49 protein-coding genes (1 of these 49 cut by a window edge) are annotated in these 50791 nt (G+C 69.7%); 19 read left to right on the top strand and 30 right to left on the bottom strand.

Annotated features, from left to right (window positions below):
* From tal to pgl, 5 genes are all read left to right on the top strand, one after another.
* The coding region (tal, locus tag Q9S36_RS28750; protein ID WP_311288243.1) for a transaldolase at positions 1-1101 on the top strand (1101 nt) is incomplete at its 5' end.
* Complete coding sequence (locus Q9S36_RS28745) at positions 1098-2720, top strand: glucose-6-phosphate isomerase (protein ID WP_311288242.1); 1623 nt, start codon at positions 1098-1100, stop codon at positions 2718-2720. The genes tal and Q9S36_RS28745, both read left to right, overlap by 4 nt.
* Before the next feature lie 13 nt (positions 2721-2733).
* Positions 2734-4326 (top strand): glucose-6-phosphate dehydrogenase, encoded by a 1593-nt coding sequence (zwf, locus tag Q9S36_RS28740; protein WP_311288241.1) that lies wholly within the window; start codon positions 2734-2736, stop codon positions 4324-4326.
* Complete coding sequence (locus tag Q9S36_RS28735; protein WP_251449543.1) at positions 4323-5279, top strand: glucose-6-phosphate dehydrogenase assembly protein OpcA; 957 nt, start codon at positions 4323-4325, stop codon at positions 5277-5279. The genes zwf and Q9S36_RS28735 overlap by 4 nt, the downstream gene beginning before the upstream one ends.
* A gap of 4 nt (positions 5280-5283) precedes the next feature.
* Positions 5284-6063 carry a 6-phosphogluconolactonase gene (gene pgl / locus Q9S36_RS28730; protein ID WP_311288240.1) on the top strand — a complete coding sequence of 260 codons (780 nt, stop codon included), beginning with the start codon at positions 5284-5286 and terminating at the stop codon, positions 6061-6063.
* Between the two features lie 86 nt (positions 6064-6149).
* On the opposite strand, the gene Q9S36_RS28725 is transcribed toward pgl, so the two are convergent.
* The 13 genes from Q9S36_RS28725 to coaE all read right to left on the bottom strand — a co-directional run bounded on the left by Q9S36_RS28725 (position 6150) and on the right by coaE (position 21004).
* On the bottom strand, positions 6150-6506 hold the full coding sequence (locus tag Q9S36_RS28725) for an RNA polymerase-binding protein RbpA (RefSeq protein WP_251449541.1): 357 nt from the start codon (positions 6504-6506) through the stop codon (positions 6150-6152).
* Positions 6506-6754 (bottom strand): preprotein translocase subunit SecG, encoded by a 249-nt coding sequence (gene secG, locus Q9S36_RS28720; RefSeq protein WP_251449540.1) that lies wholly within the window; start codon positions 6752-6754, stop codon positions 6506-6508. Before secG ends, Q9S36_RS28725 begins: the two co-directional genes overlap by 1 nt.
* Before the next feature lie 64 nt (positions 6755-6818).
* On the bottom strand, positions 6819-7610 hold the full coding sequence (gene tpiA / locus Q9S36_RS28715) for a triose-phosphate isomerase (protein WP_311288239.1): 792 nt from the start codon (positions 7608-7610) through the stop codon (positions 6819-6821).
* A complete protein-coding gene (locus Q9S36_RS28710) occupies positions 7601-8815 on the bottom strand; it encodes a phosphoglycerate kinase (RefSeq protein WP_311288238.1) in 1215 nt (404 codons plus the stop codon). Before Q9S36_RS28710 ends, tpiA begins: the two co-directional genes overlap by 10 nt.
* 8 nt (positions 8816-8823) lie before the next feature.
* On the bottom strand, positions 8824-9834 hold the full coding sequence (gene gap / locus Q9S36_RS28705) for a type I glyceraldehyde-3-phosphate dehydrogenase (RefSeq protein ID WP_251449537.1): 1011 nt from the start codon (positions 9832-9834) through the stop codon (positions 8824-8826).
* Between the two features lie 103 nt (positions 9835-9937).
* Entirely contained in the window at positions 9938-10564 is a 627-nt protein-coding gene (locus tag Q9S36_RS28700) for a superoxide dismutase (RefSeq protein WP_251449536.1), read from the bottom strand.
* Positions 10565-10707: 143 nt separating this feature from the next.
* On the bottom strand, positions 10708-11685 hold the full coding sequence (gene whiA, locus Q9S36_RS28695; protein WP_311288237.1) for a DNA-binding protein WhiA: 978 nt from the start codon (positions 11683-11685) through the stop codon (positions 10708-10710).
* A gap of 65 nt (positions 11686-11750) precedes the next feature.
* Positions 11751-12632 (bottom strand): RNase adapter RapZ, encoded by an 882-nt coding sequence (gene rapZ / locus Q9S36_RS28690; RefSeq protein WP_251449534.1) that lies wholly within the window; start codon positions 12630-12632, stop codon positions 11751-11753.
* Positions 12633-12657: 25 nt separating this feature from the next.
* Positions 12658-14565, bottom strand: coding sequence for an excinuclease ABC subunit UvrC (gene uvrC / locus Q9S36_RS28685; RefSeq protein WP_311288236.1), 1908 nt, complete (start codon positions 14563-14565; stop codon positions 12658-12660).
* A gap of 13 nt (positions 14566-14578) precedes the next feature.
* A complete protein-coding gene (gene uvrA, locus Q9S36_RS28680) occupies positions 14579-17479 on the bottom strand; it encodes an excinuclease ABC subunit UvrA (RefSeq protein WP_251449532.1) in 2901 nt (966 codons plus the stop codon).
* 66 nt (positions 17480-17545) lie between these two features.
* Entirely contained in the window at positions 17546-19627 is a 2082-nt protein-coding gene (gene uvrB / locus Q9S36_RS28675) for an excinuclease ABC subunit UvrB (protein WP_251449531.1), read from the bottom strand.
* Positions 19628-19695: 68 nt separating this feature from the next.
* Positions 19696-20319: a hypothetical protein gene (locus Q9S36_RS28670; RefSeq protein ID WP_311288235.1), complete on the bottom strand. Its 624-nt coding sequence runs from the start codon at positions 20317-20319 to the stop codon at positions 19696-19698.
* Between the two features lie 61 nt (positions 20320-20380).
* On the bottom strand, positions 20381-21004 hold the full coding sequence (gene coaE, locus Q9S36_RS28665; RefSeq protein ID WP_311288234.1) for a dephospho-CoA kinase: 624 nt from the start codon (positions 21002-21004) through the stop codon (positions 20381-20383).
* A gap of 151 nt (positions 21005-21155) precedes the next feature.
* Between coaE and Q9S36_RS28660 the strand changes: the two genes are divergently transcribed.
* Both Q9S36_RS28660 and Q9S36_RS28655 read left to right on the top strand, forming a co-directional pair.
* Entirely contained in the window at positions 21156-21302 is a 147-nt protein-coding gene (locus tag Q9S36_RS28660) for a hypothetical protein (RefSeq protein ID WP_311288233.1), read from the top strand.
* Positions 21299-22153 (top strand): response regulator transcription factor, encoded by an 855-nt coding sequence (locus tag Q9S36_RS28655; RefSeq protein ID WP_251449527.1) that lies wholly within the window; start codon positions 21299-21301, stop codon positions 22151-22153. The genes Q9S36_RS28660 and Q9S36_RS28655 overlap by 4 nt, the downstream gene beginning before the upstream one ends.
* On the opposite strand, the gene Q9S36_RS28650 is transcribed toward Q9S36_RS28655, so the two are convergent.
* Positions 22132-23328, bottom strand: a complete 1197-nt coding sequence (locus Q9S36_RS28650) for a hypothetical protein (RefSeq protein ID WP_311288232.1) — start codon at positions 23326-23328, stop codon at positions 22132-22134. The genes Q9S36_RS28655 and Q9S36_RS28650 overlap by 22 nt on opposite strands.
* The gene (locus Q9S36_RS28645; RefSeq protein ID WP_311288231.1) at positions 23328-25013 is read right to left on the bottom strand and encodes a HAMP domain-containing sensor histidine kinase; all 1686 of its coding nucleotides are present in this window, start codon (positions 25011-25013) and stop codon (positions 23328-23330) included. Before Q9S36_RS28645 ends, Q9S36_RS28650 begins: the two co-directional genes overlap by 1 nt.
* Positions 25014-25062: 49 nt before the next feature.
* Here Q9S36_RS28645 and Q9S36_RS28640 point away from each other — a divergent pair, with 49 nt between their 5' ends.
* A complete protein-coding gene (locus tag Q9S36_RS28640; protein WP_311288230.1) occupies positions 25063-25665 on the top strand; it encodes a DUF4126 domain-containing protein in 603 nt (200 codons plus the stop codon).
* A gap of 1 nt (position 25666) precedes the next feature.
* Here the strand turns inward: Q9S36_RS28640 and Q9S36_RS28635 are convergent, their stop codons facing one another.
* The 5 genes from Q9S36_RS28635 to Q9S36_RS28615 form a co-directional block, all read right to left on the bottom strand.
* Positions 25667-26338: a hypothetical protein gene (locus Q9S36_RS28635; protein ID WP_311288229.1), complete on the bottom strand. Its 672-nt coding sequence runs from the start codon at positions 26336-26338 to the stop codon at positions 25667-25669.
* Positions 26339-26447: 109 nt separating this feature from the next.
* Complete coding sequence (locus tag Q9S36_RS28630; protein WP_311288228.1) at positions 26448-27008, bottom strand: GIY-YIG nuclease family protein; 561 nt, start codon at positions 27006-27008, stop codon at positions 26448-26450.
* An 86-nt stretch (positions 27009-27094) separates the two neighbouring features.
* Positions 27095-28540, bottom strand: a complete 1446-nt coding sequence (rpsA, locus tag Q9S36_RS28625; protein ID WP_251449521.1) for a 30S ribosomal protein S1 — start codon at positions 28538-28540, stop codon at positions 27095-27097.
* 216 nt (positions 28541-28756) lie between these two features.
* On the bottom strand, positions 28757-29407 hold the full coding sequence (locus Q9S36_RS28620) for an SDR family oxidoreductase (RefSeq protein WP_311288227.1): 651 nt from the start codon (positions 29405-29407) through the stop codon (positions 28757-28759).
* A 40-nt stretch (positions 29408-29447) separates the two neighbouring features.
* Entirely contained in the window at positions 29448-29945 is a 498-nt protein-coding gene (locus Q9S36_RS28615; protein WP_311288226.1) for a DUF427 domain-containing protein, read from the bottom strand.
* Positions 29946-30042: 97 nt separating this feature from the next.
* Between Q9S36_RS28615 and Q9S36_RS28610 the strand changes: the two genes are divergently transcribed.
* The 3 genes from Q9S36_RS28610 (at position 30043) to Q9S36_RS28600 (ending at position 32648) form a co-directional block, all read left to right on the top strand.
* Positions 30043-30822: an LON peptidase substrate-binding domain-containing protein gene (locus Q9S36_RS28610; RefSeq protein ID WP_311288225.1), complete on the top strand. Its 780-nt coding sequence runs from the start codon at positions 30043-30045 to the stop codon at positions 30820-30822.
* 63 nt (positions 30823-30885) lie between these two features.
* Entirely contained in the window at positions 30886-32484 is a 1599-nt protein-coding gene (locus Q9S36_RS28605; RefSeq protein WP_311288223.1) for a sodium-dependent transporter, read from the top strand.
* The gene (locus Q9S36_RS28600) at positions 32481-32648 is read left to right on the top strand and encodes a methionine/alanine import family NSS transporter small subunit (protein WP_311288222.1); all 168 of its coding nucleotides are present in this window, start codon (positions 32481-32483) and stop codon (positions 32646-32648) included. The genes Q9S36_RS28605 and Q9S36_RS28600 overlap by 4 nt, the downstream gene beginning before the upstream one ends.
* 18 nt (positions 32649-32666) lie before the next feature.
* On the opposite strand, the gene Q9S36_RS28595 is transcribed toward Q9S36_RS28600, so the two are convergent.
* Positions 32667-33071 (bottom strand): YchJ family metal-binding protein, encoded by a 405-nt coding sequence (locus tag Q9S36_RS28595; protein ID WP_311288221.1) that lies wholly within the window; start codon positions 33069-33071, stop codon positions 32667-32669.
* A gap of 640 nt (positions 33072-33711) precedes the next feature.
* On the opposite strand from Q9S36_RS28595, the gene Q9S36_RS28590 reads away from it, so the two are divergent.
* Together Q9S36_RS28590 and Q9S36_RS28585 are read left to right on the top strand one after the other, a co-directional pair.
* Positions 33712-34251: a hypothetical protein gene (locus tag Q9S36_RS28590; RefSeq protein ID WP_311288220.1), complete on the top strand. Its 540-nt coding sequence runs from the start codon at positions 33712-33714 to the stop codon at positions 34249-34251.
* Between the two features lie 318 nt (positions 34252-34569).
* Positions 34570-35061 carry a hypothetical protein gene (locus Q9S36_RS28585; RefSeq protein WP_311288219.1) on the top strand — a complete coding sequence of 164 codons (492 nt, stop codon included), beginning with the start codon at positions 34570-34572 and terminating at the stop codon, positions 35059-35061.
* Here Q9S36_RS28585 and Q9S36_RS28580 read toward each other — a convergent pair.
* Genes Q9S36_RS28580 through Q9S36_RS28565 form a run of 4 tightly spaced genes read right to left on the bottom strand, consistent with a single transcriptional unit; the run spans position 34980 to position 39293 of the window.
* Entirely contained in the window at positions 34980-36317 is a 1338-nt protein-coding gene (locus Q9S36_RS28580; RefSeq protein ID WP_311288218.1) for a DUF6716 putative glycosyltransferase, read from the bottom strand. The genes Q9S36_RS28585 and Q9S36_RS28580 overlap by 82 nt on opposite strands.
* Positions 36314-37186, bottom strand: coding sequence for an N-acetylneuraminate synthase family protein (locus tag Q9S36_RS28575; protein ID WP_311288217.1), 873 nt, complete (start codon positions 37184-37186; stop codon positions 36314-36316). Before Q9S36_RS28575 ends, Q9S36_RS28580 begins: the two co-directional genes overlap by 4 nt.
* Positions 37183-38379, bottom strand: coding sequence for an acylneuraminate cytidylyltransferase (locus Q9S36_RS28570; RefSeq protein WP_311288216.1), 1197 nt, complete (start codon positions 38377-38379; stop codon positions 37183-37185). Before Q9S36_RS28570 ends, Q9S36_RS28575 begins: the two co-directional genes overlap by 4 nt.
* On the bottom strand, positions 38376-39293 hold the full coding sequence (locus Q9S36_RS28565; RefSeq protein WP_311288215.1) for a hypothetical protein: 918 nt from the start codon (positions 39291-39293) through the stop codon (positions 38376-38378). The genes Q9S36_RS28570 and Q9S36_RS28565 overlap by 4 nt, the downstream gene beginning before the upstream one ends.
* A gap of 177 nt (positions 39294-39470) precedes the next feature.
* On the opposite strand from Q9S36_RS28565, the gene Q9S36_RS28560 reads away from it, so the two are divergent.
* Positions 39471-40394: a 5'-3' exonuclease gene (locus Q9S36_RS28560; protein ID WP_311288214.1), complete on the top strand. Its 924-nt coding sequence runs from the start codon at positions 39471-39473 to the stop codon at positions 40392-40394.
* Between the two features lie 30 nt (positions 40395-40424).
* Here the strand turns inward: Q9S36_RS28560 and Q9S36_RS28555 are convergent, their stop codons facing one another.
* From Q9S36_RS28555 to trpD, 3 genes are read right to left on the bottom strand one after another with little or no spacing between them, the layout of a single operon-like run.
* Entirely contained in the window at positions 40425-41687 is a 1263-nt protein-coding gene (locus Q9S36_RS28555; RefSeq protein WP_311288248.1) for an MFS transporter, read from the bottom strand.
* 20 nt (positions 41688-41707) lie between these two features.
* Positions 41708-42703, bottom strand: a complete 996-nt coding sequence (locus tag Q9S36_RS28550) for a PHP domain-containing protein (RefSeq protein WP_311288213.1) — start codon at positions 42701-42703, stop codon at positions 41708-41710.
* Between the two features lie 18 nt (positions 42704-42721).
* The gene (trpD, locus tag Q9S36_RS28545) at positions 42722-43780 is read right to left on the bottom strand and encodes an anthranilate phosphoribosyltransferase (RefSeq protein ID WP_311288211.1); all 1059 of its coding nucleotides are present in this window, start codon (positions 43778-43780) and stop codon (positions 42722-42724) included.
* A 123-nt stretch (positions 43781-43903) separates the two neighbouring features.
* Here trpD and Q9S36_RS28540 point away from each other — a divergent pair, with 123 nt between their 5' ends.
* The 5 genes from Q9S36_RS28540 (at position 43904) to Q9S36_RS28520 (ending at position 48822) form a co-directional block, all read left to right on the top strand.
* Positions 43904-44548, top strand: a complete 645-nt coding sequence (locus Q9S36_RS28540; protein WP_311288210.1) for a heme-copper oxidase subunit III — start codon at positions 43904-43906, stop codon at positions 44546-44548.
* Positions 44549-44568: 20 nt separating this feature from the next.
* On the top strand, positions 44569-45372 hold the full coding sequence (locus Q9S36_RS28535) for a cytochrome c (protein WP_311288209.1): 804 nt from the start codon (positions 44569-44571) through the stop codon (positions 45370-45372).
* Positions 45373-45408: 36 nt separating this feature from the next.
* Positions 45409-46488: a Rieske 2Fe-2S domain-containing protein gene (locus tag Q9S36_RS28530; RefSeq protein ID WP_311288208.1), complete on the top strand. Its 1080-nt coding sequence runs from the start codon at positions 45409-45411 to the stop codon at positions 46486-46488.
* Complete coding sequence (locus tag Q9S36_RS28525; RefSeq protein ID WP_251449503.1) at positions 46485-48329, top strand: cytochrome bc complex cytochrome b subunit; 1845 nt, start codon at positions 46485-46487, stop codon at positions 48327-48329. The genes Q9S36_RS28530 and Q9S36_RS28525 overlap by 4 nt, the downstream gene beginning before the upstream one ends.
* Before the next feature lie 73 nt (positions 48330-48402).
* Positions 48403-48822, top strand: coding sequence for a rhodanese-like domain-containing protein (locus Q9S36_RS28520; RefSeq protein WP_311288207.1), 420 nt, complete (start codon positions 48403-48405; stop codon positions 48820-48822).
* 94 nt (positions 48823-48916) lie between these two features.
* Here Q9S36_RS28520 and Q9S36_RS28515 read toward each other — a convergent pair whose 3' ends face one another.
* Both Q9S36_RS28515 and ctaD read right to left on the bottom strand, forming a co-directional pair.
* On the bottom strand, positions 48917-49381 hold the full coding sequence (locus Q9S36_RS28515; RefSeq protein ID WP_251449501.1) for a cytochrome c oxidase subunit 4: 465 nt from the start codon (positions 49379-49381) through the stop codon (positions 48917-48919).
* Positions 49382-50791 carry the 3' portion of a cytochrome c oxidase subunit I gene (gene ctaD / locus Q9S36_RS28510; RefSeq protein WP_311288205.1) on the bottom strand. Its footprint extends 354 nt past the window's final position, so 1410 of the gene's 1764 nt are visible here — the last part of the coding sequence; its start codon lies off the right edge, out of view — the gene reads right to left on this strand; it ends in the stop codon at positions 49382-49384.

The raw sequence follows: 50791 nt of genomic DNA, 5'->3' as shown, positions 1-50791 counted from the left end.
CTGGCCGCCGAGGGCGTCAGCATCTGGCTGGACGACCTCTCCCGCGACCGCATCACCACGGGCAACCTCGCGACCCTGATCGCCGAGCGCAACGTCACCGGAGTGACCACGAACCCGACGATCTTCCAGGGTGCGATCAGCAGCGGCGCCGACTCGTACGCCGCGCAGATCACCGAGCTGGCCGGCCGGGGCGCCTCGGTCGACGACGCGATCTTCGCCGCGACGACCGACGACGTCCGTGACGCCGCCGACGTCTTCCGGCCGGTCTTCGACCGCACCGGCGGCGTCGACGGGCGCGTGTCGATCGAGGTCTCCCCCGACCTCGCGCACGACACCGCCGCAACTGTCGCCTCGGCGAAAGAGCTGTGGGCGAAGGTCGACCGGCCCAACGTGCTGATCAAGATCCCCGCGACGAAGGCGGGCCTGCCCGCCATCACCGAGGTGATCGGGGCCGGCATCAGCGTCAACGTCACGCTGATCTTCAGCCTGGAGCGCTACGCAGACGTCATCGAGGCCTACCTCGCCGGCGTCGAGAAGGCTCAGGCGGCCGGTCACGACATCTCGACCCTCCACTCCGTGGCGTCGTTCTTCGTCTCCCGCGTGGACACCGAGGTCGACAAGCGCCTCACCGCCATCGGCACCGACGAGGCGACCGCACTCAAGAGCAAGGCCGGCGTCGCCAACGCCCGCCTCGCGTACGAGCTGTTCGAGCGCGAGTTCGCGACCGATCGCGCGAAGGCGCTCCTTGCCGACGGCGCGAACGTGCAGCGCCCGCTATGGGCCTCGACCGGCGTCAAGGACCCGTCCCTTCCCGACACCCTGTACGTCACCGAGCTCGTCGCCCCCGGCACCGTCAACACCATGCCCGAGAAGACGCTCGAGGCGACCTTCGACCACGGCCGCATCACGGGCGACACCGTCACCGGCAACTACGCGGACGCGCACGACGTGTTCGACCGCCTGGCCGCCGTCGGCGTCGACCTCACCGACGTCACGCAGGTGCTCGAGGACGAGGGCGTCGAGAAGTTCATCGCCTCGTGGCACGATCTCCAGGCGACCGTCGCCACGGCGCTCGGCGCGGGTTCCGAGACGGCTCGATGAGCTTCCGCATCCACCTGACCGGCCACGTGAAGTCGGTCGTCGACGAGACCCTCCCGGGACTCGTGGCCGACCTCGTGGCCTCGGGCGTCACGGCGGCGGACCCCACGCTGTGGGGTCCCGCCGCCGAAGACGAGGCCTCTCGGCGTCTGGGCTGGGTCCAGGCGGTGAGCGTCTCGCGCCCACTGGTGGATGAGATCCGGCGCCTGCGCGCCGACCTGGCCGCTCGCGGCGTGACGCGAGTCGTGCTGGCGGGAATGGGCGGGTCGTCTCTGGCGCCCGAGGTGATCGCGCAGACGTCCGGCGCGCCCCTCGTGATCCTGGACTCCACGTCGCCCGCCCAGGTGCTCGCCGCGATCGACGGCGACACCTCGTCGGGCGGCCTGGACCGCACCGTCCTGGTGGTCGCCTCCAAATCGGGTTCCACGGTCGAGACCGACTCGGCCCGTCGCGCCTTCGAGGCCGCCTTCCGCGACCTGGGCATCGACCCGCGCGAGCGGATCGTGGTTGTCACCGACCCCGGATCGCCCCTGGACTCCTCCGCTCGCGAAGCGGGCTACCGCGTCTTCAACGCGGACCCCCACGTAGGAGGGCGCTATTCGGCGCTCACCGCGTTCGGACTCGTGCCGGCAGGGCTCGCCGGGGTCGACATCGACGAGCTCCTCGACGAAGCGGAGGCCACGCTTCTCGAGGTCGCCATCGACAGCCCCGACAATCCCTCGCTCGTGCTCGCGGCCGCCATCGCCGGGGGCAGCCTGCGCCGAGACAAGCTGGGTCTCGTCACCGACGGCACGCACATCGTGGGCCTTCCCGACTGGATCGAGCAGCTGGTGGCCGAGTCCACGGGCAAGGAGGGAACCGGCATCCTTCCCGTCGTGCTCCTTCCCGTCTCACCCGAGCTGGACGCGCGCCCCGACGACCTGCAGATCCTCCGCCTGGTCGATGATGCCGGGGCGTTCCACCTCTTCGAGCACCACGAGGACGAGATCCTCGTCAGCGGGTCGCTCGGGGCGCAGTTCATCGTGTGGGAGTACGCCACCGCCATCGCCGGGCGGATCCTGGGCATCAACCCGTTCGATCAGCCCGACGTCGAGTCCGCGAAGGATGCCGCGCGAGGACTGCTCGAGGCCACGCCCGAGCCGACCGCACCGGTCTTCGTCGAGAACGGTGTCGAGGTGCGCGTCTCGGACCCCGCGCTCGCCGAATCCGGCACCATCGCCGGTGTGCTCGACACCCTGTGGTCCCGGCTCGGCCCGACCGGCTACGTCGCCGTGCAGGCCTATGTCAACCGCCTCGAGCTGCCTCAGCTGCAGGGTCTGCGCGAGATGGTCGCCGCCGACTCCGGCCGCCCCACCACGTTCGGCTGGGGACCGCGGTTCCTGCATTCGACGGGCCAGTACCACAAGGGCGGTCCCGCCGAGGGCGTCTTCCTGCAGATCCTCGAACGCACCGACGTCGACCTCGAGATCCCCGGACGGCCCTTCACGTTCGGGCAGCTCATCGAGGCGCAGGCGGCTGGCGACGCCGTCGTCCTCGCCGAAGGACACGGCCGCCCCGTCGTCTCACTCACGCTGACAGATCCCCAGATCGAAGTGCTCTCGCTCTTCGAAGCAGCCCAGTAGGAGCCTCTCCCCCATGACCGTCGAGATCCCCGGATCGAGCGCGGCCGCGCAGCGGCCGCCCGTAGAGATTTCCCGCGGGAGCAACCCGCTTCGCGACCCCGAAGACCGCCGCCTCAACCGCATCGCCGGCCCGAGCGCGCTCGTCATCTTCGGTGTCACCGGCGACCTGTCCCGCAAGAAGCTGATGCCCGCGGTGTACGACCTCGCGAACCGCGGGCTGCTGCCGCCCGGCTTCGCCCTGGTGGGCTTCGCTCGCCGCGACTGGGAGGACCAGGACTTCGCGCAGGTCGTGCACGACGCCGTGCGGCAGCACGCCCGCACGGAGTTCCGCGACGAGACCTGGCAGCAGCTGCTGCAGGGGATCCGGTTCGTCTCGGGCGAATTCGGCGACCCCGAGGCGTTCGCACGTCTGCGCGAAACCGTCGAGAAGCTCGACGCGGAGCGCGGCACCATGGGCAACCACGCCTTCTATCTCTCGATCCCGCCGAAGGACTTCCCCCAGGTGGCCGAGCAGCTGAAGGCATCCGGCCTGGTCGACGACACCGCCGATCGCCCCGAGCGCTGGCGCCGCGTGGTGATCGAGAAGCCGTTCGGGCACGATCTCGACTCGGCGCGCTCGCTCAACGACGCCCTGCGCTCGGCGTTCCCCACCGATTCGATCTTCCGCATCGACCACTACCTCGGCAAGGAGACGGTGCAGAACATCCTCGCCCTCCGTTTCGCCAACGAGCTGTACGAGCCGATCTGGAACCGCAACTACGTCGACCATGTGCAGATCACCATGGCCGAGGACATCGGCGTGGGCGGTCGCGCCGGTTACTACGACGGCATCGGCGCCGCGCGCGATGTCATCCAGAACCACCTGCTCCAGCTGATGGCGCTCACCGCCATGGAAGAGCCCATCAGCTTCGACGCGAAGGACCTGCGGGCCGAGAAGGAAAAGGTGCTGGCGGCGGTCACGCTTCCCGAGGACCTCGGCCGCTCCACGGCCCGCGGGCAGTACGACGGCGGCTGGCAGGGCGGTGAGAAGGTGCTCGGCTTCCTCGAGGAGGACGGGATGAACCCCGAGTCCACCACCGAGACGTATGCCGCGATCACCCTCGAGGTCAACACCCGCCGCTGGGCGGGAGTGCCCTTCTATCTGCGCACGGGCAAGCGGCTGGGCCGCCGCGTCACCGAGATCGCGGTCGTGTTCAAGTCGGCGCCCGAGATGCTGTTCTCGCGCAGCCAGACGCTGGGTCAGGGGCAGAACGCCCTGGTCATCCGCGTCCAGCCCGACGAGGGCGTCACCATCCGCTTCGGATCCAAGGTGCCCGGTGCCGGCGCGCAGGTGCGCGACGTCACGATGGACTTCGGCTACGGACACGCCTTCACCGAGGCCAGCCCCGAAGCCTATGAGCGCCTCATCCTCGACGTGCTCCTGGGCGACCCGCCGCTCTTCCCCCGCCACGAGGAGGTCGAGCTCTCGTGGAAGATCCTCGACCCCATCGAGAAGTTCTGGGCGGAGCAGGGCGGCCCCCTCGAGCAGTACGCTCCCGGATCCTGGGGGCCGGCATCCGCCCAGGAAATGCTCGCCCGCGACGGCCGAACCTGGAGGCGCCCGTGATCGTCGACCTGCCCGACACCACTGTCAGCAAGATCTCCCGCGCGCTGGTCAACGTGCGCGAAGAGGGCGGCGCCGTCGCCCTCGGACGCGTGCTGACCCTCATCATCATCACCCGCCAGGGCGAGATGGAGGAGGTCATCGAGGCCGCCAACGATGCCTCTCGCGAGCACCCGATGCGGGTGATCGTGCTCATGATCAACGGCGCGAAGGATGCCGCCTCCTGCCTGGACGCGCAGATCCGCGTGGGCGGCGACGCCGGCGCCAGCGAAGTCGTCACCCTTCACGCCAGCGGCGAGGCCGGGAGCTCCAACCTCGAGTCCCTCGTCACCGGTCTGCTGCTGCCCGACGCTCCCGTCGTGGTCTGGTGGCCGAACGAGACGCCGTCCGAGCCGGCCAACACCTCCATCGGGCGCATCGCCCAGCGACGCATCACCGACGCGGCCACCAAGGCCGACCCGTCGGCGTTCGTGGCCTCGCTGGGTGACAGCTACGCACCCGGCGACACGGACCTCGCCTGGACGCGGCTGACCCGCTGGCGCGAGCAGCTCGCGGCGATCCTCGACCAGCCTCCGTACGAGCCCGTGACGGGTGTCACCGTGCGCGGAGCCTCCGACTCCCCGTCGACCGCGCTGCTGGCGGCATGGCTGCGGCTCGCCCTGGACGTCCCTGTCGAGTGGGAGTACCTCTCGGCCGAGGAGTGGCCCCACGGCATCAAGTCGGTCTCGCTCGCGCGTGAGAGCGGCGAGGTCCTTCTCGAACGCCCGACGCCGGGCGTCGCCATCCTCACCCAGCCCGGGCAGCCCAGCCATGATCTCGCGTTCCCCCGCCGGACACTCCGCGAATGCCTGGCCGAGGAGCTGCGTCGACTGGACCCGGACCTCCTGTATGGTCGAGTGATCACAGAGGGGTGGGCGCGGTTGGACCCGCCGACGACACGGGAGGCGCGGAGCTAGCAGCATGGTCGAGGAATGGGCAGAGAAGCGGGTCGTCATCGCACCCGACCCCGCGACACTGGCCGACTCGGTCGCCGCACGGTTCCTCAGCCGCGTCGCCAAACGCGTGTCGAGCGGAAGCACGGCGCACATCTCGCTGACCGGCGGGAGTATGGGATCCGCCGTCCTGGCCGCCGCCGCCCGGCACCCGAAGACCGCCGAGATCGACTGGTCGCGCGTGCACTTCTGGTGGAGTGACGAGCGGTTCCTCCCCCGCGGCCACGCGGACCGCAACGAGACGCAGGCCCGCGCGGCGCTGCTGGACGGGCTGGACATCCCGGCGGGGAACATCCACGCCGTCGCGGCCAGCGATGAGGGGCTCGGGCTCGACCAGGCTGCAGCGGCGTACGCGGCCGAGCTGGCCGGCCACCCGTGCCGCGACCACGCGTGGCCGTCGTTCACCGTCTGCTTCCTCGGCGTCGGGCCCGACGCGCACATCGCCTCCCTCTTCCCCGACCGGCCCGAGATCCAGATCATCGATCGCGCTGTCGTGCCGGTCCGCGACTCCCCCAAGCCGCCGCCGGAGCGCGTCACGATGACGCGTCCGGTCATCAACTCCTCCAAGCGCGTGTGGATGGTGCTGTCGGGCGAGGACAAGGCGTCGGCGCTGGGGCTCGCCCTCGCCGGGGCGAGCTACGTCAATGTGCCCGCCGCCGGGGCGAAAGGACGACGCCGCACGGTGTTCTTCGTCGACGAGGCGGCCGCCTCGAAGGTGCCACCGGAGCTCATCGACCGCGAGTACTGAGTCCGGGGCACCCGAGACCGCGTCAGACGAAAAGAGAGAGCGGATGCCGCAGCATCCGCTCTCTCTTTCGTCTTGTCGCCGTGTCGTCAGGACTGGCCGCGACGCTCCCGCAGCTGCGTCAGCGCGTCCCCGAGGAGGGTTTCGGCCTCTTCATCGGTACGACGCTCCTTCACGTACGCGAGGTGCGTCTTGTACGGCTCGGTCTTGGCGACCGCCGGCGGATTCGCCTTGTCGCGCCCGGCGGGAAGGCCCGAGTGCGGCGAGTCGATCGTGTCGGGGATCTCGTCCTCGGGGATGCCCGCCGCGAAGTAGCGCACGGTCTCGTTGCCCAGTGCGTCCCAGTAGGAGATCGCGATGCGGTCCGCGTGGAATCCGTGATCCTGCTCACCCATCGGGCCGGCCCCGACGCGGGTGCCGCGGATCGCATTGCCTCCGGTTGCCATCAGAGTCCCTGGAATTTCGTGATCAGGCCGAGGGAGACGATCGCGACGAACCACACCAGTGCGAGCACGATGGTGAAACGGTTGAGGTTGCGCTCGGCGAGCCCGGACGAGCCGAGGGACGAGGTCATGCCGCCGCCGAACATGTCGGACAGGCCGCCACCGCGCCCCTTGTGGAGGAGGATGAGGAGGGTCAGCAGGAGACTCGTGATGCCCAGGAGCACCTGCAGGACGAACTCGAGGATCTGCACAGTCGTTGAAGCCTTTCGCAGCGATCCCGTCGGATCGCACAAGGGTCGAGTATACCGGGGAGCGTCAGACGCCGACGTGCTTCTGATACCGGACGATCGCGGCGAACTCGTCCACGACCAGGCTGGCTCCACCCACGAGGGCTCCGTCGACGTCGGGTTCGCGCATGAAGCTGGCGATGTTCGCCGACTTCACCGACCCGCCGTAGAGCACGCGGGTGCGCGCGGCCGCCTCGTCGCCGAGCGACGCGGCGATGACGGCGCGGAGCTTCGCGCACACCTCCTGCGCCTGATCGGGCGTCGCGGCCTGACCGGAGCCGATCGCCCAGACGGGCTCGTAGGCCACGACGATGTCGGCATCCGCCGAGAGCCCTTCCAGCGCCACCTCGAGTTGTCCGACGGGCACGGCGCTGGCCCCGTGCTTCTCGAGGTCCTCGGCGGTCTCGCCCACGCAGATCACGGGAACGAGACCGTGCTTGAGGGCGGCCTTCGTCTTCGCCGCCACGACATCGTCGGTCTCGGCGTGGTACTGACGGCGCTCCGAGTGTCCGATGATGACGTACCGGCAATCGAGCTTGGCCAGGAACGCGCCCGAGATCTCGCCCGTGAACGCCCCCGAATCCTGCGTGGACAGATCCTGGGCGCCGAGGGCGAACGGGATCTTGTCGGCATCGAGCAGCGTCTGGACGGTTCGAAGATCGGTGTACGGCGGGAAGACCGCCACCTCGACCGAGCCGTCCTCGTGCTTGGCGTCCTTCAGCGTCCAGTGCAGCTTCTGGACGAACGCGACAGCCTGCAGGTGGTCGAGGTTCATCTTCCAGTTGCCTGCGATGAGCGGGGTGCGGCTTGCTACTGCCATCCGAGGACCTCCAGTCCGGGGAGCTTCTTTCCTTCGAGGAACTCGAGGCTCGCGCCCCCACCCGTCGAGATGTGTCCGAACGCGTCGTCGGCGAAGCCGAGCTGGCGGACGGCCGCGGCCGAATCACCGCCGCCGACCACGCTGAGACCGCCCACCTCGGTGAGGGCCTTCGCGACGGCCTTGGTACCGGCGGCGAACGGCGCGAGTTCGAACACGCCCATCGGGCCGTTCCAGAACACCGTCTTGGAGTCCCGGACGAGATCGGCGAACCGGGTCGCCGTGTCGGGACCGATGTCGAGGCCGAGGCCCGACGCTCCGAACGGTGTGTCTTCGATGCGATCGGCCGGGGTCACGACGTGTTCCGCGTCCGCACCGAACTTCGACGCCACGACGATGTCGGTGGGGAGCACGAGCTCGACTCCGGACTCCTCGGCGCGGCGCATGTAGTCGCGCACGGTGTCGAGCTGATCGGCTTCGAGCAGGCTGGATCCCACCTTGTGCCCCTGGGCCGCCAGGAAGGTGAAGAGCATGCCGCCGCCGATCAGCAGGCGATCGACGCGCGGCAGCAGGTGCGAGATGACACCGAGCTTGTCGCTGACCTTCGAGCCGCCCAGCACCACCGTGTAGGGGCGCTCGGGCTTCTCGGTGAGCCGGTCCAGGACCTCCAGTTCGGCGGCGATGAGGAGCCCGGCGGACGACGGCAGAAGCTCTGCCAGCTCGAAGACCGACGCCTGCTTGCGGTGCACCACGCCGAACCCGTCGGAGACGAGAGCGTCCCCGAGTCCGGCGAGCTGCTCCGCGAACCCACGGCGCTCGTCGTCATCCTTCGAGGTCTCGCCCGGGTGGAACCGGAGGTTCTCGATCACCGCGACGTCGCCGTCCTCGAGCGCCGCAACGGCCTCGTGGGCGGATTCGCCGACCGTGTCGCGCGCGAACGCGACGGGCTTGCCCAGCAGCTCCGAGAGCCGCTGGGCCACGGGCGCGAGGCTGTACTTCGCGTCGGGAACGCCGTCGGGGCGACCGAGGTGCGAGCACACCACGAGACGGGCACCCTGGTTGATCAGGGCGTTGAGGGTGGGGAGCGACGCGCGCACGCGGCCGTCATCCGTGATGACCCCGTCCTTGAGCGGGACGTTGAGGTCACAACGGACGACGACGCGCTTGCCTGCGAGCGAACCCAGCGAGTCGAGGGTGCGCAGAGCCATCTCGGAGCTCAGAGCTTGCCGGCGACGTACTCGGTGAGGTCGACGAGGCGGTTGGAGTAGCCCCACTCGTTGTCGTACCAGGCCGAGACCTTGACGAGGTTCCCGCTCACGTTTGTGAGCTCCGCGTCGAAGATCGACGAGTGCGGGTTGCCCTGGATGTCGCTGGAGACGATCGGGTCCTCGGTGTACTGCAGGTAGCCGGCGAGGCGGCCGTCGGCGGCGGCGGCCTTGTAGGCCTCGTTCACCTGGTCGACGGTGAGTCCCTCGGTCGGCGTGATGATCGTCAGGTCGACGATGGAGCCGGTGGGCACGGGGACGCGGTAGGACGAGCCGCTCAGCTTGCCGTTGAGCTCGGGCAGGACCAGGCCGATCGCCTTGGCCGCGCCGGTCGAGGCGGGGACGATGTTGATCGCGGCACCGCGGGCGCGGCGCAGGTCGCCGTGCGGGCCGTCCTGGAGGTTCTGGTCGGCGGTGTAGGCGTGCGCGGTCATCATGAAGCCGCGCTCGATGCCGAAGGCGTCGTTGAAGACCTTGGCCAGGGGCGCCAGGCAGTTGGTGGTGCACGAGGCGTTCGAGATGATGACGTCGTTCTCGGGGTCGTAGTCGCCCTCGTTCACGCCCATCACGACGGTGACATCGTCACCGGTCGCGGGTGCGGAGATGAGGACCTTCTTGGCGCCGCCCGCGACGTGCTTCTTGGCGTCCTCGGCCTTGGTGAAGCGGCCGGTGGACTCGATGACGATGTCCACGCCCAGCTCGCCCCAGGGCAGGTTGGCGGGGTCGCGCTCTTCGAAGACCTTGATGGTCTTGTCGCCGACGGTGATCGAGTCGGCCGTGTACGAGACGTCCTCGGCGAGCACGCCGCCGACCGAGTCGTACTTGAGGAGGTGGGCGAGGGTCTTGTTGTCGGTGAGGTCGTTCACCGCCACGATGTCGAGGTCCGCACCCTGCGCGAGAGCCGCGCGAAGGTAGTTGCGTCCGATTCGGCCGAAGCCGTTGATGCCGATCTTGACAGCCACGGAGTTTCTCCTGAGTGTGTCGTGCGCGAGTGCGCGGTTTAGTGCGGTTCAGACGATGGACGACGGCGTCCCGGCGGGCGTAGCCGCCGGGACGCCGCGCCGGTTATGACAGTACCAGCAGGCCCGAGGCCTTCTCGCGGGCCACCGCGAAGCGCTGCTGGACGTTGGACCAGTCGGCGATGTTCCACACCGCCTTGACGTAGTCCGCCTTGACGTTGAGGTAGTCGAGGTAGAACGCGTGCTCCCACATGTCCAGCTGGAACACGGGGATCGTGCCCTGCGCCGTGTTGGACTGCTGGTCGAACAGCTGCTGGATGATCAGCTGCTCGCCGATCGGGTCCCAGCTGAGCACGGCCCAGCCCGAGCCCTGGATGCCGGTCGCGGCGGCGGTGAAGTGCGCCTGGAACTTGTCGAAACCGCCGAAGAACTCGTCGATGGCGGCGCGCAGCTCACCTTCGGGCTCGCCGCCGCCCTCGGGCGACAGGTTGGTCCAGAAGATGGAGTGGTTGACGTGGCCGCCGAGGTTGAAGGCCAGATCCTTCTCGAGCTTGTTGACGTTCGCGAGGTTGCCGGTCTCACGGGCCTCGGCGAGCTGCTCCAGGGCGGTGTTGGCCCCGGTCACGTACGCCTGGTGGTGCTTGGAGTGGTGGAGCTCCATGATCTTGCCGCTGATGTGCGGCTCCAGCGCGGCATAGTCGTAGGGGAGGTCGGGCAACGTGTACTTCGCCATGTTCTCTTCTTCCTGTCGGCGCTGCGCCGAAGCCTCGGCGCAGCGAGGGGACGACTGTCATCCTACTGATGGGCAACGCCGGTGAGTGGGGCTTGCTTCCCGATGTGACGACGGGGAAGAATGCCGCCGTCGCGCCCCGGGCGCTACTCCTCCATGCCCGCCGGCACGGCGGACTCGGTGCCGGGGATGCCGTCGGCTTCGGCCTTCTTGTCGGCCATGGCCAGCAGCCGCCGGATGCGGCCCGCGACGGCATCCTTGGTCAACGGCGGGTCGGCGTGGTGACCCAGTTCGTCCAGGCTCGCGTCGCGATGGGCCAGCCGCAGCGTGCCTGCTTCGCGGAGATGGTCCGGCACGTCCTCGCCCAGGATCTCGAGAGCGCGCTCCACCCGCGCGCAGGCGGCGACGGCCGCCTGCGCCGACCGGCGCAGGTTGGCGTCGTCGAAGTTGACCAGGCGATTGACGCCCGCGCGCACCTCGCGCCGCTGGCGCATCTGATCCCAGTCGGACGCCGCCCGTTCGGCCCCCATCGTCGCCAGTGCCGCCCGGATGGCCTCGCCTTCGCGGACCACGACGCGGGGGATGCCGCGGACCTCTCGCGCCTTCGCGGGGATGCCGACCCGGTGCCCCGCGCCGACGAGCGCCATGGCGGCCTCGGATGACGGGCAGGTGATCTCGAGGGCGGCTGAGCGGCCGGGCTCGCTCAGCGAACCCGCGGCCAGGAACGCTCCTCGCCACACTGCCGCCAGGTCGCCGCGGGACCCCGTCGTGAGCTTGTTCGGCAGGCCTCGAACCGGACGCCGACGCTGATCGAGGAGCCCGGTCTGGCGCGCGAGCGTCTCACCGCCCTCGATGACCCTCACGGCGTAATGACCTGCGCTTCGGCCTCCGGAGCCCTGCACGTGCACCAGTTCGGGACGCACACCGTAGATCTCCAGCAGCTCGCGTGCGACCCGGCGCGCCAGCACATCGGAGTCCAGCTCGGCCTCGACGGCGACGCGGTTGGCGATCGAGTGCAGGCCCCCCGAGAATCGCAGCAGCGCCGTGAGCTCGGCCACCCGTGCGGTGGGTCGCGGATCGCGCACGGCGATGAGCTCGGCTTTGACGTCGGCGGTCAGCGACACGGGTCTCCTCTGGGTCGGGAACGATCGTCCAGCCTACCCGCGCGGGGCGGCGGGCACCGATCCGGTCACTCGCGACCGAGGTCGCGATGCTTCACCTTGACCGCGACGCCGGGGACCGAGGACAGCCGCTCGGCGAGCTCCCGGGTCATCACCACCGAGCGATGCTTGCCCCCGGTGCATCCCACGGCGACCACGGAGTGGCGCTTGTTCTCGCGCTGGTAGCCCTCGAGCACGGGGCGCAGCGCCGCCGCGTACGCGTCGACGAACTCGGTCGCTCCGCGCTGGGCGAGCACGTAGTCCCGGACTTCGGCGTCCTCGCCGGTCTGCGCGCGAAGGGCGTCATTCCAGAACGGGTTCGGCAGGAAGCGCATGTCGGCGACCAGATCCGCGTCCGGCGGCAGTCCGTACTTGAAGCCGAAGCTGACCACCGTGAGGGTGTGCCGGGCATCGGTCTCATCGGCGAAGAGGTCCACGATGCGCGAGGCGAGCTGATGGATGTTGAACTGCGACGTGTCGATGATGACGTCGGCGTCCTCCCGGACCACCGCCAGTCGCTCGCGCTCCTGCACGATGCCGTCCAGCAGCGTCCCGTCCCCTTGCAGCGGGTGCGGCCTGCGAACCGCCTCGAACCGGCGGACCAGCACGTCGTCCGCGGCGTCGAGGAAGAGCACGCGCAGCTTCGATCGCTCACGGAGGGCCTGCACGGCCCGGGGCAGCTCCGAGAAGAGATCGCGACCCCGAACGTCCACGACCACGGCGATGCGTGGCAGCGACTCCCCCGCGAGGCCCGTGAGATCGAGGAGCGGACGCAGCATCTGCGGCGGCAGGTTGTCGACGACGTACCAGTCGAGGTCCTCGAGGGCGTTGGCCGCTGTCGAGCGGCCGGCACCGGACATCCCCGTCACGATCAGGATCTCGCCCGGTTCCCGGCGTTCTCCGTCGGTCATGACCACCCCCGTCGTCGGACCCAGCCTAGCCGCTCGCCAGATGCGCGTGCACCGCGGCGGCGAGCTTGGGCCCCACCCCGGGCAGCGCCTCGATCTCGTCCGGACTCGCGTTCTTGAGCGCGGCGACCGAACCGAAATGCCGCAGGAGCGCGCGGATGCGCGCCTCCCCCAGCCCCGGCACCTCGGCCAGCACGCTCTGGATGTCGCGCTTGCGCTTGCGGCGCTGGTGCGTGATGGCGAAGCGGTGGGCTTCGTCGCGCAGCCGCTGCAGCAGGTAGAGCGCTTCGGAGGTGCGGGGCAGGATCACCGGATAGTCCTCCCCCGGCAGCCAGACTTCTTCGAGCCGCTTCGCGATGCCGCAGAGGGCGAGCTCCTCGTGCCCGGCGTCGCGCAGCGCACGCGCCGCCGCCTCCACCTGCGGGCGCCCGCCGTCGACGACGAGCAGCTGCGGGCGGTACGCGAACCGCGGCTTGCGACGTTCGGTCACCACGGGCGCGTCCGCATCGAGCACGGCGTCCGGCTCGGGCTGGTCGTCGGCTTCGTCGGGGCGGTCGAGGTAGGCGAGGCGGCGCATCAGCACCTGGTGCAGCGAGTCCGTGTCGTCCGTCGTCTCGGCGACCGAGAACGATCGGTACTGGTCCTTGCGCGGCAGCCCGTCCTCGAAGACCACCATCGAAGCCACGACGTTGGTCCCGCCGAGGTGCGACACGTCGAAGCATTCGATGCGCAGCGGCGCCTCGTCGAGCCCGAGGGCGGACTGAAGATCGGTCAGAGCCTGGGACCGCGCGACATAGTCGCTCGTTCGCCGGGTCTTGTGCAGCATCAGCGCCTGCTGGGCGTTGAGCGTCGCCGTCTTCATGAGGTCCGCCTTGCGCCCCCGCTGAGCGACCTGGATCGTGACGTTGCGTCCGCGACGCTCGCGCAGCCACTGCTCGAGCTCTCCGGCGTCATCGGGCATCGTCGGGACGAGCACCTGCCGGGGGATGTCGGCGGGGGCCGCGTCGCCGTAGGTGCGCTGGAGGATCTGATCGACCAGATCGGCGCCCGTGATGTCGAGCTCCTTCTCGATCGTGGTCGCCCGCACACCGCGGACGCGACCACCGCGGACGACGAAGTGCTGGACCGCGGCGGCCAGCTCGTCCTCGGCGATGCCGAACAGGTCGGCGTCGGTGTCGGGGGCCAGCACCAGCGCGCTCTTGCCGAGCACGGCTTCGATGGCCTGGAGCTTGTCACGGTACGACGCGGCCGCCTCGTAGTCCATGGCCGCGGAGGCCTCGCGCATGCGCGCGGTCAGCTCGCGGGCGAACCGCTGATCGCCGCCGGACATGAAGGCGACGAAGTCGTCGACGATCGCTCGGTGCTCCTCGATCGTCACCCGCATCGAACACGGCCCACCGCAGCGGCCGATCTGACCGGGGAAGCACGGTCGACCGGTCGCCATGGCCTTCTTGTACGACGAGTCGCTGCAGGTGCGGATCGGGAAGACCTTGATCAACAGGTCGATGGTGTCGTGCACGGCCCACACCTTCGGATACGGCCCGAAGTACTTCGCACCGCGGATCCTGCCGTTGCGCGTCACGATCACGCGGGGCGCTTCGTCGCCGAGGGTCACCGCCATGAAGGGGTAGGACTTGTCGTCGCGGTAGCGGACGTTGAACGGCGGATCGAACTCCTTGATCCACTGGTACTCCAGCTGCAGCGAGTCCACGTCCGTCGCCACGACCGTCCACTCCACGGACGCGGCGGACAGCACCATGCGACGCGTCCGCTCGTGGAGCGTGCGGAGGGGCGCGAAGTAGTTGGAGAGGCGGGCGCGGAGGTTCTTCGCCTTGCCGACGTAGAGCACCCGGCCGCTCGCGTCGCGGAACCGGTACACGCCGGGGTTGGTGGGGATCTCCCCCGCCTTCGGCTTGTACGGGAGCTGGTCTGCCATCGCGGTGGGGCGCCTAGCCGGCCTTGCGACGCTGCTGCGCGGCGCCGAGGATCTCGGCGAGGAACGCACCGGTGTGGCTGCGCTCGACGCGGGCGACCTGCTCGGGGGTGCCCGTTGCGACGATCTCGCCGCCGCCGGAGCCCCCTTCGGGTCCGAGATCGATGATCCAGTCAGCCGACTTGATGACATCGAGGTTGTGCTCGATGACGATCACGGTGTTCCCCTTGTCGACCAGGCCGTTGAGCACCTCGAGCAGGCGCTGCACGTCCTCGAAGTGCAGCCCGGTCGTCGGCTCGTCGAGCACGTACACGCTGCGGCCGTTGGATCGGCGCTGCAGTTCCGTGGCGAGCTTGACCCGCTGGGCCTCGCCACCCGACAGCGTGGTCGCGGACTGGCCGAGGCGCACGTAGCCGAGGCCGACGTCCACGAGGGTCTTGAGGTACCGGTGGATCGCCTGGATCGGCTCGAAGAACTCGGCGGCCTCGGCGATCGGCATCTCGAGCACCTCGGCGATGTTCTTGCCCTTGTAGTGCACGGCGAGCGTGTCGCGGTTGTACCGCTTGCCGTGGCACACCTCGCAGTCGACGTACACGTCGGGAAGGAAGTTCATCTCGATCTTGATCGTGCCGTCTCCCGAGCACGCCTCGCAGCGCCCGCCCTTGACGTTGAAGCTGAAGCGCCCGGGCTGGTAGCCCCGCGCCTTGGCCTCGGGGGTCTCGCTGAACAGAGTGCGCACGCGATCGAACACGCCGGTGTACGTCGCCGGGTTGGAGCGAGGGGTCCGTCCGATCGGCGCCTGATCGACGTGCACGACCTTGTCGAGGTTGTCGAGCCCGGTGACGCGCGTGTGCTTGCCGGCGACCCGTCGGGCACCGTTGAGGCGAGTGGCCAGCACTTCGTAGAGGATGCCGTTGACCAGCGACGACTTACCCGAACCGCTCACGCCGGTCACCGCCGTGAGGACGCCCAGCGGGAAGTCCGCGGTGACGTTCTTCAGGTTGTTCTCGCGCGCTCCGACCACGGAGATCTGCCGCTTCTTGTCGATGCGTCGACGCTTCGCCGGGGTGGGGATCTCGCGGCGTCCCGCCAGGTAGTCGCCCGTGATCGAACCGCTGTCGGCGAGCATCTGGTCGAGGGGGCCCGAGTGAACGACGTTGCCGCCCTCGACGCCGGCCCGCGGTCCGATGTCCACGATCCAGTCGGCCGCGTGGATGGTCTCTTCGTCGTGCTCGACGACGATCAGGGTATTGCCGAGGTCGCGGAGTTTCACGAGCGTCTCGATGAGCCGGCGGTTGTCGCGCTGGTGGAGTCCGATGGACGGTTCGTCGAGGACGTAGAGGACGCCGGTCAGACCCGAGCCGATCTGCGTGGCCAGGCGGATGCGCTGCGCCTCGCCGCCCGACAGCGATCCCGCGGAGCGACTGAGGCTGAGGTAGTTGAGACCCACCTGGATGAGGAAGTCCAGACGCGCGCGGATCTCGCGGAGCACCGCGGCGGCGATCTTCGCCTCGCGGTCGGTGAGCTGCAGCTTCGCGAAGTAGTCCTGCGCTTCGGCGAGGCTCAGCCGGGAGGCGTCGGCGATCGAGTGTCCGTGGACCTGAACGGCGAGGACCTCGGGCTTCAGCCTCGCGCCGTCGCAGACCGGGCACGGCACCTCGCGGAGGTACTCCGCCCAGCGCTGTCGCTGGGTGTCGGACTCGGCCTGCAGGTACTGCCGCTCGATGTAGGGCACGACTCCCTCGAAGCCCGAGGCGTATCGCATCTCGCGCCCGTAGCGGTTGCGCCACTTGACGGTGACCTTGTAGTTCTCCCCGCGCAGCACCGCCTCGCGGACGTCGGAGTGCAGCTTCTTCCAGGGCGTGTCGAGCGAGAAGTCCAGGTCGCGTGCCAGTCCTTCGAGCAGCCGCTCGTAGTACTGGAAGAGGCCCTTGCCCTGCGTGGTCCACGGCAGCAGAACACCCTCGCGGATCGACAGCTCCTCGTCACCCAGCATGAGCTCGACGTCGACGGACATGCGGGTGCCGAGGCCGGAACAGGCGGGGCAGGCGCCGAAGGGCGCGTTGAACGAGAAGGTGCGCGGCTCGATCTCGGTCAGCTGCAGGGGGTGCCCGTTGGGGCACGCGAGCTTCTCGGAGAAGGACTGCCACGCGTCGTCGCCCTCCTCGTCGACGAAGTTCACCTGCATGACCCCGCCGGCCAGGCCCAGCGCCGTCTCGACGGAGTCGGTGATGCGGCCGAGGATGTCGGAACTGGCGACCAGGCGATCGACGACGACGGCGATGTCGTGCTTGTAGCTCTTCTTCAGTGCGGGCGGCTCGGCGAGCTGCACGAGCTCCCCGTCCACGACGGCGCGGGCATAGCCCTTGGCGGAGAGCTCCTTGAAGAGGTCGACGAACTCGCCCTTCTTCTGCGTGACCACCGGCGCGACGATCTGGTAGCGCGTGCGCTCGGGGAGCTCCATCAGCTGATCGGCGATCTGCTGCACGGTCTGGCGCTGGATCACCTCGCCGCACTCGGGGCAGTGCGGCACGCCGATGCGCGCCCACAGCAGACGCATGTAGTCGTGGATCTCGGTGATGGTGCCCACCGTCGAGCGCGGGTTGCGGTTGGTCGACTTCTGGTCGATCGACACCGCGGGGCTGAGCCCTTCGATGAAGTCGACGTCGGGGCGATCGACCTGACCCAGGAACTGGCGCGCGTAGGCGCTCAGCGACTCGACGTAGCGGCGCTGCCCCTCGGCGAAGATCGTGTCGAACGCCAGCGACGACTTGCCCGACCCGGACAGGCCCGTGAACACGACGAGGGAGTCGCGCGGGATGTCGAGATCGACGTTCTTCAGATTGTGGACGCGTGCGCCGCGGACACTGAGCTTTCCGCTCGTGTGGGCGTGCGTGGAGACGGGGACGATGGGCACCCGTCAAGTGTAGGCGGGGCCTCCGACACGGGCTCCGGGGTTCGTCCGCGGCGAAACGGCGGGCGCCTACGCGTGGCCGGCGCGCTCCATCGCTCGGAGCTCCTTCTTGAGATCCTGGACCTCGTCGCGCAGCCGTGCCGCGAGCTCGAACTTCAACTCCGCCGCGGCCGACAGCATCTGATTGCTGAGGTCGGCGATGGTGGACTCGAGCTGCTCGGCGCCCTCGGCTGCGATGCCCTCGCGGCGCAGCTGCGGGGTCGGCGACTTGCCCTTGCCCGACTTCGCACGGGCGGCATCCTTCTTCGACAGCATCGCCGCCGTGTCGGATGCCTCACGGGCGAGCACCTCGGTGATGTCGGCGATCCGCTTGCGCAGCGGCTGCGGGTCGATGCCGTTGGCGAGGTTGTAGGCGACCTGCTTCTCGCGCCGGCGATCGGTCTCGTCGATTGCATTGCGCATCGAGTCGGTCATCTTGTCGGCGTACATGTGCACCTGGCCGGACACGTTCCGCGCCGCGCGCCCGATGGTCTGGATGAGGGACGTGCCCGAACGGAGGAATCCCTCCTTGTCGGCGTCGAGGATCGACACCAGGGAGACCTCGGGCAGGTCGAGCCCCTCGCGCAGCAGGTTGATGCCCACCAGGACGTCGTAGACGCCCGCGCGCAGCTCGGTGAGCAGCTCCACGCGCCGGAGGGTGTCGACGTCGGAGTGCAGGTACCGCACCCGGACGCCGTGCTCGCCGAGGAAGTCGGTGAGCTCCTCTGCCATCTTCTTCGTCAGCGTCGTCACGAGCACGCGCTCGTCCCGATCGGCGCGGATGCGGATCTCTTCGAGCAGGTCGTCGATCTGTCCCTTGGACGGCTTGACGATGATCTCGGGGTCGACCAGCCCGGTCGGACGGATGATCTGCTCGACGACGCCGTCGGCGATGCCCATCTCGTACCGGCCGGGGGTCGCCGACAGATACACGGTCTGCCCCACGCGATTCTTGAACTCGTCCCAGCGCAGCGGTCGGTTGTCCATCGCGCTGGGCAGCCGGAAGCCGTGCTCCACCAGTGTCCGCTTGCGCGACGCGTCGCCCTCGTACATGGCGCCGATCTGCGGCACCGTGACATGGGACTCGTCGATCACCATGAGGAAGTCGTCGGGGAAGAAGTCCAGCAGGGTGTGCGGCGGCTCGCCCGGCATCCGCCCGTCGAGGTGCCGGGAGTAGTTCTCGATGCCCGAGCAGAAGCCCAGCTGCTGCAGCATCTCGAGGTCGAAGGTGGTGCGCATCCGCAGTCGCTGCGCTTCGAGCAGCTTGTTCTGCGACTCGAGCTCCTTCAATCGCTCCTCGAGCTCGTGCTCGATCGTGCCGATGGCCCGCTGCACCGTCTCGGTGCCCGCGGCGTAGTGCGTCGCGGGGAAGATCGGGACCGAATCGAGTTTCTGCACGACGTCACCGGTGAGGGGATGCAGCATGTACAGCGCCTCGATCTCGTCGCCGAACAGCTCGATGCGGATGGCGTACTCCTCGTAGACCGGGATGATCTCGATGGTGTCGCCCCGGACGCGGAAGTTGCCCCGCGAGAAGTCGACGTCGTTGCGGTTGTACTGCATCGCGATGAACTTGCGGATGAGCGCGTCGCGGTCGTACCTCTCCCCCACCTGGAGCGCAACCATGGCGCGCAGGTACTCCTCGGGGGACCCGAGACCGTAGATGCACGACACCGTGCTCACCACGATGACGTCTCGTCGTGAGAGCAGCGAGTTCGTCGTGGAGTGGCGGAGACGCTCGACCTCGGCGTTGATCGAGGAGTCCTTCTCGATGAAGGTGTCCGTCTGCGGGACATACGCCTCGGGCTGGTAGTAGTCGTAGTACGACACGAAGTACTCGACGGCGTTGTGCGGCATCAGCTCGCGGAATTCGTTGGCCAGCTGCGCGGCGAGGGTCTTGTTGTGCGCGAGCACGAGGGTGGGACGCTGGACGGCCTCGACCAGCCACGCCGTCGTCGCGGACTTTCCGGTGCCGGTCGCGCCGAGGAGGACCACGTCGGTCTCACCGGCGTTGATGCGCGCGGACAGCTCGGCGATCGCCTGTGGCTGGTCGCCGGAGGGCTGGTACTCGCTGACGACCTCGAAGGGCCGGACGGATCGGGTGGTCTGCACCCTTCAAGCGTAGGCGCGGGCGCCGACACCGGCGCCGGCGCGGGCACCGACGGGCGCCGACCTGCCGCTCAGGCGAACCCGCCGCCCCCGTCGAACCCGCCCATGCCGCCGTCGAATCCACCGCTGAAGCCGCCGTCGAATCCGCCGCCGGCGGAACCGTCGAACCCGGCCGCCCCCGCGTCGAACGTCTCGCCGACCCAGCCGGGCTCGTCCGACAGATGCAGCGAGCCGGCTCCGGCCGTGAAGTACAGCGCCACCGCGCTGGTCATGACGAACTGGTGGGCGATCAGGGCCATCGCCCCCGTGGTCAGGAGGATCGCGCGGGAGTCGACAGCGTCCCTCGGGTCGGCGGACAGCGCGGTCAGCACTCCGTTGCCCTGATCGGCGCCGTCCCGATCGGTCCCCTGGGCGCGGCGCGCCCGATGCTCTTCGGCCCGCCTCATCAGCCGCGCCAGCACGATCGGATCGTCGGATGCGGCATCCCGCTCGGATTCGGCCATGAACGGCCGCAGCTGCTCGAACAGCTCGCGGCGGCGCTCCGGCGGGAGATCCTTGAACGCCGACGCGTGAGCGCTCTCGATGACCGACGCGGGAAGAGTGTTGAGCAGATAGACGTAGCGGGCCATCCGCTCCTCATCGGTGAGCGCGGCGTACGGACGCCGCCGCCGGCGGAACCTGTCCAGCATCCCCATGCGGCACCTCCTCGTGGCACCTCCAGGGTACGCCCGGCGTGCGGGCGCGGGGCCGGCGCCGTCAGTCTGCCGCGCGCCGACGCGCGATGTGCTCAGGCAGCGCATCCCACATCCGGTCCACCTGGCGTTCGGTGTCGGCGAGCGACCCGGTCGTGTCGATGACGACGTCCGCCACCTGCAACCGGGCTTCGTCCGACACCTGCGCGTCGATCCGCGCCGCCGCCTCCCGCTCGCTCATGCCCCGCAGCGACACCAGGCGCTCGCGGCGCACGTCGGCCGGGGCGTGGGCGACCACCACCAGGTCCCACGGATCGTCCACCCGCGCCTCGACGAGGAGGGGCACGTCGTAGACGACGACCGCATCGGGGGCCGACGCGAGCGTCTCGGCGAAGCGCCGACCCGACTCGGCGCGCACCGCCGGATGCACGATCGCGTTGAGACGCTCCACTGCCGCGTCGTCGCCGAAAACGCGCGCACCCAGCGCGGCGCGGTCGAGCGACCCGTCGGAACGGATGACGTCCCCGCCGAACGCGGTCGCGATCTCATCGAGCACGGGCGATCCCGGATGCTGCACCTCGCGGACGATCTGGTCGGCATCGACCACCACGGCACCGAGGTGGGCGAGACGGCGGGCGATGGTCGATTTGCCCGAGGCGATTCCCCCGGTGAGTGCGACGAGCGGCATCCGTCGATGATGGCACGGGCCCACCGCGGAGCGCGCCGAAGCTTTGGGAGGTGCTGAGGTGGGCTTGAGCCGACGCTGAGCAAGCGGCTGTAGCGTCGGCACACGCCGAGAGAACCGGACCCGTTGAGACGGCGTTCCTGGGGAGGACGAAGTGATCGACCACCACGACACCGTGTCGTCGGTCGATGACGGCATCCGTGGTGGACGACCCGAACGTCCACGACAGGTCCTTTTCTCGCGCTGCGGTGCGGTGGCGATCGTGGGGGCGATCGCCACCGGCACACGCATCTTCCGATGAGCCACCGAGCTCGTCCCTTCGAAGCGGCGTTCTGGGATATCCTGACCGACGTCCACTCGCCGGCCGAAGAAGCGCCGGCATCGGGGGGTGCATCGGTGGAGGAGTCCCGCGTCGCGGTCGTCATCGAGGACGAGGCCGACATCCGAGGCCTGCTGTCCACCGTGCTCTCGCAGGCAGGTTTCACCGTCCACGGTGCCGCCAACGGCGCGGACGGCATCGACCTCGTGCGCACCCACCAGCCGCTCGTGACCACGCTCGACGTGAACATGCCGGGGATGGACGGGTTCGAGACCGCAAAGCGCATCCGCCTCATCAGCGGAACGTACATCGTCATGCTCAGCGCCCGCACCGAAGAGATCGACGCCCTGCAGGGGCTCGAGGCGGGAGCCGACGACTACGTCGCCAAGCCCTTCCGGCCGCGGGAGCTGCGGGCTCGCATCGACGCGATGCTCCGGCGCCCCCGGCACCACGTCCTCGCGGCGACCGACGCCGACGCCGACGCCGGACGCGTCGTGCCCGAGGAGAACGGGTGGGTCGAGCATCGCGGGCTGCGGGTCAACCCGCAGATGCGCATCGCGACGGTCGAGGGCCGCGATCTGGATCTGACGCGCAGCGAGTTCGACATCCTGGCCGACCTGCTCGGCTCGGGCCGGCGGGTGCGCGCCAAGTCCGAACTGGCGCTCATGCTGCGGGGCGAGGCGTTCACCGGCACCGAGTTCGTCAGCGACAGCGACGCACGCGCGATCGAGGTGCACATGGCGAACCTGCGCCGCAAGCTCGGCGAGTCGCCTGCCACGCCACGGTGGATCGAGACGGTCCGCGGGGTCGGCTACCGACTCACCGCCGCCTGAGCATCCTCTTCGCCGTCGGGCTCGCCGAGCAGCACCGCCGCGTCGACGCTCGCTGCCGCTCGGGCGGCGGTCGCACGGGCCACGTCGATGAGCTCGGCCACGTCATAGCCGACCGTGCTGCTCAGCGCGATGCCCACGCCCACGACGGGGATGACTCCCCCGGCCACCTCGCCCAGCGCATCGATGAGTCCGCGGTAGATGTCTCCACCGCGGGACTCGGCCTGTCGCGCCGAGCCCATGATCGCCCCGACGAGCATGCCCGCGGCCGCGTCGTCGCCGACGAGGGCGTCGGACGGCGCCCACCGGCGCACGCCCGCCCGCCACGTCTCGCTGACATCGCGCGCCACCTCGCTGCCGAATGCGGTCGAGATCTCGTCGAGGTCGGCGATCCGCACCGCGATGACGCCCACCAACTCCGCCTTCGGCTGCGCGCGCCCCACCAGGGCGGTGAAGGCGGCCGGGAAGGCGTCGTCCGCGAGGATCCCGTCCCCTGAGGGCTCCGACGGCGCCGCACTGAGGTACCCGCGCATCGGGGCGCGCCCCGCGCGGAGGACCGACGCGACCACGACCGCGACGATCGTGAGGACGACGGTCAGGAAGCTGGTCTGCACGGTGCCGAAGGCGTTCTGGAAGAGCGGACTGTCGGGGCCGGAGGTGACGAACGCGGTCGTGCGCGAGACGTAGTACAGGGCCTGGATGGCTAGTACCGCGCCGAGCACCCACGCGGTGCGCGATTCCCGCAGCGCGCCGCGGTAGCACTCGACGGCGCCCACCGCCGCGAAGCCCAGAAGCGGCACGAACATCCACAGCGCGCCCGCCCAGGGATCGCCCGATCCGCCCTCCACCGCCGCCGAGACGGCCGCACCGCCGACACCCGCCGTCACCAGGAGGCACGCCCACAGCATCCGTCGCCCGTTGAATCGCCGACAGCCCAGCCACATGCACCCCGTCGCGGCGACGAACGCGCCGTTGCCGGCCGCGACCGCCCACCACGCGTGCGGGCTCTGCGTCCAGATGAGGTACGCGAGCGTGGTGAGCATGCCGGCCAGGAACGCGAGCGTCCAGATCCGGCCGGCGCCCTCGTCCCGGCGCAGCAGGGTCTCGACGATGAAGACGATGCCCGAGACGTTCACCACGAGTGCGGTCACCACCAGCACGCTGTACATATCGAACATCACTGCACTCCCCCGTCGTTGCGTTCGCGTGCGGCAGGCAGCTTGACGATGAACGTGGAGCCCAGACCCACGGTGCTGTGGAGGGCGATCTCGCCGCCGTGCGCGCGCACCAGGTCGCGGGTGATCGCCAGCCCGAGGCCGGTGCCGGAGCCCGCTCGCGCGCCGGCCCGGTAATAACGCTGGAACAGTCGGGAGCGATCGGCCTCGCTGATACCGGGCCCGGTGTCGCGGACGAGGATCCAGGTCGCACGACCATCCGTCGTCGTGCCGAGGTGGATGGAGCCGCCCGCGCGGTTGTAGGCGATCGCGTTGGCGACGAGGTTGTCGACCACCTGCCGCAGGCGCAGCGGGTCGGCACGGACGGGCGCGGGTTCGAGCCCCGACAGATCGACCGTCACCGCGCGAGCCCGGGCACGCGGCAGCGCAGCCTCCGCTGCGGCTCTCACCAGCTCGGCGGCGTCCAGTTCACGCGGCGACAGGGAGGCCTCGATCGTCGACGAGGACGAACTGGATGCCGCGAGGATGTCGGCGACGATGCCGAGAAGCCGCTCGGCGTTGCGCTCGGCGATGTCCAGGTCCGAGCGCACCGCCTCGGGGACGTCGGGATTCTCGATCGCCAGATCCAGGTAGCCGAGGATCGACGTCAGGGGTGTCCGAAGCTCGTGCGAGACCGAGGCCACGAGGTCGTCGCGCGCGCGGAGCGCGGACAGCTCGGCGGTCACGTCGCGCGAGACGAGCACCGCGCCGAGGTCGGCGCCGCCCGTCCCGGTCAGCCGCCGCACCGTCATCGACAGCGCCTGGCGGGGCTCTCCCGGCTGCCCGAACCACACCACGGCGCCGTCGAACGCCTCGCCGCGCAGGGCTCTCGCGAGCGGGGTCTCATCGCGCGGCAGCGGGGTGACGCCGTCGTCGCGGAACATCGGGATCTCGGCGTCCTCGTCGTCCCACCTCGCGATCTGCTGCAACTGCGCGTGCGCCTCGTTCGTGACGGCGACCTCGCCCGCCGGACCGATCCGGACGACGCCGAAGTCGAGCGCGTCGAGGACCTCGGTGACCTCCTGCTCCTGGCGGCGCGTACGCGCCAGCACCCGCCGCAGCAGAACCGACTGCTTGGCGAGAAGGACGCGCTGCGCCTCGGTGCGACGGGTGTTGAGGTAGCTCGTGGCCGCGCCCGCGACCAGCACGAGCGGCAGGAGGAAGGTCGAGAAGGTCTCATCGCCGCGGTCGGCGGGAAGCAGAAGCGCGGTGATGCCGGCGATCGACACCGCCACGGCGAACAGCCCGAGGAGCCCGAAGCTGCCTGCCAGCCAGGTGATCGGGAACACCCACAGAAGACCCAGGGCCGAACGCGGCGCCGAGAGCTGGAGAAGTCCGATGGCGATGACATCCACGGCGGGGATCACGGCCACCCACCCGAAGCGCAGTCGATTCCAGGGCACCACGAGTGTCGCGCCGGTGAGGACGAAGACGATCACCACGCCGAGGAAGAACAGCGCTCCGTCACCGCTGAACGGCCCCACCGCGACGAATGCCGCGAGCACGAACACCACACCTGCCAGAAGCAGCTGGTTGAGGGTCGCCGCCCGCTCCTGGGTCTGGTCCGAGAAGTCCCGCCCGCCCCACAGCGCGTGGAGGCGGGCCCGCCCGGCACCCGTGTGCGGCGGACCGGGCATGGCGGCGGTCATACCGTGACGCTAATGGATGCCGGGGTCCGGACGCACATAGAGTGAAGGTGTGCTCGAGATCCTGACCGGTACCGGCCTCGCGGCGGCGGCGGGCCTCAATGCGTGGATGCCGCTGTTCGTCCTCGGACTCGCAGACCGCCTGCTGCCGGCGGTCCAGCTGCCCGCGGCGTGGTCCTGGCTGTCCAGCGACCTGGCGCTGTGGATCACCGGCATCCTGCTGGTCGTCGAGATGATCGCCGACAAGGTGCCGGCGGTGGACTCCGTCAACGACATCATCCAGACGGTGATCCGCCCTGCGGCGGGCGGCGTCGTGTTCGGGGCCGGAGCAGGCGCCCAGACGGTACGGGTGGACGACCCCGCCTCCCTGTTCGCCGATGCCGGCTGGGTGCCCATCGTCGTGGGCGTGCTCATCGCCCTGGTCGTGCACGTGGTGAAGGCGGCGGCCCGCCCGGTGGCCAACGTCGCGACGGCGGGCGTCGCCGCACCGGTCGTGAGCAGTGTCGAGGATGTCGCCGCCTTCGCCCTGACGGCGCTCGCCATCTTCTTCCCCGTCCTCGTGGTCGTGGCGCTGATCGGGCTGGTGGTCGGAGCGGTCGCGCTCATCCGCCGGGGCCGCCGGCGCAGAAGCGCGGCGTCGACGACCCCGGCGTGAGTCAGAACCCGAAGTCCCCCACGTCGCCGAAGCCACCGGCGTCCGCAGCGCCCGCATCGCCCCACCCGCCGTCGCCCCAGCCACCGGCGTCGCCGGACGCGTCGGCGCCGCCCGCGGAGGGGTCGTCGGCTCCGGCATCCGCTGATCCGGCATCCTCGGCACCGGACCCGCCGTCGGCGAAGGCGGGAGCCAGGAACGCCCCGACCAGCGCCGAGCCGATGACGTAGCCGGCCACCGTCCCGAGAAGCGACGATCCGACCATGGCGCCGAACGAGGGTCCGCCCTGGGGTCCTGCCCTGCGGGGTCCGAGGGTGCGCTCCATGAAACCCGGGTTCATGTACTCCGCGCGGGTGGCCGCGCGCGCCATGGACTGCGGATCACTCGATCGCGGCTGCTCGGCTGCGGGGAGTCCCGCCGACAACTCGGCCAGCACCTGCTGCCGCTGGGGCTCGCTCAGCTTGCCGAACGCTTCGGCGTGCACCTGCTCGATCGTCTCGGGCGGCGCGGTCCGCAAGAGGTAGCGATAGCGGTCGATCGCCGCCTCGTCCTCGCTCTGCGGGGGCTGCGTCGACACGGGCTGCGCACCTCCTTGCGGGTGGCGCGGGGCGTTCTGCGGCACCGGCGGCGGGGTGCGCTCCGGCTCGGTGCCGAACAGTCTGTCCAGGAATCCCATGATGCCTCCTCGAGTGCTGAGATCGCTCACGTTAGGCGCGACGCCTATGAGCATGCTGACATCTCGGCCCCGCACGTTCCGCACACCGCAGAGCATCAGCCGCGAAGTGTCAGCCGCGGAGGGCCAGCGCCTCGCTGCACCAGCGGGCGTATCGCTCCCACGGGTCGGGTTCACCGGCGCGCACGATCTCGAGATGCGCCCGCAGCGCATCCGACAGCCGGAACCATTCCGTGCGGTCCCACCTGTCCTCGGCGAACTGCTCGTGCCGACGGCGCTCCAGACGGCGGTCGCCACGCTCGAACGCCAGCAGCTCGTCGTGCCGGATGGCGGACAGTCGCGCCGCCGGACGCGCGGACGTGCCGATCTTCACGCGATCGTCGAAGCGCAGGTAGTAGACCACGTCCACCCGCGGGGGCGGAAGCTCGTCGTCGGCAGTTTCGCCGAGGCGCCACTCGCACACCCCGCAGGTCCACCCCGATCGATGCCGCACGCCCCAGCGGCATCCGCACAGCCTGCACGGCGCGGGGAGCACATCGGTGACGCCGTATTCGGCGTCCACCCACTCGGCCGCCGCTGCCAGATGGCCCCGGCACAGGCGCACCGGCGCATCCGGCGGCACGGGACCCCGGCATCCGTCATCGGCGACGAGGCACACGGAATCGGTGGTCACGGGGCGACATTACGCCGCACCTCCGACACTCCCCCGGGAACGCGGAACGGGCCGCCACCCGAAGGTGACGGCCCGTTGCGTGTGGATCAGCGACCCGAGAGCTTCTCGCGCAGAGCGGCGAGGGCCTCGTCGTCGGCGAGGGTGCCGACCGGGCCGCTCTCCGAAGCGAAGGACGGAGCGGCCTCTTCGGGAGCGTTGGCCTCGGCCTCCATGGCCTTGACCACGGCAGCCTTGTGGGCCTCCCAGCGAGCCTGGGCGGCAGCGTACTCCTGCTCCCACTTCTCGCGCTGCTCGTCGAAGCCTTCCTTCCACTGGTTGGTCTCGGAGTCGAAGCCCTCGGGGTACTTGTACTCCCCGTTCTCGTCGTACTCCGTGACCATGCCGTAGAGGGCCGGGTCGAACTCGGTGCCGAAGGGGTCGACCGACTCGTTCGCCTGCTTCAGCGACAGCGAGATGCGGCGACGCTCGAGGTCGATGTCGATGATCTTGACGAAGACCTCTTCGCCGACCGACACGACCTGCTCGGCGAGCTCGACGTGCTTGCCCGACAGCTCCGAGATGTGCACGAGGCCCTCGATGCCGTCTGCGACGCGGACGAACGCACCGAACGGAACCAGCTTGGTGACCTTGCCCGGAGCGATCTGCCCGATCGCGTGGGTACGGGCGAAGACCTGCCAGGGGTCCTCCTGCGTGGCCTTGAGCGACAGCGAGACGCGCTCGCGGTCCAGGTCGACCTCGAGGATCTCGACGGTGACCTCCTGGCCGACCTCGACGACCTCGGACGCGTGCTCGATGTGCTTCCACGACAGCTCCGAGACGTGGACGAGACCGTCGACGCCACCGAGGTCGACGAACGCACCGAAGTTGACGATCGACGAGACCGTGCCCTTGCGGACCTGGCCCTTGTGGAGGTTGTTGAGGAAGTTGGAGCGCGACTCGGACTGGGTCTGCTCGAGCAGGGCCCGGCGCGACAGCACCACGTTGTTGCGGTTCTTGTCGAGCTCGAGGATCTTCGCCTCGATCTCCTGGCCGAGGTACGGCGTGAGATCGCGGACCCGACGCAGCTCGATGAGCGAGGCGGGCAGGAAGCCGCGGAGCCCGATGTCGACGATGAGGCCGCCCTTGACGACCTCGATCACCTGACCGGTGACGACACCGTCGTTCTCCTTGATCTTCTCGACGTCGCCCCATGCGCGCTCGTACTGGGCGCGCTTCTTCGACAGGATGAGGCGGCCTTCCTTGTCCTCCTTCTGGAGAACCAGGGCCTCGACCTCGTCGCCGACCTTGACGACCTCGTTCGGGTCGACGTCGTGCTTGATCGAGAGCTCGCGCGAGGGGATGACGCCCTCGGTCTTGTACCCGACGTCGAGGAGGACCTCGTCGCGGTCGATCTTCACCACGGTGCCTTCGATGAGGTCGCCGTCGTTGAAGAACTTCAGGGTCTTCTCGACCGCGGCCAGGAAGTCCTCAGCAGATCCGATGTCGTTGATCGCGACCTGCTTGGTGGCCGGGGCGGTCGTTGCGGTAGTCATGTAGTGGGTTGTCCTTGTGGTTGGTTGTCTCGGGCTCCGACACGCGGTCGTGCCGATTCCGATCGCGGAGCGAGCGGAGGCGCGGATGCGGCCGAAGCGAAGCGGATTGTTCGTGCGATGCCACCTGGACGTCGACAGGAGCCGGCGCCCGGGCGTGGCTGAACAGCCACACGGGTGACGGTCCAGGGTAGCACGGAGAGGGGGCCGTGCACCCAATCAGCGAGCGTTGCGGAGGGCGTCCTCGATGGGCGTGTCTCCGGCCCCGAAGCGGATCGTGCGGCCCGCCGTGGCCGGGTCTTCGACGGCCGCGACGATCACCCGTGCGACATCGGCGCGCGAGACGGAACCCTTGCCCCGGGGGTCCAGTTCGATCGCGCCCGTGGGCTCGTCCATCGTGAGGCCGCCCGGGGCGAGGATCGTCCACTCCAGCCCGGTCGAGCGCAGGTGCTCGTCGGCAGCCCACTTCGCGTCGGCGTAGGCATGGAACGGGTCATCGGCGGGCACGCCGTGGTCGGCCCGGGATCCGAGCCACGACACCATGACGTAGCGACGCACCCCGGCGGCCGCTGCGGCATCCATCGTCCGCACGGCGGCATCCCGGTCGACGGCATAGGTGCGTGCGGCGTCGCCGCCCCCCGCCCCTGCGGACCACACCACCGCGTCGTTGCCGCTCAGGAGGTTGGTCAGCTGCTCGACGTCGAGGGTCTCGATGTCGACCACGACCGGCTGTGCGCCGGTGGCGGCCACATCGGCCTCGTGCGCGGGATTGCGGAAGACGGAGGTGACCGTGTGCCCGCGCTCGACCAGAAGGGGGGCCGCCAGGAGGGCGACCTTGCCGTGTCCGCCGAGAATCATGATGCGCGCCATGTCGCTTCCTTTCGCCCGCCCGCAGACGGGATCGTGTTCGTCACCAGCCCAGCGAGCCCGGGCCGCCCTTGAAGGGACCGACGACCCATGAGGTGATCCAGCCGCCGTAGAACCCGCCGGGCTGCGGCACAACCTCTTCGCCGCCGACGGTGCATCTGTCCATCGGACGCGGATACACCGCCACGCGGCCGGCGAGTTCGGCGTATGCACCCGTGGGCGTCGGATACGTCCACCCGGCCCGCTCGGCGACCGTTCCGCCACCGACCACGTCGAAGTAGGTGGCCGCCCCCTTGAATTCGCAGAACGACGACCCCGCCGCGGGCCGCAGCGCCCCGTCGGCGAACGCCTCGATGGGCAGGTAGTAGACCGGCGGGTGGCTCGTCTCCAGGACGCGCACGACATCGTCGGTGTCGACGATGCGCTCGCCACCCAGGTCGATGGTCACCCGCTGCGCGACCCGTTCGAGCCGTGGCGGACGCGGGTAGTCCCACACGGACTCCTGGCCGTCGCGGACCGGATCAGGCGAAGGATGCCGCATGCACACCAATCTACGGCGGCCCGCGGTCGCAGGCTCCGATCAGCCGAAATCCCGGGTCGCCCGCCCATGCGCCCCCGCCCGCTGGTTGACTGGGGGCATGACGGCCATCGCCATGTTCCCGCTCGGATCGGTGCTGCTGCCCCACATGCCGCTGCCGCTGCGCATCTTCGAGCAGCGGTACCTCATCATGCTCGGCCGCCTGCTCGAGGAGGAGCGCCCCGAGTTCGGCGTCGTGCTCATCGAACGCGGCTTCGAGGCGGGCGGCGGCGATCAGCGCTTCATGCTGGGCACGCTCGCGCGCATCACCCACGTGGTCCCGCGCGCCGAGGACCTGCAGCTGGTCGCCGTGGGAGGACGGCGTTTCGAGGTGACCGCCTGGCTCGAGGACGATCCCCACCCGGTGGCCGAGGTGCGGTTCCTGCCCGAACTGGCCTGGAGCGCGGGGCTCGAGGGCCTGCGCGCGGATGCCGAGCGCACGGTGCGCCGCGTGCTCGCCCGCTCCGCCGAGTTCGCCGACACCGTCTGGGACCCCGACATCGAGCTCTCCGACGACCCGATGGAGGCCAGCTGGCAACTCGCGGGCATCGCTCCGCTCGGGCCGATCGATCAGCTGAGGCTGCTCCGCTGCCGCAGCGCGTGGGAGCTGCTGACGCACATCATCGAGCTGACCGAGGCCGCCGAGCCCGCGCTCACCACCGCTCTCGGCGGCGCCGCCCTCGACGACGAGCTCGAGCGGATGCTGCAGCCCGACGGCTCCGAGCCGGCCGAGCCCGGGCCCGGCGACACCCAGCCGGGTCGTCCCGAGCCGGACGAGCCGACGCCCGGTCGGCCCGAGCCGGAGGAGCCGGAGGAGCCGGACGGCGACACGTCGCGCTGACCGTGGCCCCGGCACGCACCCGCTGGTAGCGTTCGGTCACCGGACGAGGACTGGAGGTACGCGATGCCCGACTCCCGCAGCCCTGGGGCCGCCGCGAAGCCGCGCGAGGAATGGACCGGCCAGGTCGGCTTCATCCTCGCCGCGATCGGCTCGGCGGTCGGACTCGGCAACATCTGGCGCTTCCCCGGCGTCGCCTACGAGAACGGCGGCGGCGCGTTCCTCATCCCCTACCTGGTCGCCCTCGTGACCGCGGGCATCCCGATCCTCTTCCTCGACTACGCGATCGGGCATCGCTTCCGCGGCGCCGCACCCACCGCGTTCCGCCGGCTCGGCGGTCCGTCCGGACGGTGGCTGGAGTCGCTCGGGTGGTTCCAGGTCGCGATCGCCTTCGTGATCGGCCTCTACTACACGGCGGTCATCGCGTGGGCGCTGAGCTTCTTCGTCTTCTCCTTCGACCTGCGCTGGGGCGACGACCCTGAGGGCTTCTTCTTCGGCGAGTACCTCCGCAGGGCCGACCCAGGCGTCAGCTTCGAGTTCGTCCCGGGTGTGCTCATCCCCCTGGCCCTGGTCTGGATCGCGGCGATCGTCGTCCTCGCCCTCGGTGTCGCCAAGGGACTGCAGCGCGTCAACGTGATCTTCCTCCCGCTGCTCGTCGTGGCCTTCCTCGTGCTGGTGATCCGGGCGCTCTTCCTCGACGGCGCCGCCGACGGGCTCAACGCCCTGTTCACCCCGAACTGGCCCGCCCTGGCGGATCCCAACGTGTGGATCGCCGCCTACAGCCAGATCTTCTTCTCGCTGTCGATCGCGTTCGGCATCATGATCACGTACGCGTCGTACCGTCGTCGCCGCGCGAACCTCACCGCCCCGGGTCTCGTCGTCGCGTTCGCGAACTCGTCGTTCGAGATCCTCGCCGGCATCGGCGTCTTCGCCACCCTCGGCTTCCTCGCGTTCCAGCAGGGCATCGCCGTCGGCGAGCTCGAGAGCATCGCCGGGGTGGGACTGTCGTTCGTGACGTTCCCCGCGATCGTGGCCCAGATGCCCGGCGGTCCGCTGTTCGGCATCCTCTTCTTCGGCTCGCTGACCATGGCGGGATTCACCTCGCTCATCTCGGTGCTGCAGGTCGTCTCGGCCGCGATCCAGGAGAAGTTCGGCTTCAGCCCGCGCACGGCCGCGATCGGGCTGGGCGGAGTCTCGGCGGTCCTGTCGATCCTGCTGTACTCCACCACCACCGGCATCCTGGCTCTGGACGTCACCGACAACTGGGCGAACAACATCGGCATCGTGCTCTCGGCGATCCTGATGACGGTCTTCGTGATCTGGGTGTTCCGTCGCGGTGGCGAGCTGCGCGCCCACCTGAACGCCGTCTCGACCTTCCAGGTCGGACGCATCTGGGTGCTGCTGGTCGGAGTCCTCGCCCCCGTCGTCCTCGGCTACATGCTCATCGCCCGCATCATCACACTCGTGACCGAGGGCTACGGCGGCATGCCCGATTGGTACCTGCTGGTCTTCGGCTGGGGAACCGTCGTGTTCCTCATCGTCGCGGCCATCGCGATGTCGCTGGTGTCGTGGCGACGGAACCCCGACGAGCTGCAGACCTGGCCGCCGGTGATCGTGCCGCCTGCCCGCAGTAACCGCACCCTCAGGAAGGAGGGCTCGTCATGACCGGCGTGGCCATCGCATTCCTCATCCTCGCCATCGTCGTGGTGTGGGGCGGACTCATCGCCAGCGCGCTCTATCTGCGATCCCGTCCCGAGCCGTCGAGCTACCCGCCCGGCGGCACCGACGACCACCGCGACGACAGCGCGCCCATCGAGCACGACACCTGAGCGGATGCCGCACCGCGGCTAGTCCGAGATCACACCGTCCAGGTACCACCAGCGCTCGCTCTGCTTCACGAAGCGGCTGCGCTCGTGCAGATCGCCCGCGCCCCCGGGCTCGCGCCATCCCGCGCGAAACTCCACGATGCCGCGCTTGTCGGCCTCTCCCCCGTCGACCACGTCGAGGATCTCGAGGCCGGTCCAGCGCACTGTGGGATCGAGGTGAAGGGTTTCGGGAGCAGTGCCCGGATGCCACGTAGCCGTGAGGTGTGCGGCATCCCCGACGACGAAGGCGGTGTAGCGGGAGCGCATCAGCGCGAGGGCCGTGGCTGCGGGCGTTCCCGAGAGGATCGGGGCGCAGCACGCGTCGAAGCGCGCGCCACTGCCGCACGGGCACGGGTCTGCGCTCTGCACTTTCGCGAATGCGGGCATCGGGCACCTCCCGCTCGAAGAGTACGGTCGCTCCGGGGCCGGTCGCACGAGGCGCACCGCGAGTCTCACCGGCCGCCCTTCGGCGGGTGCGGCGTGGGGGCCTGTGTGGCCGGCGTTTTGGAGGCCGGCGTGGCGGCCGGCGTGTGGGGCCGGCGTGGTGGTACCGCCGGTTGGCGCCATCTGTCGCTATGCACCCCGATCACCGCAAACCGCGCCCACCCGCGAGCGGGTCGCTTGGTGCCATCCACCCCCGGATGCCGCCGGTTGGCGCCATCTGTTGCCATGCACCCCGATCACCGCAAACTGCGCCCACCCGCGACCGGTCACTCGGCGCCATCCACCCCCGGATGCCACCCCCGGTTGGCGCCATCTGTCGCCATGCACCCCGATCACCGCAAACCGCGCCCACCCGCGACCGGTCACTCGGTGCAATCCACCCCCGGATGCCGCCGGTTGACGCCATCTGTCGCTATGCACCCCGATCACCGCAAACCGCGCCCACTCCCAACCGGTCACTCGGCGGCATCCGCGGTTTCGCGAGCGGATGACAGCACCCTGCGCCAACCCCGGGCCGCTCACCCCACCCTTGAAGGTGTGGATAACTGCGGCGCGGCTGGCTCGGGATGGTTACCGTGGTCGGGTGACCGCACGCCTCGCTCCGACGATCCTCGCGATCGGACTGCTCGCCGCCGCGCTCACGGCGTGCGACGCGACTCCCGACCCCGTCGAGACTCCCCCGGTCTTCGCATCGGAGGAGGAAGCCTTCGCAGCGGCGGAGGAGACCTACCGCGCCTACGTCGATGCGCTCAACAACGTCGACCTCAGCGATCCCGCCACCTTCGAGGACGTATACGCGTGGACCACCGGCGACGCCAATGCAGAGGCTCGCGAGTCTTTTACTGCCATGCACGCCGATGGCTGGATAGTTGAAGGCGCAAGCGAACCAACGGTGGTCGAGCCTCGAACAGCACCCGGCGGCTCTCTCGGTGACGTCGAGATCGCGGTCTGCCTCGACGTCAGCGAGGTGAAGCTCCGCAACGAAACCGGCGAGTCGATGGTTGACGCATCCCGGCCCGACGTTCAAAGCATGTTGCTGACGCTGGAGCCCATCGAAAGCACACAGACCGGGTTCGCCATCGCACGATTCGACGGGCGGGAGGGGGATCCCGAGTGCGGGTGACGGCGACAGTATCGGCCGCGATCATCGCCAGCGTACTTCTCGCGTTCGGCTCACCTGCGCGCGCTGGCGAGGGGTGCGACTTCAGCGGGTGGCAAAGCGACTGCGAGGTCTCGAACACCGGGTCGCAGGTCGATCTCAGCGCCGGCGGCACCGTTCCGGGCAACGGCAGCGCCGCCAACCCCGGCGGCGGTGCTCCCCCGGCGGGCGGGGGAACGGGAACGGCCCCGGGGGCCGCGCAGCCCGACTCCGTCGCCCCCCGCCGAGGAAGCGGAGGAAGACTGCGGTCCGCTGAACCGCTGCGGCGGGTACACGGTGGTGATGATCCCCGACGTGACGGTCGACGATCTGGCGTCCTTCCGTCCGGACCGCCCGACGCTCTCGGGCGAGCCGGCCGGTTTCGGCGTCGTCGGCATGCCGACGAACCTGGTGGCGACGGCATCCGAACAGGTGCTGACGGGAACGCTCCTGGACTGGGACGTCACCGTCCGCTTCACCCCGGCCGGCTACGTGTTCGATCACGGTGACGGCACGAGTGCGCGACACGGCACCGGCGGGTCGACATGGGCGGCATCCGGCGCGGCGCAGTTCACCCCGACCGAGACGTCGCACGTCTACCGCGCACGCGGCACGTACGACGTCGGCGTGACCGTGCAGTACGCCGCAGCGGTCGACTTCGGCGACGGCCGCTGGCGCGACGTGCCGGGGTTCGTCACCGCGACGACCGGCGGCTACGGGGTGCGGGTGGTGGAGGTGCGCACGGCACTCGTCGACGAGACGTGCGCCGAGGATCCGGGCGGTCCCGGCTGCTGACCCCGCAGCCGTCGGGAGAGGATGAGCGCCTGCCGAGCGGGCGCCCCGACCACGAGCGCCACCCAACCCAGCAGGGTTCGGTCTTCGGATCCCAGCACGCGCTTGCGCTCCCACGCCGCCCGCAGCGGCCCGCCGCGCACCGGCAGGGCCGTGCGCGGCGCGAGTTCGCCACGACGGCGGTCGTGGACGAGCCCCGCGACGGCGTCGATCCAGTCGTCGAACACCTCCTCGTGGAAGTAGTTCTCACGAAGCCAGTCCTCATCGGGATGCCGGAACCACCGTGCGATCACCTCCCCCGTCCCGCCGAAGAGACCGCTGCCGGTGAACACGCCGTTGAGGAGCGGATCCCCCACCCCGAACGTGTCCAGGGCGATGACCGGGATGCCGCGCGCGATCGCCTCGATCGCGCTGGTCGAGCTCACCGTCACGAGGCCCTGCGCGCGAGACAGGGCGCGCGCCATCGGCTCGTACGAGACCACGAGGTTCGCGGGCGCACCGCCGAGTTCGTCGATGAGGTCCGGGTATGCGAACCGCTCGTGATGAGTCTCGCGCTCGCCCTTCGCCGCACGGAGCTTGAGCACCACCCGCCGTGAAGGATCGGCCTCGGCGGCATCGATCAGCATGCGCGCGACGACGAGGCGCTCCGCCTTCTCGCGCGGCACGATCGCCTGCGCGGCGAACACGAGGTCGCCTCCGCCGGCGGGCGGGGCGCCGATCCCCCCGGACGCGAAGGGCAGCTGGGCCAGCGCGAACCGCATCGGGATGCCCACGCGGTCCGACAGCTCGCCGAAGGCCTCGACCTCGCGCTGCGAGTGCAGGATGAACAGATCGCACTGCGCGCGATAGATCAGGGCCGCGCGCCGCGCCGGAAGAGAGATCCCGGGCAGCCCGGTCGCGATCACCGGGCGCGGTGACAGATCGGCGACGAGCGCCGTGAGCACCCGGACGAGCGGCCCGCGCGCACCGAGGACGACCGCATCCGGACCGAAGGACCCGAGCCAGGCCGACAGCTCCGCGAATGCGACACGGTGCACCCGATCCGCCCCGAGCCCGCTGCCCTCGAGGGCCGCGCGCTCCTGCGCCGCGCTCACCGTCAACGGAGTGGACACCAGCACGAGTGCGATCTCGGCATCCGGGATCGCAGCCACCAGGGCGCTCGCCCATTTGACGTACGAGTCGCTGTCGGCGATGGCCACGACCCGCAGCCGGGCGGGCTCGTCGTGCTGCGGTCGAGGCGGGTCGGCCGCGGCTGTCACGCCGGGACCCGCCGGAGCTTGGCCATCGGGGCCAGCTCGCCGGGGAAGACACGCTTGACGCCGTCGCCCATCGCCGCCTCGACGATGCGGATGTCGCGCACGAGATGCGCCAGCCCGGTCGGTTCGAGGGATGCCGCGTGATCGGATCCCCACATCGTGCGGTCCAGGGTGATGTGACGTTCGACCGCGACGGCGCCCAGCGCGACGGCGGCCACCGAGATCTGCAGGCCTCGCTCGTGCCCCGAGTACCCGACCGGGACGCCCGGGTAGCGGTCGCGCAGGACCGGGATGACCCGCAGGTTCGCCTCCTCCGGCTCCATCGGGTACGTCGAGGTCGCGTGCATGAGCACGACCCGGTCGGTGCCGACGATCTCGAGGGCGCGGTCGATCTGCTCGATCGTCGACATGCCGGTGGAGAGGATCACGGGCTTGCCGGTCTGCCGCAGCGCTTCGAGCAGCTCGACGTCGGTGAGCGACGCCGAAGCGACCTTGTGGGCGACGACGTTGAGGTCTTCGAGGAAGTGCACACTCGGCACGTCCCACGGTGAGGCGAACCAGTCCAGGCCGCGCAGCGTGGCGTGATCGCCGACCTCGATGTACTGGTCGCGGTCGAACTCGACGCGGTGCCGGTACTGCAGGTACGTCATCGTGCCCCACGGCGTCTCACGCGGCACGCCGCGCATGTGCTCGGGGGTGCAGATCTCCGGGGTGCGCTTCTGAAACTTGACCGCGTCGACGCCCGCGTCGGCGGCCACGTCGATGAGTCGCTTGGCCAGCTCGACATCGCCGTTGTGGTTCAGCCCGATCTCGGCGATGACATAGGCGGGGCGGCCGCCGCCGATGACGCGGTTTCCGATGGTGACGGTCATGAGGACTCCGTAGCTGTGGGAAGGGTGGCGAGGGGTGCCGCGGCACGGGCGTCGAGCACGCGCTCGGCGAGCTCGCGCACGGCGCCGTGGCCGCCGCGGTGGTCGAGGACGACGCGCGCCGCGGCGAGCACGGTCGGGTGCGCCTCGGGGACGGCGACGGGCCAGCCGACGGCGTTCAGACACGCCAGGTCGTTGACGTCGTTGCCCAGGTACGCCACGCGCGAGAGGGGGATGCCGAGCCCGTCGCACCAGTCGCGCAGCACGGCCAGCTTGTCGTCGAGACCTTGGTGGGCGGGGATGCCGAGCTTCGCGGCCCGCGCGGCGACGACCGGATTCACTTCGGTCGAGAGGATGGCGATGGGGATGCCGGCGCGACGCAGCGCGGCCACCCCCCACCCGTCGGATCTGCTGACCACGACGGATTCGGTGCCGTCCTGCGCGACGGAGGCGGTGTCGTCAGTGTGGACGCCGTCGAAGTCGGTGACGACGGCGTCGGCGGCGACGGGCTCCCGTCCGTCGATGAGGGGCGCGAGGGCGCGCGCGACGACGAGCTCGTTTTCGGTGTCGATCTCGATCGCGGTGCGCTCGGGCACCTCGACGACACCGACACTGCCGAAGAAGCGGTGGCGCGTCGCGCGGAAGCCGGCCGCCCGCAGCACGTAGAACGCGCCCGTCTCGAGATGGTGCGGTTCACGGTCCTGCCGGCGCGGGCGGTGATCGGCATCGTGATTGACGGCCGCGGCGGCGCCGGCGGCGGACTTCTCCCAGAGGAAGCCGTAGGTCGGCACGGCCGAGAACACGCTGTCGCGGCGGCGGGAGCGGACCAGGCGGATCGCCTCGTCGAGAGCGTCCGAGACGATGAACGGCGAGGTCGCCTGCAGGAACGCCACGACTCCGACGTCGACGCCGCGGGCGGCGAGTTCGTCGAGCGCGTGCAGGAGTGCGCTCTCGGACGTGGCGGTGTCGCCGGAAAGCAGCTCCGGACGCTCGACGAGCTCAGCACCCCACTCGGCGGCGACGGCCGCGATCTCGGCGTCCTCGGTGGTGACGACGACACGATCGACATGCTCGGCGCGCGCGGCGGCGGCTATCGCCCGCGCGACGAGCGGGATGCCGCCGACACGGCGCACATTCTTGCGGGGAACGCCCTTCGACCCGCCCCGGGCGGGGATGATCGCGACGGTCTCGCTCATCGCCGCACCGCCGTGCGCACGGGGCTCGTCCGGGGTGCGGAGCGGATGACCGAGCCGGTGCCGTCGAGCACGTGGGAGAGCGTCGTTGTCGTGCTGGACGGGAGCGTGAACAGCTCCAAGGGACGGGAGTGCCCGGCCAGCACCAGCTCCGCGGGCAGTCCGGCCTCGACGACGTCGACGCCGTCGATGCCCGCCACGGCGGCGAGCTGAGCCTGCGGCTCGCGCCGGTGAGGCAGATACACCGCATCGCCGTGCTCGGCGATACAAGCGACCCACTCGAGGTACTCGTCCCGCGGCATCCGGCCGTCGACGGGTCGCGCCGAGCCGAGGATCACCCGATCCGCGGCGAGCCGATCGCCCTTCGCGGTGGCGCGGGTGAACGGGAAGCGGTGCTCGGCGACGGAAACGCCGCGAGCTTCCAGCCGGGTCCTGCGGGACGCGCCGAGGTCGAACGCGGTGAAGAGCTCCACGCCGCCGCGTGCGGCCAGGCGGAGGACGCGGTCGAGGGCGAAGGGCGCCGTGAGCGCCGACGCGCGACCCTCGACGATGCCGGGCCGGGTGTAGCCGCGGTCGCCGAGGAGTGTGTCGGCGTAGGCGATCGCATTCGCCCCGTCGTCCAGGAAGGTGATCCGCCGGGGCCGCAGGACGCTCGCGGCGAGCCGGAACTGCCCCGAGAAACCGTCGCCGACCAGCCAGTGACCATGACCGCGCAGCGCATTCCACGGCACGCCGAGATACGGTTCGCAGGCGCCGAAGAGTGCACCGCGGTCGATGAGGTCGTCGGCGGTCGTGCCCATCTGCGCCGTCAGCCGGCCGGCGATCGGCACGGAGCGACGGTGAAGGTGAGCCCATTCGGCCGCGCCGATCAGCTGCAAGGGGGACTCGACCCAGGCGATGACGTCGTCGCGGTGCATCGGCGCCTTCCTGTCGTTCGCGCCGGCCCTGGATACGCGGTCCGGCTGTGCGCGACTCCACGTTCATGCACGCGCATGACGGCACGACCCCCGCGGAGCGGCTGGACGGCAACGCTTCGGTGAACGCTCGACGTCGACCCCCCGCGCCGCGTCGACGCCCCGTGCCAGGATGACCAGGTGACCGATCGACTGATGCTGCTGGACTCCGCCTCGCTGTACTTCCGTGCGTTCTACGGCGTACCCGACACGGTCCGCTCCCCCGACGGCACGCCCGTCAACGCGGTGCGTGGCTTCCTCGACATCATCGCCAAGCTCGTGACCACCTATGAGCCGACGCACCTGGTGGCGTGCTGGGACGACGACTGGCGCCCGCAGTGGCGCGTCGACCTGATCCCGTCGTACAAGACCCACCGCGTCGCCGAGGTGGTCGAGGCCGGCCCCGACGTCGAGGTGGTGCCAGATCCGCTGCAGGCGCAGGTGCCCGTCATCCGCGAGGCGCTCGCCGCGTTCGGCATCGCGGTCCTCGGCGCGGCCGACCACGAGGCGGACGACGTCATCGGAACGCTCGCGACGCGTGCGACCATGCCCGTCGACGTCGTCACCGGGGATCGCGACCTGTTCCAGCTGGTCGACGACTCCCGCGATGTGCGCGTCATCTACACCGCGCGCGGGATGAGCAACCTCGAGGTGCTCACCGACGCCGCCGTCGTGGCGAAGTACCGGGTCCTGCCGAGCCAGTACGCCGACTTCGCCACGCTCCGAGGCGATACGTCCGACGGACTCCCCGGCGTCGCCGGCGTGGGCGACAAGACCGCGGCGACCCTGCTGGCCGCGCACGGCGACCTCGACGGCATCATCACCGCGGCCGCGGCGGGCGAGGGCATGTCGGCCGGACTCCAGGCGAAGATCACCGCGGCGCTGCCCTATCTCGAGGTCGCCCCCACCGTCGTCAACGTGGTCCGCGACCTCGACCTGCCCACCCTCGAAACGCGCCTCGACCCGCTGGACGAGACGCAGCGTGCGGATGCCGCGAAGCTGGCCGAGCGGTGGGGACTCGGTGGCGCCGTGGACCGACTCATCGCGGCCCTCGACCGCACCTGAGCCGTTGGGCGCTCAACCCGCACCTGCCGGTCAGGCGGTGGCCCGGCGCGCCGCGGCGACCGCGCCGAGAAGCAGTGAACAGTACACGGCGGACATCACCAGGACGACCGTCAGGGGCACGTCCCAGCCCCCGGTGAGCTGGAACACCGCGCCCATCATCGGACCGCCCGAGGCTGCCACGACGTAGCCGGACCCCTGCACGAGAGCCGACATCCCGGCAGCCTCGCGGTCGCTGCGCGACACCTCGACGAGCGCCGCGAAGATGACGACGAATCCGCCGGCGTGCCCGATCGCACCGAATGACAGCCACACCCAGAGCAGTTCGGGCGCCGCGAGAAGACCGATCGTGAGGACGAGCCAGGACGCGCAGATGACGCTCGGCGCCACGAATCGCGGTGTGAACCGTGCGAGCAGGGGGACGACGAAGGCTCCCAGGATCCCGGCGCCCTGATAGAGAGAGGCGACCGCGCCGGCTGCCGAGCGCTCGAGCCCCAGCTCGTCGGCCGCGAGCGTCGGCAGCCACGTCGACAGGGCGTAGTACATCGTCGTCTGCACGGCGAAGGCGCCGACGAGCAGCCACGTCACCGGCCGTCGGAGCATCGAGCGGCCACCGCCGTCGATCACCGGGAGCGGGCCGGTGATCGTCTCAGGGTCGACCGACCCGCCCGCGGACGCGGCGTCTCCACCCCCTCGGGCGGGCACCGACTGCCCCGAGAACCGATCGCCGGTGCCGGCGCGGCGCATGTGAGCTCCCCACAGGAGTATCCCGGCGAGGGTGAGCGACGACCAGACCAGCAGCGCGGCGTTCCAGCCGACGACCTCGGCCAGAGGCGCCGTCAGCAGCGACGTGAGGAGAGAGCCGACGTTCACCGTCGCGGCATAGGCCGCGGTCACGAGCGCCACGCGGGGCGGGACGACCTCCCGGCGAATGATCACGGGGATGACGACGTTCCCGATGGTGATGGCCGCCCCGATCACGAGCATGCCGGCCAGCATCCAGCCGAACCCCGGCAGCGCGCGCACGAACGTGCCGATGAGCACTCCGCCGAGCGATGCCATCAGCGCGATCTCGGCTCCTGCCCGGCGGATCGCCACGGCGGCAAGCGGAGTGAGCGCGGCGAACATGAGCACCGGCGCGGTGGTGAGCAGTCCCGCCGTCGAGGACGCGATGGAGAGGTCGCGCTCGATGTCGCGCAGGACGGGCGTGACGGCCAGGATGGGGCCGCGCATGCTGACGGCGGCGACGAGGACGCCCGCCACGACGAGCCAGGGGGCGCTGCGCCGCGCGTTCATCACTCCCTCACGCTATCGGCTCACCGCGGGCGACCCGTCCATTCCCGCAACCGCGCGAGCGGCCACGTAGTGACGATGCGCTCCGGCGGGACTCCTGCCCGTTCGGCGCGGGCGGCGCCGTGGTCGATCAGCGAGAGCTGGCCCGGGGCGTGGGCGTCGGAGTCGATCGAGAAGAGGCACCCGGCCTCGAGCGCGAGGGCGAGGAGGTCGTCGGGCGGATCCTGCCGTTCGGGCCGCGAGTTGATCTCGACCGCCACGCCATGCGCGGCGCACGCGGCGAACACCTCGACGGCGTCGAAGGTCGACGGCGGGCGGGTGCCGCGCGATCCCTCGACCAGTCGCCCGGTGACATGGCCGAGGACGTCGACACGGGGATGGGATGCCGCAGCGACCAGTCGCCGCGTCATCGGTGCGCGCTCCATCCGCAGTTTGGAATGCGCCGATGCGACGACGACGTCGAGACGCCCGAGCAGGTCGTCCTCCTGATCGAGCGACCCGTCGTCGAGGATGTCGACCTCGATGCCCGACAGCAGTGTGAAGGAATCGTCGCGGAAACCCTCGACGACGGTCATCTGTTCGCGCAGCCGCTCCGGCGACAGTCCGCGTGCGACGCGCAGCCGTGGCGAATGGTCGGTGAGGGCGAGGTACTCGTGGCCGAGCGCGCGGGCGGCGGCGACCATGTCGTCGATGGGGGTGAGCCCGTCCGACCACTCGCTGTGACTGTGCAGATCACCGCGCAGCCGGCCGCGCAGACCCGACGGGACCTCGCCGCCGGCGCGCTCCCGGAGATCGGCGAGGTACGAGGGAACCCCGCCGCCGAGGGCTTCCTGGATGACGGCCAGCGACGACTCGCCGATGCCCTTGCGGCGACGCAGCCCCGCGGTGTCGCGCAGCTGTGCGTCCGTCAGCCCGGCGATGGCTCCCGCCGCCGTCCGGAAGGCCTGCGACTTGTAGCGCGAGGACCGTTCGCGTTCGAGGAGCGTCGCGATCTCGACGAGGGCGTCGTGCGGGTTCATCCCGGGCCCGGAATCCGTCTACGCCAGCGTCCGGGTCGTCTCGGCCCACGCGGCGAGCTTGGCCGCCGCGGCACCGCTGTCGATCGCGGCGGCGGCGTCCACCTTCGCCTCGGCGAGGCGTTCGACGATCGGCCGCTGCACCTGACCGGTGTCCTGGAAGAGGCGGTACGCGACCATGCCGGCCGCGGCATTGAGCAGGACGATGTCGCGCACCGGACCCGGCTCCGCGTCGAACACGCGATGGACGACCTGGGCGTTCTCAGCCGGCTCGCCCCCGAGCAGGTCGTCGATGTCAGCCAGGGGGATGCCGATGTCCCGCGGGTCGAGGTCGTGCTCGTGCACGTCGCCGCGGCTCACCTCCCAGATGCGGCTGTGCCCGGTGGTGGTGAGCTCGTCGAGCCCGTCGTCGCCGCGGAAGACCAGCGCGGTCGCACCGCGCGTGCGGAACACGCCGGTGATGAGCGGCACCCTCTCGAGCTGTGCGACTCCCACCGCGTTCGCCTCGGCGCGCGCCGGGTTGCACAGCGGGCCGAGGAAGTTGAACACCGTGGGCACGCCGAGCTCGGCCCGCGTCACGCCGGCATGGCGGAAGCCCGGGTGGAAGGCCGCCGCGAAGGCGAACGTGATGCCGACCTCGGCGAGGGTCTGTGCGACCGCCTCCGGCGAAAGGGTCAGGTCCACGCCCAGCGCCGCCAGCACGTCGGACGACCCCGACTTCGAGCTCGCCGCGCGGTTGCCGTGCTTGACCACCGGAACCCCGGATGCCGCGGCCACGACGGCTGCCATGGTCGACACGTTCACGGTTCCGAAGCGATCGCCGCCGGTCCCGACGATGTCGAGGACGGCGGCGTCGACGGGCAGCGGGCGTGCGGCCTCGAGGATGGCATCCCGGAAGCCCACGACCTCGTCGATGGTCTCGCCCTTCGCGCGCAGCGCGATGAGGAAGCCCGCGAGCTGCGACGGCGATGCTTCACCGGCCATGATGCGCCTCATCGCCCATGTCGATTCCGACACGCTGAGATCGCGCCGCTCGAGAAGCGAGGTGAGCAGATCGGGCCACGTATACAGCTCTGCCATGAGCCAAGAGCCTACTCGGCGACTTCGAAGCGCACTCGCAGGCGGCTCGAAGGGGGATCAAAGTCCGAATCGAGGCTAATCAGTGACCTGGGATGCGAATCTCCCCCCTCTGCATCGGCCATAATGGGGAGCGTGACGACCTCCACTGCGAACTACTCTCAGGCGATGCGGTCCGTCAAGCGGCCGGATCCGGTCGCCGTCGGCACCATCGTCTGGCTCGGCAGCGAGGTGATGTTCTTCGCGGGTCTCTTCGCGATCTACTTCACCCTCCGCAGCACATCCCCTGAAATGTGGGCTGAGCGCACCGAGCTCCTGAACGTCCCGTACGCGACGGTGAACACGATCATCCTGGTGCTGTCGTCGGTGACGTGCCAGATGGGCGTCTTCGCCGCCGAGCGCTTCCAGCCGTACACCACCAAGTCGAACTCGTTCTGGCAGCGCTGGGGCATGGTCGAGTGGTTCTGGCTGACCTTCGCGCTGGGCGCCGTCTTCGTCTCGGGGCAGGTCTGGGAGTACGCCCAGCTGGTCGCCGAAGGCATGGCCATCGACACCGACCCGTACGCGTCCGCCTTCTACCTGACGACCGGCTTCCACGCCCTGCACGTCACCGGCGGGCTCATCGCCTTCCTCCTCGTCATCGGCCGCGCATACGCGGTGAAGAACTTCGGGCGCAAAGAGATGACCTCCTCGATCGTGGTGTCCTACTACTGGCACTTCGTCGACGTGGTCTGGATCGCCCTGTTCCTCGTCATCTACTTCCTGAAATAAGAGCGGAGCTGAAACCCCCCATGGCACGAGCAACAACGCGCCGCTCGAACGGACGCCGCAGCCCCTGGGCTGCCGCAGCCCTCATCGGCATCGGCCTGCTCATCACCGGCGGCGCATACGCCGGCGCGTCGGCTGCGGTGGCAGCCGCCGAGGAGCCGACCGCGGTCAACACGACGCTCACCGTCGACGACGGGCAGAAGCTCTTCCAGGCCAACTGCGCGACCTGCCACGGTCTCGACCTGGAGGGCACGCCCGACGGCCCCGCGCTGTACGGGGTCGGCGAGCTCGCCGTCCACTTCCAGATGAGCACGGGTCGCATGCCGCTGCAGGCGCAGGGACCCCAGGCGCCGCAGAAGCCCGTCCAGTTCACCGACGAGCAGATCGCCGCGATCGGCGCCTACGTCCAGGACGTCGCCCCGGGGCCGAGCTTCCCCGACGACGAGGTTCTCGACGGCGAGGGCGATGTCGCCCAAGGCGGAGAGCTCTTCCGCATCAACTGCGCGATGTGCCACAACGTCGCCGGTGCCGGTGGTGCACTCACCGAGGGCAAATACGCGCCCGGGCTGCAGACCACCACGCCGCTGAACATGTACGCCGCGATGGTCACCGGCCCGCAGAACATGCCGGTGTTCAACGACATGACGCTGACGCTCGAAGAGAAGCGCGACATCATCACCTACCTCCTCTTCCTGCAGGAGAACGAATCCGCCGGCGGCTTCAGCCTCGGCTCCCTCGGCCCCGTCTCAGAGGGCCTGTTCATCTGGATCTTCGGCATCGGCTCGCTGATCGCCATCACCGTGTGGATCACGGCGAAATCCAACTGATGACCGAACGACACACCCCGAAGAACTAGGAGCACCATGGCACACGAGGAAGACGCACTCGTGCACGAGCGGGATTCGTGGAAGCCGTCCTCGGGCCTGGCCGTCGCCGTCAGCGATCCGCTGCGCGCCCCGGGGCTCCCCCCGCACCGCGAGCGGATGACCGACAAGGACCCCGCGGCGATGAAGCGGGCGGTCCGCACGGTCTACACGCTGTTCTACCTCTCGGTCGCGGCGAGCATCTGGGCGATCGCCGCCTATGTGCTGTTCCCGATCGAGAGCGGCCTGATCGTCGACATCCGGGCGAACAACCTGTTCATCGGACTCGGCATCGGCCTGGCCCTTCTCGCGATCGGCATCGCCGCGATCCACTGGACCAAGGCGATCATGTCCGACAAGGAGCACATCGAGCCCCGGCACGCCACGCGCGGCCGTGACGCGACGCGCGCCGCCGCGGTGCAGGCCTTCGCCGACGCGAACGAGGAGTCCGGGTTCGGCCGTCGCGCCATGATCCGCAACTCGCTCATCGCCGCCGTCGTCGCCTCGGTAGCCCCGGGCATCGTCCTGTTCCGCGGTCTGGCCCCGCACAGCTCGGCGGCCAACCCGATCGCCGGCGACCCGGTCGCGCTGCTCCAGCACACCATGTGGGAAGAGGGCATGCGTCTGGCCCACGACCCGACGGGCAAGCCGATCCGCGCCGCAGACCTCACCCTCGGCTCTGCCGTGCACGTCATCCCCGAACCTCTCGCCGAGCTCTCGCACGAGGACGGATACCTCGAGGAGAAGGCCAAGGCCCTCGTGCTCCTCGTCCGCCTCCTCCCCGAGCAGCTCATCGAGTCCGAGGAACGCCGGGACTGGTCCTACAACGGCATCGTCGCGTACTCCAAGGTCTGCACCCACGTCGGCTGCCCGGTCGCCCTGTACGAGCAGCAGACCCATCACCTGCTGTGCCCCTGCCACCAGTCGCAGTTCGACGTCACCGACGAGGCGAAGGTCATCTTCGGCCCGGCCGCTCGGCCGCTCCCGCAGCTGCCGATCACCGTCGACGACGAGGGGTACCTCATCGCCCGCAGCGACTTCACCGAACCTGTCGGCCCGAGCTTCTGGGAGCGTCATTGAGCACCTCGACCGTCACCGACGACACCAACGCCTCGGCTGAGACGCGCGAGAAGCCGCTCGGCGGCCGATTCGTCGGCGCCACCGCCAACTACATCGACGAGCGCACGAGCCTCTCCGGGTTCGTCAAGGAGCTCGGACGCAAGGTCTTCCCCGACCACTGGTCGTTCATGCTCGGCGAGATCGCCATGTGGAGCTTCGTCGTCGTGCTCATCACGGGCACGTTCCTGACCTTCTTCTTCCAGGCCTCCATGTCGGAGGTCCACTACACGGGTGCGTACATCCCGATGCGCGGCATCGAGATGTCGGCGGCGATGGCCTCCACCCTCGAGATCTCCTTCGACATCCGAGGCGGCCTGCTCGTCCGTCAGATCCACCACTGGGCGGCTCTGGTCTTCGTGGCCGGCATCGGCGTGCACATGCTGCGCGTCTTCTTCACCGGCGCCTTCCGCAAGCCCCGCGAGCTCAACTGGGTCATCGGCTTCGTCATGTTCGTGCTGGCGATGGGCGAGGGCTTCACCGGATACTCCCTTCCCGACGACGTGCTCTCGGGCAACGGACTGCGCATCATCGACGGAATGATCAAGGGCATCCCCCTGATCGGCACGTGGACCTCGTTCCTGCTGTTCGGCGGAGAGTTCCCGGGCACCGCGATCGTCGGCCGCCTCTACGCGCTGCACATCCTGATCCTGCCCGCGATCCTCGTCGGTCTGCTGGTCGTGCACCTCATGCTGATGATCATCAACAAGCACACCCAGTTCGCCGGCCCCGGCCGGACCAACAGCAATGTCGTGGGCTTCCCGATGATGCCGGTCTACATGGCGAAGATGGGCGGGTTCTTCTTCATCACCTTCGGCGTGATCGTTCTCATCGCCTCGATGTTCACCATCAACCCGATCTGGAACTACGGGCCCTACGACCCCTCCCCGGTGTCGGCGGGAACCCAGCCTGACTGGTACATCGGCTTCGCCGACGGCGCGCTGCGTCTGGTGCCGCCGCACCTCGAGTTCGTGTTCCTCGAGCGCACGTGGTCGATGAACATCCTCATCCCGCTGGTCGGCCTGGGTCTGTTCATCGTGCTGGTCGCCCTCTACCCCTTCATCGAGGCGTGGATCACCGGCGACAAGCGAGAGCACCACATCGCGCAGCGTCCCCGCAACGCCGCCACCCGGACCGCCATCGGCGCCGCCGGCGTCACCTTCTACGCGGTCCTGTGGGCAGCGGCATCCTCTGACATCATCGCGACCCACTTCTGGCTCACGATGGAGGGCGTCATCCACACCCTCCAGGCCGCGCTGATCCTCGGGCCGATCATCGCCTACTTCGTGACGAAGCGGATCTGCATCGCCCTTCAGAAGAAGGACCGCGAGATCGCGCTGCACGGCTACGAGTCCGGCCGCATCGTGCGCCTCCCCGGCGGCGAGTACATCGAGGTCCACCAGCCGGTGGACGAGTACGAGCTCTACAAGCTCGTCGACTTCGAGACCTACGAGCCGCTGGTCGTGCGTCCCAACGCGAAGGGCCGCATCGCGTGGCACCAGAACCTGCGGGCCTCGTTCTCGCGCTGGTTCTTCGAGGACCGGCTGACCCCGATCACCCAGGCCGAGCTCGAAGAGGCCCGTGCTCACCAGCACCACGCGCTCGAGCACATCGCCGCCGAGGAGGACGCTGAGATCCAGGGCGCTCACGAGCGCGCGGGTGTGCCGGACGCACCGCACGTTCCGATCGACGACGGACACAACTCCGAGACGGCGGTCCGCCCCTCGAATGTGATCGTCCCCGAGAATCCCGAGACGGCTCCGCGCGGGAAGAAGCCCAAGGGCGGCAAACCCGACAACGGCTGATTCGGCAGGAATCCGACGGCGCCTGGCCCCCTCGCCTCTGGGGGGACCAGGCGCTTCGTCGTACGGTGAAGACATGATCGACGCACTCTCGTTCTTCACCGCCAAGCTCACCCACGAGACCGACGCATCCGACGTCTACGCCGCGCAGAAGGCCGGCGACGCCTTCACCTTGGTCGACGTCCGCGACGATGCGGCATGGCGCCAGGGTCGCATCAGCGGCGCCGTGCACATGCCGTACCGCGAGATCGCGGCACGGGCCGCCGCCGAACTGGACCCCGACGTCCCCGTGGTCGTGTACTGCTGGAGCCCCGGCTGCAACGCCGGAGCCAAGGGCGCGGTGGAGTTCGCGGTCCTCGGCTACCAGGTGAGGGAGATGATCGGCGGGTACGAGTACTGGGTGCGCGAGGGACAGCCCACCGAGAACGACCAGGGGCCCCTCCCCCGCACCTTCGATCCGCAGGTGATGGTGGTCCGAACGTCGAGCGACACGTGACGAGTAACGCGTGACGCGTAACGCGTGACGCACACAGAGAACCGCCCCTGTTCCCGAAAGACAGGGGCGGTTCTCTGTGTGCTCTGCGGTGCGGTCAGCGCGCGAAGTGACCGCGGTAGTACTCGTAGACCCAGCCGACGATGGCGACCAGGAAGACGGCGATGCCGATCGGCATCATCCAGGCACCGACCGCGAGGCCGATCATGCCGAGCGCCGCCGAGAACGCCAGGACGATGGGCCACCACGACCAGGGGCTGAACTCGCCGAGCTCAGGGTCGCCGTCGTCGATGTCGGCGGTCAGGACGTCCTCGGGCAGCTCGCCGCCCTGCGCCTTGTGGACCTTGCCGACGTAGAAGGCGATGAGCGCCGACATGAACGCCGTGAAGAGCAGCGCGACAGACCCGACCCACTCGATCGACAGGGTGACGTTCTCCCAGTACGACTGACCGCCGGTGAGATTGGTGTCCCACCGCGAGATGAGGTTCCAGACGGTGTAGATGACGAAGACGAGACCGAAGAACCCGGTCAGCAGCCACCAGAGGCCGGCATTCGTGCGCACTTACTTGACCTTTCCATCTGCGGCGTCGACCACGGGTGCCTCGGGCGCGTCCTTCGCCGGTCCCACTCCGACCGGGATACCGGCCTCGGGGTGGTTCAGGTCGAAGGCGGGACGCTCGCTGCGGATGCGCGGGATCGAGGTGAAGTTGTGGCGCGGCGGCGGGCATGACGTCGCCCATTCCAGCGACGCCCCGTAGCCCCACGGGTCGTTGACCGTGACCTTGGGCGCCTTGCGCGAAGTGATCCACACGTTGAACAGGAACGGGATCATCGAGGCGCCGAGGATGATCGCACCGATCGTCGACACCTGGTTCTGCCACGTCCAGCCGTCGGCCTCGGAGTAGTCCGCGTAACGACGCACCATGCCGTCCACGCCAAGCCAGTGCTGGATGAGGAACGTCATGTGGAAGCCGATGAACAGCAGCCAGAAGTGCACCATGCCGACGCGCTCGTTGAGCATCCGGCCCGTCCACTTCGGCCACCAGAAGTAGAACCCGGCGAACATGGCGAACACGACGGTGCCGAAGACGACGTAGTGGAAGTGGGCGACGACGAAGTACGAGTCCGACGTCTGGAAGGTCAGCGGCGGCGAAGCCAGGATCACGCCGGTGAGACCACCGAAGACGAACGACACGAGGAAGCCCAGGGCGAAGACCATCGGGGTCTCGAACGTGACCGAGCCTCGCCACATCGTGCCGATCCAGTTGAAGATCTTCACACCCGTGGGCACGGCGATCAGCATCGTCATGAGCGAGAAGAACGGCAGCAGCACCGCGCCGGTGACGTACATGTGGTGGGCCCACACCGCCACGGACAGGGCAGCGATGGCGATGGTCGCGTAGACGAGCGTCTTGTAGCCGAAGATCGGCTTGCGGCTGAAGACCGGGAAGATCTCCGACACGATGCCGAAGAACGGCAACGCGATGATGTACACCTCTGGATGGCCGAAGAACCAGAAGAGGTGCTGCCAGAGCAGCACACCGCCGTTCGCCGGGTCGTAGATGTGCGAGCCCAGCACGCGGTCGGAGGCGGCGGCGAGGATCGCGGCGGCCAGCACGGGGAAGGCCATCAGCACGAGGATGCTGGTCACCAGCGTGTTCCACGAGAAGATCGGCATGCGCCACATCGTCATACCGGGCGCGCGCATGGTGATGATCGTGGTGATGAAGTTCACGGCACCGAGGATCGTTCCGAAACCGCTCATGCCGAGCCCCAGCATCCACAGGTTGCCACCGGCACCCGGAGAGAACGACGCGTTGGCCAGGGGCTGATACGCGAACCAGCCGAAGGCCGCCGCGCCCTGAGGGGTGAGGAAGCCGGCGACGGCGATGGTGGAGCCGAAGAGGAAGAGCCAGAACGCGAACGCGTTCAGCCGCGGGAACGCGACGTCGGGAGCGCCGATCTGCAGCGG

The organism is Microbacterium sp. ARD31 (assembly GCF_031844425.1).
The sequence above is the reverse complement of the archived record's forward strand: the minus strand, read 5'-3'. Positions and strand labels throughout refer to the sequence as shown.

Bases quoted from the DNA above. Each gene is read 5' to 3' on its own strand.
- Q9S36_RS28745 (WP_311288242.1), top strand. From the start codon at position 1,098: ATGAGCTTCCGCATCCACCTGACCGGCCACGTGAAGTCGGTCGTCGAC.
- zwf (WP_311288241.1), top strand. From the start codon at position 2,734: ATGACCGTCGAGATCCCCGGATCGAGCGCGGCCGCGCAGCGGCCGCCC.
- pgl (WP_311288240.1), top strand. From the start codon at position 5,284: ATGGTCGAGGAATGGGCAGAGAAGCGGGTCGTCATCGCACCCGACCCC.
- Q9S36_RS28725 (WP_251449541.1), bottom strand. From the start codon at position 6,506: ATGGCAACCGGAGGCAATGCGATCCGCGGCACCCGCGTCGGGGCCGGC.
- tpiA (WP_311288239.1), bottom strand. From the start codon at position 7,610: ATGGCAGTAGCAAGCCGCACCCCGCTCATCGCAGGCAACTGGAAGATG.
- Q9S36_RS28710 (WP_311288238.1), bottom strand. From the start codon at position 8,815: ATGGCTCTGCGCACCCTCGACTCGCTGGGTTCGCTCGCAGGCAAGCGC.
- Q9S36_RS28700 (WP_251449536.1), bottom strand. From the start codon at position 10,564: ATGGCGAAGTACACGTTGCCCGACCTCCCCTACGACTATGCCGCGCTG.
- rapZ (WP_251449534.1), bottom strand. From the start codon at position 12,632: ATGACCGACGGAGAACGCCGGGAACCGGGCGAGATCCTGATCGTGACG.
- uvrC (WP_311288236.1), bottom strand. From the start codon at position 14,565: ATGGCAGACCAGCTCCCGTACAAGCCGAAGGCGGGGGAGATCCCCACC.
- Q9S36_RS28670 (WP_311288235.1), bottom strand. From the start codon at position 20,319: ATGGGGATGCTGGACAGGTTCCGCCGGCGGCGGCGTCCGTACGCCGCG.
- coaE (WP_311288234.1), bottom strand. From the start codon at position 21,004: ATGCCGCTCGTCGCACTCACCGGGGGAATCGCCTCGGGCAAATCGACC.
- Q9S36_RS28655 (WP_251449527.1), top strand. From the start codon at position 21,299: ATGAGCCACCGAGCTCGTCCCTTCGAAGCGGCGTTCTGGGATATCCTG.
- Q9S36_RS28650 (WP_311288232.1), bottom strand. From the start codon at position 23,328: ATGTTCGATATGTACAGCGTGCTGGTGGTGACCGCACTCGTGGTGAAC.
- Q9S36_RS28645 (WP_311288231.1), bottom strand. From the start codon at position 25,013: ATGACCGCCGCCATGCCCGGTCCGCCGCACACGGGTGCCGGGCGGGCC.
- Q9S36_RS28635 (WP_311288229.1), bottom strand. From the start codon at position 26,338: ATGGGATTCCTGGACAGACTGTTCGGCACCGAGCCGGAGCGCACCCCG.
- rpsA (WP_251449521.1), bottom strand. From the start codon at position 28,540: ATGACTACCGCAACGACCGCCCCGGCCACCAAGCAGGTCGCGATCAAC.
- Q9S36_RS28620 (WP_311288227.1), bottom strand. From the start codon at position 29,407: ATGGCGCGCATCATGATTCTCGGCGGACACGGCAAGGTCGCCCTCCTG.
- Q9S36_RS28615 (WP_311288226.1), bottom strand. From the start codon at position 29,945: ATGCGGCATCCTTCGCCTGATCCGGTCCGCGACGGCCAGGAGTCCGTG.
- Q9S36_RS28610 (WP_311288225.1), top strand. From the start codon at position 30,043: ATGACGGCCATCGCCATGTTCCCGCTCGGATCGGTGCTGCTGCCCCAC.
- Q9S36_RS28605 (WP_311288223.1), top strand. From the start codon at position 30,886: ATGCCCGACTCCCGCAGCCCTGGGGCCGCCGCGAAGCCGCGCGAGGAA.
- Q9S36_RS28600 (WP_311288222.1), top strand. From the start codon at position 32,481: ATGACCGGCGTGGCCATCGCATTCCTCATCCTCGCCATCGTCGTGGTG.
- Q9S36_RS28595 (WP_311288221.1), bottom strand. From the start codon at position 33,071: ATGCCCGCATTCGCGAAAGTGCAGAGCGCAGACCCGTGCCCGTGCGGC.
- Q9S36_RS28585 (WP_311288219.1), top strand. From the start codon at position 34,570: ATGATCCCCGACGTGACGGTCGACGATCTGGCGTCCTTCCGTCCGGAC.
- Q9S36_RS28575 (WP_311288217.1), bottom strand. From the start codon at position 37,186: ATGACCGTCACCATCGGAAACCGCGTCATCGGCGGCGGCCGCCCCGCC.
- Q9S36_RS28570 (WP_311288216.1), bottom strand. From the start codon at position 38,379: ATGAGCGAGACCGTCGCGATCATCCCCGCCCGGGGCGGGTCGAAGGGC.
- Q9S36_RS28565 (WP_311288215.1), bottom strand. From the start codon at position 39,293: ATGCACCGCGACGACGTCATCGCCTGGGTCGAGTCCCCCTTGCAGCTG.
- Q9S36_RS28555 (WP_311288248.1), bottom strand. From the start codon at position 41,687: ATGAACGCGCGGCGCAGCGCCCCCTGGCTCGTCGTGGCGGGCGTCCTC.
- Q9S36_RS28550 (WP_311288213.1), bottom strand. From the start codon at position 42,703: ATGAACCCGCACGACGCCCTCGTCGAGATCGCGACGCTCCTCGAACGC.
- trpD (WP_311288211.1), bottom strand. From the start codon at position 43,780: ATGGCAGAGCTGTATACGTGGCCCGATCTGCTCACCTCGCTTCTCGAG.
- Q9S36_RS28540 (WP_311288210.1), top strand. From the start codon at position 43,904: ATGGGGAGCGTGACGACCTCCACTGCGAACTACTCTCAGGCGATGCGG.
- Q9S36_RS28535 (WP_311288209.1), top strand. From the start codon at position 44,569: ATGGCACGAGCAACAACGCGCCGCTCGAACGGACGCCGCAGCCCCTGG.
- Q9S36_RS28530 (WP_311288208.1), top strand. From the start codon at position 45,409: ATGGCACACGAGGAAGACGCACTCGTGCACGAGCGGGATTCGTGGAAG.
- Q9S36_RS28520 (WP_311288207.1), top strand. From the start codon at position 48,403: ATGATCGACGCACTCTCGTTCTTCACCGCCAAGCTCACCCACGAGACC.